60 protein-coding genes (1 of these 60 only partly in view) are annotated in these 57671 nt (G+C 36.7%); 44 read left to right on the top strand and 16 right to left on the bottom strand.

What is annotated here, in order from left to right:
• The first annotated feature begins 175 nt into the window (after positions 1–175).
• Positions 176–949: a Cof-type HAD-IIB family hydrolase gene (locus tag MKX96_RS14150; RefSeq protein WP_340884406.1), complete on the top strand. Its 774-nt coding sequence runs from the start codon at positions 176–178 to the stop codon at positions 947–949.
• An 11-nt stretch (positions 950–960) separates the two neighbouring features.
• On the top strand, positions 961–1896 hold the full coding sequence (locus tag MKX96_RS14145; protein WP_340884403.1) for a carbohydrate kinase family protein: 936 nt from the start codon (positions 961–963) through the stop codon (positions 1894–1896).
• 220 nt (positions 1897–2116) lie between these two features.
• Here MKX96_RS14145 and def read toward each other — a convergent pair whose 3' ends face one another.
• On the bottom strand, positions 2117–2674 hold the full coding sequence (def, locus tag MKX96_RS14140) for a peptide deformylase (protein WP_340884401.1): 558 nt from the start codon (positions 2672–2674) through the stop codon (positions 2117–2119).
• 134 nt (positions 2675–2808) lie between these two features.
• Between def and MKX96_RS14135 the strand changes: the two genes are divergently transcribed.
• Entirely contained in the window at positions 2809–3453 is a 645-nt protein-coding gene (locus tag MKX96_RS14135; protein ID WP_340884399.1) for a YkyA family protein, read from the top strand.
• Between the two features lie 115 nt (positions 3454–3568).
• On the opposite strand, the gene MKX96_RS14130 is transcribed toward MKX96_RS14135, so the two are convergent.
• A protein-coding gene (locus MKX96_RS14130; RefSeq protein ID WP_340884396.1) for an IS3 family transposase occupies positions 3569–5139 on the bottom strand; the annotation gives its coding sequence in 2 pieces (ribosomal slippage) (positions 3569–4506 and positions 4506–5139; 1572 coding nt in all).
• Between the two features lie 557 nt (positions 5140–5696).
• Here MKX96_RS14130 and pdhA point away from each other — a divergent pair.
• From pdhA to MKX96_RS14095, 7 genes are all read left to right on the top strand, one after another.
• On the top strand, positions 5697–6809 hold the full coding sequence (gene pdhA, locus MKX96_RS14125) for a pyruvate dehydrogenase (acetyl-transferring) E1 component subunit alpha (RefSeq protein ID WP_340884394.1): 1113 nt from the start codon (positions 5697–5699) through the stop codon (positions 6807–6809).
• Between the two features lie 3 nt (positions 6810–6812).
• On the top strand, positions 6813–7790 hold the full coding sequence (locus MKX96_RS14120; RefSeq protein ID WP_340884392.1) for an alpha-ketoacid dehydrogenase subunit beta: 978 nt from the start codon (positions 6813–6815) through the stop codon (positions 7788–7790).
• 30 nt (positions 7791–7820) lie between these two features.
• Entirely contained in the window at positions 7821–9173 is a 1353-nt protein-coding gene (locus MKX96_RS14115) for a dihydrolipoamide acetyltransferase family protein (RefSeq protein ID WP_340884390.1), read from the top strand.
• A gap of 3 nt (positions 9174–9176) precedes the next feature.
• The gene (gene lpdA / locus MKX96_RS14110) at positions 9177–10589 is read left to right on the top strand and encodes a dihydrolipoyl dehydrogenase (protein WP_169358928.1); all 1413 of its coding nucleotides are present in this window, start codon (positions 9177–9179) and stop codon (positions 10587–10589) included.
• Positions 10590–10666: 77 nt separating this feature from the next.
• A complete protein-coding gene (locus MKX96_RS14105) occupies positions 10667–11515 on the top strand; it encodes a polysaccharide deacetylase family protein (RefSeq protein ID WP_445678197.1) in 849 nt (282 codons plus the stop codon).
• A gap of 316 nt (positions 11516–11831) precedes the next feature.
• Positions 11832–12215, top strand: a complete 384-nt coding sequence (locus tag MKX96_RS14100) for a CidA/LrgA family protein (RefSeq protein WP_340884385.1) — start codon at positions 11832–11834, stop codon at positions 12213–12215.
• Positions 12212–12889 (top strand): LrgB family protein, encoded by a 678-nt coding sequence (locus MKX96_RS14095; protein ID WP_340884382.1) that lies wholly within the window; start codon positions 12212–12214, stop codon positions 12887–12889. Before MKX96_RS14100 ends, MKX96_RS14095 begins: the two co-directional genes overlap by 4 nt.
• Before the next feature lie 80 nt (positions 12890–12969).
• Here the strand turns inward: MKX96_RS14095 and MKX96_RS14090 are convergent, their stop codons facing one another.
• The gene (locus tag MKX96_RS14090) at positions 12970–14439 is read right to left on the bottom strand and encodes an aminotransferase class I/II-fold pyridoxal phosphate-dependent enzyme (RefSeq protein ID WP_340884379.1); all 1470 of its coding nucleotides are present in this window, start codon (positions 14437–14439) and stop codon (positions 12970–12972) included.
• A 448-nt stretch (positions 14440–14887) separates the two neighbouring features.
• Here MKX96_RS14090 and MKX96_RS14085 point away from each other — a divergent pair, with 448 nt between their 5' ends.
• Positions 14888–15847 carry an NAD(P)H-dependent flavin oxidoreductase gene (locus MKX96_RS14085; RefSeq protein WP_340884376.1) on the top strand — a complete coding sequence of 320 codons (960 nt, stop codon included), beginning with the start codon at positions 14888–14890 and terminating at the stop codon, positions 15845–15847.
• A gap of 11 nt (positions 15848–15858) precedes the next feature.
• Positions 15859–16128 carry a UPF0223 family protein gene (locus MKX96_RS14080; protein ID WP_169358934.1) on the top strand — a complete coding sequence of 90 codons (270 nt, stop codon included), beginning with the start codon at positions 15859–15861 and terminating at the stop codon, positions 16126–16128.
• Between the two features lie 35 nt (positions 16129–16163).
• Here the strand turns inward: MKX96_RS14080 and MKX96_RS14075 are convergent, their stop codons facing one another.
• Positions 16164–16793 (bottom strand): YktB family protein, encoded by a 630-nt coding sequence (locus MKX96_RS14075; RefSeq protein ID WP_340884373.1) that lies wholly within the window; start codon positions 16791–16793, stop codon positions 16164–16166.
• Between the two features lie 152 nt (positions 16794–16945).
• Between MKX96_RS14075 and MKX96_RS14070 the strand changes: the two genes are divergently transcribed.
• Together MKX96_RS14070 and MKX96_RS14065 are read left to right on the top strand one after the other, a co-directional pair.
• Positions 16946–17143 (top strand): hypothetical protein, encoded by a 198-nt coding sequence (locus MKX96_RS14070; RefSeq protein ID WP_169358936.1) that lies wholly within the window; start codon positions 16946–16948, stop codon positions 17141–17143.
• A gap of 138 nt (positions 17144–17281) precedes the next feature.
• Positions 17282–18073, top strand: a complete 792-nt coding sequence (locus MKX96_RS14065; RefSeq protein WP_340884370.1) for an inositol monophosphatase family protein — start codon at positions 17282–17284, stop codon at positions 18071–18073.
• 213 nt (positions 18074–18286) lie between these two features.
• Here MKX96_RS14065 and MKX96_RS14060 read toward each other — a convergent pair whose 3' ends face one another.
• Positions 18287–18475, bottom strand: a complete 189-nt coding sequence (locus MKX96_RS14060; RefSeq protein WP_169358938.1) for a YlaF family protein — start codon at positions 18473–18475, stop codon at positions 18287–18289.
• Between the two features lie 103 nt (positions 18476–18578).
• Between MKX96_RS14060 and typA the strand changes: the two genes are divergently transcribed.
• The gene (gene typA, locus MKX96_RS14055) at positions 18579–20426 is read left to right on the top strand and encodes a translational GTPase TypA (protein ID WP_340884368.1); all 1848 of its coding nucleotides are present in this window, start codon (positions 18579–18581) and stop codon (positions 20424–20426) included.
• Between the two features lie 21 nt (positions 20427–20447).
• On the top strand, positions 20448–20771 hold the full coding sequence (locus MKX96_RS14050) for a YlaH-like family protein (protein ID WP_445678196.1): 324 nt from the start codon (positions 20448–20450) through the stop codon (positions 20769–20771).
• 504 nt (positions 20772–21275) lie between these two features.
• Here the strand turns inward: MKX96_RS14050 and MKX96_RS14045 are convergent.
• Positions 21276–21479, bottom strand: a complete 204-nt coding sequence (locus tag MKX96_RS14045; RefSeq protein WP_169358941.1) for a YlaI family protein — start codon at positions 21477–21479, stop codon at positions 21276–21278.
• Positions 21480–21490: 11 nt separating this feature from the next.
• Positions 21491–21988: a peptidyl-prolyl cis-trans isomerase gene (locus tag MKX96_RS14040; protein WP_169358942.1), complete on the bottom strand. Its 498-nt coding sequence runs from the start codon at positions 21986–21988 to the stop codon at positions 21491–21493.
• A 178-nt stretch (positions 21989–22166) separates the two neighbouring features.
• On the opposite strand from MKX96_RS14040, the gene MKX96_RS14035 reads away from it, so the two are divergent.
• From MKX96_RS14035 to pyc, 3 genes are all read left to right on the top strand, one after another.
• Entirely contained in the window at positions 22167–22448 is a 282-nt protein-coding gene (locus MKX96_RS14035) for a YlaN family protein (RefSeq protein ID WP_169358943.1), read from the top strand.
• Positions 22449–22511: 63 nt separating this feature from the next.
• Positions 22512–23678: an FtsW/RodA/SpoVE family cell cycle protein gene (locus MKX96_RS14030; protein ID WP_340884364.1), complete on the top strand. Its 1167-nt coding sequence runs from the start codon at positions 22512–22514 to the stop codon at positions 23676–23678.
• Between the two features lie 15 nt (positions 23679–23693).
• A complete protein-coding gene (pyc, locus tag MKX96_RS14025) occupies positions 23694–27131 on the top strand; it encodes a pyruvate carboxylase (protein WP_340884362.1) in 3438 nt (1145 codons plus the stop codon).
• 314 nt (positions 27132–27445) lie between these two features.
• Here pyc and MKX96_RS14020 read toward each other — a convergent pair whose 3' ends face one another.
• Complete coding sequence (locus MKX96_RS14020; RefSeq protein ID WP_340884360.1) at positions 27446–28357, bottom strand: COX15/CtaA family protein; 912 nt, start codon at positions 28355–28357, stop codon at positions 27446–27448.
• A 324-nt stretch (positions 28358–28681) separates the two neighbouring features.
• Between MKX96_RS14020 and cyoE the strand changes: the two genes are divergently transcribed.
• The 7 genes from cyoE (at position 28682) to MKX96_RS13985 (ending at position 35420) form a co-directional block, all read left to right on the top strand.
• Positions 28682–29605, top strand: a complete 924-nt coding sequence (gene cyoE / locus MKX96_RS14015) for a heme o synthase (protein ID WP_340884357.1) — start codon at positions 28682–28684, stop codon at positions 29603–29605.
• A gap of 97 nt (positions 29606–29702) precedes the next feature.
• Positions 29703–30788: a cytochrome c oxidase subunit II gene (gene coxB / locus MKX96_RS14010; RefSeq protein WP_340884354.1), complete on the top strand. Its 1086-nt coding sequence runs from the start codon at positions 29703–29705 to the stop codon at positions 30786–30788.
• 33 nt (positions 30789–30821) lie between these two features.
• Positions 30822–32684, top strand: coding sequence for a cytochrome c oxidase subunit I (locus tag MKX96_RS14005; RefSeq protein ID WP_340884352.1), 1863 nt, complete (start codon positions 30822–30824; stop codon positions 32682–32684).
• A 1-nt stretch (position 32685) separates the two neighbouring features.
• Positions 32686–33312 (top strand): cytochrome c oxidase subunit 3, encoded by a 627-nt coding sequence (locus MKX96_RS14000; RefSeq protein WP_340884349.1) that lies wholly within the window; start codon positions 32686–32688, stop codon positions 33310–33312.
• Positions 33312–33647 (top strand): cytochrome c oxidase subunit IVB, encoded by a 336-nt coding sequence (ctaF, locus tag MKX96_RS13995; protein ID WP_169358950.1) that lies wholly within the window; start codon positions 33312–33314, stop codon positions 33645–33647. Before MKX96_RS14000 ends, ctaF begins: the two co-directional genes overlap by 1 nt.
• Before the next feature lie 375 nt (positions 33648–34022).
• Positions 34023–34934 carry a cytochrome c oxidase assembly factor CtaG gene (ctaG, locus tag MKX96_RS13990; protein WP_340884346.1) on the top strand — a complete coding sequence of 304 codons (912 nt, stop codon included), beginning with the start codon at positions 34023–34025 and terminating at the stop codon, positions 34932–34934.
• A gap of 24 nt (positions 34935–34958) precedes the next feature.
• On the top strand, positions 34959–35420 hold the full coding sequence (locus MKX96_RS13985) for a DUF420 domain-containing protein (protein ID WP_340884344.1): 462 nt from the start codon (positions 34959–34961) through the stop codon (positions 35418–35420).
• Positions 35421–35577: 157 nt separating this feature from the next.
• On the opposite strand, the gene ytvI is transcribed toward MKX96_RS13985, so the two are convergent.
• Both ytvI and MKX96_RS13975 read right to left on the bottom strand, forming a co-directional pair.
• Positions 35578–36642 carry a sporulation integral membrane protein YtvI gene (gene ytvI / locus MKX96_RS13980; RefSeq protein ID WP_340884341.1) on the bottom strand — a complete coding sequence of 355 codons (1065 nt, stop codon included), beginning with the start codon at positions 36640–36642 and terminating at the stop codon, positions 35578–35580.
• A gap of 104 nt (positions 36643–36746) precedes the next feature.
• Positions 36747–37112 carry a YugN family protein gene (locus tag MKX96_RS13975; RefSeq protein ID WP_169358954.1) on the bottom strand — a complete coding sequence of 122 codons (366 nt, stop codon included), beginning with the start codon at positions 37110–37112 and terminating at the stop codon, positions 36747–36749.
• 153 nt (positions 37113–37265) lie between these two features.
• Between MKX96_RS13975 and MKX96_RS13970 the strand changes: the two genes are divergently transcribed.
• Positions 37266–38333, top strand: coding sequence for a CAP domain-containing protein (locus tag MKX96_RS13970; RefSeq protein ID WP_340884335.1), 1068 nt, complete (start codon positions 37266–37268; stop codon positions 38331–38333).
• Here MKX96_RS13970 and MKX96_RS13965 read toward each other — a convergent pair whose 3' ends face one another.
• A complete protein-coding gene (locus MKX96_RS13965) occupies positions 38334–39065 on the bottom strand; it encodes an amino acid kinase family protein (protein WP_340884332.1) in 732 nt (243 codons plus the stop codon).
• A 108-nt stretch (positions 39066–39173) separates the two neighbouring features.
• On the opposite strand from MKX96_RS13965, the gene MKX96_RS13960 reads away from it, so the two are divergent.
• Complete coding sequence (locus tag MKX96_RS13960; RefSeq protein WP_340886049.1) at positions 39174–40628, top strand: UDP-N-acetylmuramoyl-L-alanyl-D-glutamate--2,6-diaminopimelate ligase; 1455 nt, start codon at positions 39174–39176, stop codon at positions 40626–40628.
• On the opposite strand, the gene MKX96_RS13955 is transcribed toward MKX96_RS13960, so the two are convergent.
• On the bottom strand, positions 40583–41074 hold the full coding sequence (locus MKX96_RS13955; protein ID WP_169358957.1) for a PaaI family thioesterase: 492 nt from the start codon (positions 41072–41074) through the stop codon (positions 40583–40585). The two genes, MKX96_RS13960 and MKX96_RS13955, sit on opposite strands and share 46 nt — an antisense overlap.
• A gap of 84 nt (positions 41075–41158) precedes the next feature.
• Between MKX96_RS13955 and MKX96_RS13950 the strand changes: the two genes are divergently transcribed.
• Complete coding sequence (locus MKX96_RS13950; RefSeq protein WP_340884328.1) at positions 41159–41608, top strand: YlbF family regulator; 450 nt, start codon at positions 41159–41161, stop codon at positions 41606–41608.
• Positions 41609–41721: 113 nt separating this feature from the next.
• Here MKX96_RS13950 and MKX96_RS13945 read toward each other — a convergent pair whose 3' ends face one another.
• Complete coding sequence (locus MKX96_RS13945; protein WP_340884325.1) at positions 41722–42624, bottom strand: glycerophosphodiester phosphodiesterase; 903 nt, start codon at positions 42622–42624, stop codon at positions 41722–41724.
• Positions 42625–42802: 178 nt separating this feature from the next.
• Between MKX96_RS13945 and MKX96_RS13940 the strand changes: the two genes are divergently transcribed.
• Positions 42803–43075, top strand: coding sequence for a YlbG family protein (locus MKX96_RS13940; RefSeq protein WP_169358960.1), 273 nt, complete (start codon positions 42803–42805; stop codon positions 43073–43075).
• A 4-nt stretch (positions 43076–43079) separates the two neighbouring features.
• Here MKX96_RS13940 and MKX96_RS13935 read toward each other — a convergent pair whose 3' ends face one another.
• Positions 43080–43475 carry a DUF7147 family protein gene (locus MKX96_RS13935; protein ID WP_340884320.1) on the bottom strand — a complete coding sequence of 132 codons (396 nt, stop codon included), beginning with the start codon at positions 43473–43475 and terminating at the stop codon, positions 43080–43082.
• 43 nt (positions 43476–43518) lie between these two features.
• On the opposite strand from MKX96_RS13935, the gene MKX96_RS13930 reads away from it, so the two are divergent.
• Genes MKX96_RS13930 through coaD form a run of 3 tightly spaced genes read left to right on the top strand, consistent with a single transcriptional unit; the run spans position 43519 to position 46007 of the window.
• Positions 43519–44934 (top strand): hypothetical protein, encoded by a 1416-nt coding sequence (locus tag MKX96_RS13930; protein WP_340884318.1) that lies wholly within the window; start codon positions 43519–43521, stop codon positions 44932–44934.
• Between the two features lie 16 nt (positions 44935–44950).
• Positions 44951–45526, top strand: a complete 576-nt coding sequence (gene rsmD, locus MKX96_RS13925; RefSeq protein WP_340884315.1) for a 16S rRNA (guanine(966)-N(2))-methyltransferase RsmD — start codon at positions 44951–44953, stop codon at positions 45524–45526.
• Positions 45519–46007 carry a pantetheine-phosphate adenylyltransferase gene (gene coaD / locus MKX96_RS13920; RefSeq protein WP_340884313.1) on the top strand — a complete coding sequence of 163 codons (489 nt, stop codon included), beginning with the start codon at positions 45519–45521 and terminating at the stop codon, positions 46005–46007. The genes rsmD and coaD overlap by 8 nt, the downstream gene beginning before the upstream one ends.
• 89 nt (positions 46008–46096) lie before the next feature.
• Here coaD and MKX96_RS13915 read toward each other — a convergent pair whose 3' ends face one another.
• Entirely contained in the window at positions 46097–46975 is an 879-nt protein-coding gene (locus tag MKX96_RS13915; RefSeq protein WP_340884309.1) for a hypothetical protein, read from the bottom strand.
• Between the two features lie 202 nt (positions 46976–47177).
• Here MKX96_RS13915 and MKX96_RS13910 point away from each other — a divergent pair, with 202 nt between their 5' ends.
• Positions 47178–48224 carry a SepM family pheromone-processing serine protease gene (locus tag MKX96_RS13910; RefSeq protein ID WP_340884306.1) on the top strand — a complete coding sequence of 349 codons (1047 nt, stop codon included), beginning with the start codon at positions 47178–47180 and terminating at the stop codon, positions 48222–48224.
• Here the strand turns inward: MKX96_RS13910 and MKX96_RS13905 are convergent, their stop codons facing one another.
• The gene (locus MKX96_RS13905; protein WP_340884303.1) at positions 48225–49439 is read right to left on the bottom strand and encodes a nucleotidyltransferase; all 1215 of its coding nucleotides are present in this window, start codon (positions 49437–49439) and stop codon (positions 48225–48227) included.
• 201 nt (positions 49440–49640) lie between these two features.
• On the opposite strand from MKX96_RS13905, the gene MKX96_RS13900 reads away from it, so the two are divergent.
• The 10 genes from MKX96_RS13900 to bshC form a co-directional block, all read left to right on the top strand.
• Positions 49641–50180, top strand: a complete 540-nt coding sequence (locus MKX96_RS13900) for a YceD family protein (RefSeq protein WP_298471936.1) — start codon at positions 49641–49643, stop codon at positions 50178–50180.
• Between the two features lie 24 nt (positions 50181–50204).
• On the top strand, positions 50205–50378 hold the full coding sequence (gene rpmF / locus MKX96_RS13895; RefSeq protein ID WP_144537945.1) for a 50S ribosomal protein L32: 174 nt from the start codon (positions 50205–50207) through the stop codon (positions 50376–50378).
• Positions 50379–50466: 88 nt separating this feature from the next.
• Positions 50467–51228: an enoyl-CoA hydratase/isomerase family protein gene (locus MKX96_RS13890; protein ID WP_340884300.1), complete on the top strand. Its 762-nt coding sequence runs from the start codon at positions 50467–50469 to the stop codon at positions 51226–51228.
• A gap of 59 nt (positions 51229–51287) precedes the next feature.
• The gene (locus MKX96_RS13885; RefSeq protein ID WP_169358970.1) at positions 51288–51689 is read left to right on the top strand and encodes a hypothetical protein; all 402 of its coding nucleotides are present in this window, start codon (positions 51288–51290) and stop codon (positions 51687–51689) included.
• 225 nt (positions 51690–51914) lie between these two features.
• The gene (locus tag MKX96_RS13880; protein ID WP_340884297.1) at positions 51915–53276 is read left to right on the top strand and encodes an acetyl-CoA carboxylase biotin carboxylase subunit; all 1362 of its coding nucleotides are present in this window, start codon (positions 51915–51917) and stop codon (positions 53274–53276) included.
• Complete coding sequence (locus MKX96_RS13875) at positions 53273–53485, top strand: acetyl-CoA carboxylase biotin carboxyl carrier protein subunit (RefSeq protein ID WP_169358972.1); 213 nt, start codon at positions 53273–53275, stop codon at positions 53483–53485. Before MKX96_RS13880 ends, MKX96_RS13875 begins: the two co-directional genes overlap by 4 nt.
• A gap of 202 nt (positions 53486–53687) precedes the next feature.
• Entirely contained in the window at positions 53688–55229 is a 1542-nt protein-coding gene (locus MKX96_RS13870) for an acyl-CoA carboxylase subunit beta (protein WP_340884292.1), read from the top strand.
• Positions 55230–55362: 133 nt separating this feature from the next.
• Complete coding sequence (locus MKX96_RS13865; protein WP_340884290.1) at positions 55363–56238, top strand: ketopantoate reductase family protein; 876 nt, start codon at positions 55363–55365, stop codon at positions 56236–56238.
• 1 nt (position 56239) lies between these two features.
• Complete coding sequence (locus MKX96_RS13860; RefSeq protein WP_340884289.1) at positions 56240–56617, top strand: DUF3397 domain-containing protein; 378 nt, start codon at positions 56240–56242, stop codon at positions 56615–56617.
• Between the two features lie 66 nt (positions 56618–56683).
• On the top strand, positions 56684–57671 hold the 5' portion of the coding sequence (gene bshC, locus MKX96_RS13855) for a bacillithiol biosynthesis cysteine-adding enzyme BshC (RefSeq protein ID WP_340884287.1). It continues 629 nt past the right edge of the window; the window shows 988 of its 1617 coding nt (coding positions 1–988); it begins with the start codon at positions 56684–56686; its stop codon lies beyond the right edge, outside the window.

Genomic DNA, 57671 nt, shown 5'->3' with positions numbered 1-57671 from the left:
CTTAAGCAATCGTTTTGTTTCTGAGCATTCCGCCGAGTCGCCGCAACAGTTTTCTTTTCAAGCGTTTCAACATGGCAATCCACTCCTTATGACGTATTATATATGAAAATGTGGAGTTTGTAAAGGATTATAACAGAAAAGTCAAATAATTTAACTTGAAAAGGGAGAAAAAATAATGGAAAAAAAAGTATTGATTTTCGATATAGATGGAACCATTTTAGATTTTGAGAAAAATATTCCTGAAGGGGTAGAAGAAGCATTTAAACAAGCGAGAGAAAATGGACATATTACTGTAATTGCTACTGGAAGAGCACCATTTCTAGCTAAAGCAATCGTAGATCAACTTCAAATTGATTCTTATATAACTTATAATGGTCAAATTGTTCAATTTGAAGGCAAAACCATACATAAAGGTGTTATAGATAAGGAAGAGCTTAAAAAACTTTCGGAGTTTGCTGCTTTGAAAGACCAGCCTTTAGTATATATGGACAGCCATGAGATGGTTTCAAATGTACCCGATCATAAAGACGTGATTGAAAGTATTTCTACTTTAAAGGTCGGTTTTCCTAGACAGGCAGAAAATTTTTATTTAAATAATGATATTCATCAGGCGCTTGTCTTTTGCGAAAAAGATGTACAAGAGGAATATGAACGTGCATTTCCTAACTTGTCCTTTGTAAGATGGCACAGAGTATCTTGTGATGTGCTTCCTAAAGGCATGTCTAAAGCTGTTGGGATTGAGATACTTTTAGAATATTTAGGAGAAACTCGTCAAAATGCAGTTGCGTTCGGGGACGGATTAAATGATGTAGAAATGCTGAAGTTCGTAGGTACAGGTGTAGCTATGGGAAATGCTGTAGATGAACTAAAAAAACACGCCACAATCGTTACTGAACATGTCTCAGAAAATGGTCTAGTAAATGCAATGAGGCAATTAAAGCTAATTTAAAGGAGTATCACATGATAGAGCAAAGTAATAAGTACGTATTAGTATATGGCGATGCCTTTGTTGACTATATTTCAAAGGATCAGACAAATAAGAGCTTTAAAAAGTTTTTAGGAGGAGCCACTGTAAATGTAGCTGCAGGTATTGGCAGACTAGGTTCTTCCTCCTCTTTTATAACTATCATCGGAGAAGATGATACCTCTAAATTTGTGAAGAGGGAGCTAGAAGCAGAAGGGGTTGACCTTTCTTATATACAGGTCGACCCGGAAAAGTCTATAAGTGGAGTTTATGTGCACTTAACAGAAAATAACGATCGTCATTTTCATACTTATTTAGATGATACCCCTGACTTACAAGTAGATTTCTCTATGATAGACTTGAATGCTTTTAATCAAGCAAGTGCTTTCCATTTTTGCTCTGGGACATTATTTCATTCAATCGCTAGAGAGACTACTAAAAAAATAGTAGAACAAACAAAGAAATCTAGTGCGCTAATATCGTTTGATGCTAATATTCGCCCATTAAGATGGAATACTGAGCAGCAATGCAGAGAGACAATTTGTTCGTTTCTTCATGACGTAGATATATTTAAAATCACGGAAGAAGAACTTTTCTTTTTAACTCAAGCTAATACTCAATTAGAGGGGATTAATAGATTAGCGGAATATAATATTTCCGTAATCCTTGTAACAGTAGGAGCAAAAGGAACATACGCCATGATCGAAGGGGAACTGGTTCATATCCCGACTGAAAAAGTAATAGCTGTTGATACAACCGGTGCTGGAGATGCATTTATGGCAGGTATTCTATCTAAAATCCAGTCAGAAGGGAAGCCTAAAACTAGAGAAGAATGGATCAGATATATTGCTTTTGGGAATAAGCTCGGATCTATTTGTGCAACAAACTTTGGAGCGTTGTCTGCTATGCCAAAACTTTCCGATATCAACTAATGTGTAGTTGCTTTAGGAGAGGAGAGCGGAGCATTTATTATTAAAAGCTTTGCTAGGGGTTGGGTGAGGCTTATCGCTCACCCCGAGGAAAGCGTCCGGCTGGTGCGAAAAATCAATTCTACTCTCTGATTTAAGTTTTCTTTGCATCATAAACCAACCCTACCCATCAACATAGCCTTATTGAAAAAAGATTGGTCTCCGTAGAGGCCAATCTTTTTAATTATTTATTTTCGTAAGGAAATGCATCTGCTATTTCCGCATAAGGGTTTTGTGGATTGATATGGTCATAAAACATAATGCCATTCAAATGGTCTAATTCATGTTGGAAGGCGATAGCAGCCAGACCTTTTAGACGTTTCTTAAATGGAGTTCCATCCGGATAAAAGCCAGTTGCTGTAATTCTGGCATATCGCGGAACATACCCTTCAATAACTTCGTCTACAGATAGACAGCCTTCACCAGAAGGTATATATGTTTTTTCTACGGAATGGCTAATGATTTTAGGGTTAACTGCAACAAAGCTGATTTCCTGATCGTTCTCATCCATTAGGTGTAAGGCAAACATTCTTTTAGATTGGTTTACTTGTGGTGCAGCAATTCCAATTCCAGGACGAAGGTTGTATTTATTCACCATTTCATCATCTTGGCTATTTATAACGTACTCCAATAAATCATTTGCCAGAGCTTTTTCATCCTCAGTGAGTGGAAAGGTAAGCTCTTCCGTTTTCTTGCGTAGAGTAGGATGTCCATCTCTAATAATGTTAGGCATTAAAATCATCTTGATCGTCCTTTCAAATTTCATATTTCTATTATATCGAATTATGTCGTTTTACTAAACAAAAAGGTATATAAGTCAGTTGAATTTAGTAACTAGAACAATTATAGTTGAAAATGGGTATAGGAGGTTACGGAATGAAAAAATTAATATTCGTGGTTCCTTTCATGTCACTTTTACTATTGTCTGCCTGCTCTTTTGGAGAAAGCACTCAGGAAAAATTATCAAATGTTTTGACTGAAATCTATGAAGCAGAAGAAGGCTATAGAGAAGTTCAAACATCCTTGAAGGAAACAGAGTTAAAGGAACAGGGAAATTTTCAAAGCATGATGGAATTAACTCAGGACCAAAAAGAAGAGCTTAGTGCTCAAGTAGAGGCAACTGCTAATCTATTAGAAGAACGTATGACACTGGTAGAAAAAGAAAAGGATTCCATATCGAAGGCAAAGGAGAAGCTTACAGACCTAGAGTCAGTTATTTCTGATGCTAAAGAGGAATCCGAAAAGGAAAGTATCCGTTCAGTAGAAGATGCTTTTAAAAATCGATATGATTCTTATGATAATTTGGTTGAACAATACAACTCTCTTACAAGCTTACAAGACGCTCTTTATAATATGCTTTTAGATGAAGAAGCGGACGTATCTAAAATTCAAGAGCAGGTTGCAGAGGTTAATAAGCAGAATGAAGCTGTGCAACAAGCAGTTCAAGAATTCAATGACTTAACTACACAATTAAATGAAGTAAAAGATCAAGCTTTTTCTACTCTTCAAAACGAAGAATAAAATGTATATACACTTTATTTGAGGCTTGAACAAAACTAGTCAATATAATAAAAACGTGAAATCGGCAACTGGACTGCTCCCTGTCAAGTAGACAGTGGAAATAATAAAAATTGAACTAAGCGGCTTGAGCTCTGAATTCTAGAGGGCTCAGGCCGTTTAGTCGTTTTTGATAACGTTGATGATTGTAAAAGTAAATATACACATCAACTGCTTTTCTTAATTCCTCATACTGGAATTCCCGCAAATAATACATTTCTGACTTCAGTGTACCCCAAAAATTCTCGATTGGAGCGTTGTCCAAACAACGGCCAACTCGAGACATACTGTGCGTCATTTTAGCGCCATCTACGATGCGTTTAAATCCCTTCGAAGTATATTGAAAGCCACGATCACTATGAATCATCGGGAAGGCGCCAGCTGGCAATTGTTCTATCACTGGAATAATCGTGTCAAAAACTAAACGATTATTATTGGATTTACCTAGTTTATAACCAACAATTGACCCATCGTGTAAATCAATAATTGCACTTAAATATGCTTTTCTTCCGACACCATATTTGAATTCGGTAATATCTGTACACCATTTTTCATTTGGCTTAGAAGCCTTAAAATTGCGATTTAACAGATTTTCTGCAACGTGCTGTGGTGTAGATTTCTTATATCCTTTTCGTTTTCGACGAATGACAGATTGTATTAGATACATACGCATTAAACGGTAAATTCGTTTTTCATTGTACGTAGGTGAGCCTGCCACTTTACGATAACGATTGATCGTCAGCGTCATACGACGGTATCCATAGATTCCATCAACCTGGTCGTATAGTAGGCGAATCCCCTCTAATAAAGCTTCGTTTTCTTGTTCGCGCTTTGATGAGGTGCGCGCGCACCATTTATAATAGGCAGCACGTGAAATTTTAGCGATTTTACATAAGACGATAACCGGAATATGTTCCTCTGTATGTAGTTCTTGAATCGCTAGATAACGCTGTTGTAAGCGAATTTGACTGATTAACGCCTCCTCTCGATTTCCTCTAACTTTTTTAAGAATAAGTTTTCTGCACGCAAGCGTTCCATTTCACGTTCCATTTGTTGCATGCGTAATTTTAATTTCTCTTCTTCTGTTAATTCTTCCATTGATTTCGTGCGCCCACGACCGTCTTTTAATGCCATTACGCCTGCTGTTTCTAATTTCTTCACCCAGCTATACACTTGTTGATACGAAACCCCATATTTTTCTGCAGTTGCTTGATAATTTCGTTGAGTGTTAAAGCAATATTGTGCAATTTCAATGCGTTCCTCTACCGTTGTTGATCTCCATTTAGTCATAGTTTTACTCATTCCTTTTCTTGAGTCTTTTAATTCGCTATGGCTAGTATACTTGCGAATCCAACCATACAAAACAGAATCACTACTCACTTGAAATTTTGCGAGTATTTCATTCATGGTTAATCCATTACGTGTATAATCTAGTACCGCAGCTTCCTTCAGTTCTTTTGAGTAAGGTTTCCAAGTGTGTGAATCCTTCAACCCCTCTAATCCTTCCGCTTTATATTTCGCTTGCCAACGGTAAAGTGTAGTATAGGTTAATTCATGCATTCTACAAATTTCTTCTAATGTATATTTTCCATCCTCAAACAGTTGGAGAACGGTTAGTTTTTGTTCAACTGTATGCTTACTTCGCGCCATAAAAAAATACCCCCCAACAGGTAAACAGATTTTTGTTTTTTCACCTGTCTACCTATTGGGGAGCATATCAAACTTGATTTCACGTTTTTATTTATTTTTAAAGCAAGCTGACTTATCGGAACTTTTTATTTTGAAGAGAGGTTTGCCTCAGACTTGTCTCTAAGTAATCGAGAGGATCACTAGACTTGGTGACGGTGATGTCCGATTAATTTTATATGGTTTCGGAAAAGCCATAGAATAATCATGTGTAAAAATGATTAGACGTGGTATGTATATCGAAAAGGCGTTTATCTATATCAATATAGGTATTTGGACGATAGGAAATGGGAAATGTATTAATGATGTATTTAATTTATCGATATCCCTTCGAACTGATATAATACAGATGAAATTAATGACTAGTACAGAATGTAATGTTTATAATATTCTAATATAAAAATGATAGAGTTCTAGATGATTGACCGAGCATTTATTCTTGAGTATACTTAGATGGAATTGATATTGTACCAATCAATGTGTAAATAAATTTTAATACAGAGAAAAAGGAGAGGTGCTTTATGGCTTCAAACAAAGAAACCCAGTTTGACCCAATGAAAACGCTTCATGAAATCGAAGAAAAGTTTGAAATGTTCCAGATTTTAAATGAAGACGGGGAAATCGTTAATGAACAAGCGAACCCTAATTTATCTGAAGAAGATTTAGTGGAATTAATGAGTCGCATGGTCTATACGAGAATATTAGATCAACGTTCTATTTCGTTAAACCGACAAGGACGTCTTGGCTTCTATGCACCAACAGCAGGGCAAGAGGCTTCCCAGCTTGCTTCCCATTTTGCGTGTGAAAAAGAAGATTTTATCTTACCAGGCTACCGTGATGTGCCACAAATAGTATGGCATGGTTTACCGTTATGGCAAGCATTCCTATTCTCACGTGGTCACTTTAGAGGCAATCAGATTCCTGAAGGTGTAAATGTATTTCCACCACAGATTATTATAGGCGCTCAATTCATTCAAGCTGCAGGAGTTGCATTAGGAATGCAAAAACGTGGCAAGAAATCAATCGCTATTACGTATACAGGAGATGGCGGTTCTTCTCAAGGAGATTTCTACGAAGGCATTAACTTTGCTGGAGCTTTCCGTGTACCAGCTGTATTTATTGTCCAAAATAACCAATATGCTATCTCTACTCCACGTGAGCTACAGACTGCAGCTAAAACAATTGCTCAAAAGGGGATTGCTGCTGGCTTACCAAGCATGTTAGTTGATGGAATGGATCCACTAGCTGTATATGTTGCAACAAAGGATGCTAGAGATCGTGCAATTAGAGGCGAAGGGCCAAGCTTAATCGAGACTGTTTGTTACCGATACGGTCCACATACAATGGCTGGTGATGATCCTACACGCTACCGTACATCAGAAACAGATTCTGAATGGGAGAAAAAAGATCCATTAGTACGCTTCCGTAAGTATTTGGAGAGCAAAGGTATTTGGAATGAAGAAAAAGAAGCAGAAGTAATTGAGAGAGCGAAAGAAGAAATTAAAGATGCAATCAAAAAAGCGGATGCTGCTCCAAAACAAAAAGTAACAGATTTAATAAATATTATGTATGAAGAAAATCCATATAACTTAGATGAGCAATTAGCTTACTATACAGAGAAGGAGTCGAAGTAACCGATGGCACAAATGACGATGATTCAAGCTATTACGGATGCTCTCCGTACTGAGCTTAAAAATGATGAAAATGTGTTAGTCTTCGGCGAAGACGTTGGTAATAACGGCGGAGTATTCCGTGCAACTGAAGGACTACAAAAAGAATTTGGGGAAGATCGTGTATTTGATACACCACTTGCAGAGTCAGGTATTGGTGGATTGGCAGTTGGTCTTTCATTACAAGGATTCCGTCCAGTTCCTGAAATCCAATTCTTTGGTTTCGTATATGAAGTGATGGATTCAATTAGTGGACAATTATCTCGTATGCGTTTCCGTACAGGTGGTGCTTTTAATGCGCCAGTAACTATACGTTCACCTTTTGGTGGAGGAGTTCATACACCAGAAATGCACGCAGATAGCTTGGAGCTTTTAATGACTTCAACTCCTGGTGTGAAAGTGGTTATTCCATCTACACCTTACGATGCAAAAGGTTTACTGATATCCGCTATTCGTGATAATGATCCAGTTATTTTCTTAGAACATATGAAATTGTATCGCTCTTTCCGCGGCGAAGTTCCTGAGGAAGAGTATACTATTCCTCTTGGAAAAGCAGACGTGAAACGTGAAGGTACTGATTTAACGATTATTACTTATGGTGCAATGGTTCAAGAAAGCTTGAAAGCAGCTGAGGAACTAGAAAAAGAAGGACACTCTGTTGAAGTTGTGGATCTTCGTACTGTACAACCATTAGATATCGAAACAATCATTGCTTCTGTAGAAAAAACAAACCGCGCAATTGTTGTACAAGAGGCGCAAAAACAAGCTGGTATTGCAGCAAACGTTGTTGCAGAAATTACAGAGAGAGCTATTCTAAGCCTAGAGGCTCCAGTTCTACGTGTGGCTGCACCAGATACTGTATTCCCATTCTCTCAAGCAGAAACAGTTTGGTTGCCAAACTCTAAAGATATAATGGAAACAGCAAAGAAAGTATTAAATTTCTAAAAGAAACGAACAATAGAAAGGGTGAGCACTTTGGCATTTGAATTCCGCCTACCGGATATTGGAGAAGGTATACATGAAGGAGAAATCGTTAAATGGTTTGTTAAAGCCGGTGACGAAGTTGATGAGGACGATATCCTTTGCGAAGTACAAAATGATAAAGCTGTAGTAGAAATTCCTTCACCTGTAAAAGGAAAAGTAACAGACGTGTTGGTAAGCGAAGGAACAGTTGCTGTAGTTGGCGACGTACTAGTTAAGTTGGATGCACCAGGCTATGAGGATCTTCAATTTAAAGGAGATCACAGTGGTGAAGAAAAAACAGAAGCTCAAATACAATCTACTTTAGAGGATGGTAAGGAAGTGGAGAAAGAAGCAGTTGATGCTTCTAAAAATCAGCAACCTTCTACACCTACTAAAGAAAAGACTGAAACTACAGAGGTTAAACCTAAAGGCGACACTCGTGTAATTGCGATGCCTTCTGTTCGTAAATTTGCTCGTGAAAATGAAGTGAATATTGCTGACGTAAATGGTACTGGTAAAAACGGTCGAATTCTAAAAGAGGACATTGAAGCATTCCTTTCTGGAGACCAATCAGTAGAAGAAACTAAATCTACAGCACCAGCTGCTGAACAGGAGAAGGCGCAAGAAACAAAATCTTCAGCTCCTGTTAGCCTAGAAGGAGACTTCCCTGAAACGCGTGAGAAGCTTTCACCAATGCGTAAGGCAATTGCAAAAGCTATGGTTAATTCTAAGCATACCGCTCCACACGTAACGCTTATGGACGAAGTTGATGTGACAGAGCTTGTTGCACATCGCAAGAAATTTAAAGAAATAGCTGCAGAGAAAAACATCAAGTTAACTTACTTACCTTATGTGGTAAAAGCATTAGTAAGTACTTTACGTGAATTCCCTGCTTTAAATACTTCGTATGATGATGATTCAAACGAAGTTATTCAAAAGCATTATTACAACATTGGGATTGCAGCTGATACAGATAAAGGTTTATTAGTACCTGTTATTAAAAATGCAGATCGTAAATCTGTATTTACTATCTCTGATGAAATTAATGCTTTAGCAACTAAAGCTCGAGATGGCAAATTAGCTCCTGCTGAGATGAAAGGTGCATCATGCTCAATCACTAATATTGGCTCTGCAGGAGGGCAATGGTTTACACCTGTTATCAACCATCCAGAAGTGGCAATCCTCGGAATTGGTCGAATTTCAGAAAAACCTGTAATAAAAAATAGTGAAATTGTAGCCGCTCCTGTGTTAGCATTATCATTGAGCTTTGATCATCGCATGATCGATGGTGCGACTGCCCAACATGCGTTGAACCATATAAAACGTTTATTAAGCAGTCCAGAATTATTATTAATGGAGGCGTAAAAAATGGTCGTAGGAGATTTCCCGATTGAAACAGATACTTTAGTAATAGGTTCAGGTCCTGGAGGTTATGTTGCTGCAATTCGTGCTGCACAAACAGGACAAAAGGTAGTAGTAGTAGAGAAAGAACATATCGGCGGAGTATGCTTAAACGTAGGGTGTATCCCTTCTAAAGCGCTTATCTCAGTTGGTCACCGTTTTGAACAAGCAAAACATTCAGATGACATGGGTATCACGGCATCTGATGTTAAAATTGACTTTTCAAAAGCACAAGCTTTCAAAGAAAGTGTTGTGAAAAAATTAACTAGCGGTGTTTCCGGATTATTAAAAGGTAACAATATTGAAGTGGTTTCTGGTGAAGCTTACTTTGTTGATGCAAATACAGTTCGTGTAATGGATGAGAAGTCTGCACAAACTTATACTTTTAAACATGCGATAATCGCTACTGGATCTCGTCCAGTAGAAATTCCAACATTTAAATATACAAAACGTGTTATTAACTCAACTGGTGCTTTAAATCTTCAAGAGGTACCTGAAAAATTAGTAGTAATTGGTGGAGGGTACATTGGAACTGAGTTAGGTTCTGCATATGCTAACCTAGGTTCACAAGTTACAATTATCGAAGGTGGAGACGATATTTTAGCTGGCTTCGAAAAACAAATGACTACTATTGTTAAAAAAGGCTTGAAGAAAAAAGGCGTAGATATGGTAGTAAAAGCATCTGCAAAAGGTGTTGAAGAGTCTGATACTGGCGTAGTTGTAACTTATGAAGTTGGTGGAGAAGAGAAAAAAGTGGAAGCTGACTATGTATTAGTAACAGTTGGCCGCCGCCCAAACACCGATGAAATTGGTTTAGAAGAGCTTGGTATTAAATTTGCAGAACGCGGATTAATCGAAGTAGATAAGCAATGTCGCACTAGCATTAGCAATATCTTTGCTATCGGTGATGTAGTAGCTGGTCCTCAGCTTGCTCACAAAGCATCTTATGAAGGTAAAGTAGCTGCAGAGGCGATTGCTGGTCAATCATCTGTTGTAGATTATCTTGCAATCCCAGCTGTTTGCTTCACAGATCCAGAGCTAGCTACAGTTGGTTTATCTGAAGCACAAGCAAAAGAACAAGGATTTGATGTAGCTGCTGGTAAGTTCCCATTCGGAGCTAACGGTCGTGCACTTGCTCTTAACGCGACAGAAGGCTTTGTAAAACTAGTTTCACGTAAAGAAGATGGTTTATTACTTGGCGCTCAAATCGTAGGTCAAGGTGCATCTGATATGATCGCTGAACTAGGTTTAGCAATTGAAGCTGGTATGACGGTTGAGGATATCGCTATGACTATTCATGCACATCCAACGCTTGGAGAAATTGCAATGGAAGCTGCAGAAGTAGTAATGGGTCACCCAATCCATATTCTATCTAAATAATAAGTAGGTCGATAAAACCGTGTAGAAATACTCTACACGGTTTTCTTTTTGACTGTTAGAATGGAAATAGAAGGGATATGGTGATTATATTGAAACTTACAACTTGGTTATTACCCGCAGCACTAACTTTTTTACTAGTAGGATGTAATGCAGAAACAACGGAAGTTCAAAAAGAACTTGGAGAAAAAAACGAAGTTAATAAAGAAACGGTAGAAACTAAGCCTGAAGAAACTGAAAAAGTGGAAGAAATAGAGCCTGTAGAGGAAGTTATAGAGGAAGAAGCTGTTTCGGAAATAAAGTATGAAATTAATGAGGCGAATTGGACGATAAAACCAATTGCAGATGCGAATCCTAAGGCTGTGCTTTTAACGATTGACGATGCTCCAGATAAATATGCTGTCGAAATGGCGAAAACATTAAAAGAACTTGACGCTCCAGCTATCTTTTTTGTGAATGGTCATTTCATAGATTCAGAGGAAGAACAAGCTAATCTAAAAGAAATATATGATTTAGGTTTTTCTATTGGAAATCACACTCAAACACACGCGAACTTAAAAAATAGCAGTGAAGAACAGCAACAAGAAGAAATAATTAAAGTAAACGAGACGGTAGAAGCAGTGATCGGTGAGAAGCCTAAATTTTTCCGAGCTCCTTTTGGTGTAAATACTGATTTTAGTAAGTCCTTGGTTCACCAAGAAGGGATGGTCTTGATGAATTGGACATATGGATACGATTGGGAGAAACAATATATGGAGGCTAATAGTTTAGCAGATATTATGGTTAATGCGGAGTATCTAGTAGACGGAGCAAATTTGCTAATGCATGATCGAGAATGGACCGCAGCAGCTCTTTCGAAAATTGTAGAAGGCTTACGAGCAAAAGGATACGACTTGATTGATCCGAAAACTATTAAAACTATAGAATAACTTTTCGCCTCTAGTTCTAGATGTGTTAAAGTATTGACAAAATACCTCGAGATATAAATCTTTTGAGGTATTTTGTTATTTGGAACGGCCTGTTTTCTAGTTTTTATATGCTTAGAGTTTCTCATATGAAAATACTAGTTGAATGGAGGTCTTGTCGGCGGAAAGCTTCCGCCTGGAACGAAATCATCCGATTCCTTCCAAACAAGCAAACTACTTTTCTACTCATGGACATACTAAAAGAGAAGGCGTAAAATTATTTCTATTATCAGCTTTTATGGAGGTGAAACTTTAAAAGAATAAACTTTTAAAGTACATAATGAACAAAATAAAAAAAGTAGGTCGAATAATTTTTCAAGTAATTATTCTTTATTTATTCTCTACTCTAGGATCTTTTATAGTGGAATTATTGCCATTTTCTTTTCCTGGAAGTATTGCTGGATTATTAATGCTATTAGCGTGCCTCCTGCTAAAAATAATTCCAGCCAATCTTATAAAAGATGGGGCTGGTTTTTTACTTGCATTTCTTGCCTTATTCTTTGTGCCGGCGACCGCAGGGATAATGGATTACCCTCAGTTAGCCTCGTTAAAAGGGATTTTTATAATAATCGCTTTAATAATTAGCACAATGTTTACTATTGTAGTAGCAGGAAAGGTATGTCAATACTTTGAAAGTAAAATAGTAGGGGAGGAATTGAAATGATTGCTCTAGCGATGGTAATTGGTACAATCATTATTTTTATAGGGATGACTTTTCTCTATAGAAGATTCACCTATCCTTTACTATTACCTATTTTAACTACTACGATTATCCTTGTAGTAGTATTAAGTTTTTCAGGAGTTTCTTACGATACATATATGTCAGGTGCCAAGTGGATTGATGCAATGCTTGGACCAGCGGTAGTAGGGATGGCTTACCCTTTATATATACAGCGAGAAAAAATTATGAAAAACAAGGTGACGATTATATTAGGTGTTACTGTAGCAATGCTTTCTGGACTCATTAGTATTGCTATAATAGCTAAACTTATGTCTTTTGAGGAGTTTCTTCAAAAATCCTTATTACCAAAGTCAATTACTTCTCCAATTGCGATGCCTATTAGTGAATCAATCGGGGGTATTCCAACTTTGACAGCAGTTTTTGTAATTTTAGCTGGTTTAATAGGAGCATTAGCTGGACCGTTTCTCTTTAAATTATTTCACATAGATACCGCAATCAGCAGGGGGATATCTATAGGTAGTGCATCTCATGGTATCGGCTTATCTAAGCTTTCCGAGTATGGGGAAGAGACGATGACGATGGGGTCAGTGGCGATGACTCTTAGTGCTATTTTAGGGGCTTTTATATGTCCAATATTTGCCTTTTTAATTTTTTGATGTTTTGATTCTATTAAAAAACAGACTTTGACGTTAGCAGTCAAGAGTCTGTTTTTGATTGGAGTGAAAGTATTAATATACTAAATGATAGCTTGATGCTCTTTAATAACGTGAATCATTTCTAATGTATCATCTTCTGGTCCTTGTACTGGAAGGCCAGCCTCTAAATTCATCAGAATATAGTCAATATTCCCTTGGGTGATTATTTCCCCGGGAATAAAAATAGGAATACCAGGAGGGTAGACCATCACGAATTCAGCAGAAATACGGCCGCTAGCTTCTAATAATGGAATAGATTCAGTTTCTGCGTAAAATGCATCTCGAGGTGACATAGCTAAACCAGGGATGTCTGGTAAGGTTACAGCTGATTCTACTATTGTTGCAGCAGATTCATAAGCAACGACCATTCTTGATAATGCATTAACTAGCATATCTACCTCTTTTTTTGTATCTCCCAACGTAATAAGGCAAAGAATATTATATAAATCAGAAAGCTCTACTTCGATATTTGCTTTTTCTCTAAGCCAAATTTCTGCTTCAAATCCAGTGATTCCTAAATTTTTAACGCTAATTAGTAGCTTGGTTGGATCCATATCGTAAGTAGCAGAGGTTTGTAATATTTCTCTTCCGACACAATGGATATGTTCAATTTCATTTATACGTTTCCGAGTTTCCTCAGCAATTTCAATTGCTTCGCCTATTAAATCCTCTCCATGTATAGCTAACTGTCTTCTAGCTGTATCTAGAGAAGCTAAAAGAGGATAGGATGTAGAAGTCGTTGTAAGCATGGAAAGGATAGATTGTACCCTTTTTGCTGAAACTAGTCCTTCTCTTACATTCAGGACGGAGCTTTGAGTCATAGATCCTCCAAGTTTGTGTACAGATGTTGCGGCCATATCAGCACCGGCAGACATTGCCGAAATAGGAAGGTCATTATGAAAGTGGATATGTACACCATGGGCTTCATCCACTACTACAGGGATACCGTGCGCATGAGAAATATCTACAATTCTCTTTAAATCGGCCGCTAGACCAAAATAAGTTGGGTTGATAACAAGTAAACCCTTTGCATCTGGATGTGCTTCTATTGCTTTTTCTACGGATTCCACAGAAATACCATGGGAAACACCAAGTTCTTTATCTACCTCGGGATGTATAAATACGGGTATAGCACCTGCAAATACAATGGCAGACATAATAGATTTATGAACATTTCGTGGAACAAGGATCTTATCCCCAGGTCCACAAATAGTAAGAATCATTGTCATAATAGCTCCACTCGTACCTTGAACAGAGAAAAAGGTTTCATCTGCTCCAAAAGCTTCTGCAGCTAGATGTTGAGCTTTTTTGATGGCTCCTTTTGGAGAATGTAGGTCATCTAATGGAGCTATATTGATTAAATCAATTGAAAGTACATTATCTCCAACAAACTCTCGAAATGCAGGGTCCATCCCTTTCCCTTTCTTATGACCAGGAATGTGGAACTGAATTGGATGACGATTTCGATGCTTCAATAAAGCATCGAAGATAGGAGTTTCTAATTGTGACAACGCTTATACCACCTCTAATTAAATTTTTGTGCATGTAACGATTCTAGTAATTATTAATAGAGACGTTGATGCAATTTTAAAAACAAAAGAATTATAGCATTTAAGGAAATTTATTACTATAAAAATAATTCAAAATTATTAAGATGCATTAATTTTGCTGGACAAATAGAAAAGAAATCGAGAGGTTTGCTTCTACAAGCATTTTAAAAGTCGTTTATTTTTAAAAGCATTTTATAATGAAGAACAGTTAACAAGCATTTAAGCCATAAACGATAACCTTATACAAGATTGTATGTTTTTTCTACCGGATATGTCTTGTTAGAGTCTTCTAATACATACATAACCTACTTTAAAGATTTAAAACGGCTCATTTAAAATTCTATCCTTTAATAGATCGATTGAATCCTAATTAAATTTTCTTTACACTACTATAAAGGGAGGGATTAGTTTGTCATTTCAAACAAGGGTTACAGATCTATTAGGAACAAAATATCCTATAGTACAAGGTGGACTAGCATATCTTGCGTATTCGGATCTATGCATTGCGGTGTCAGAAGCGGGTGGCTTAGGACAGATAACTGCTATGAGTCTCTCAACACCGGAGGAGCTTCGCCAAGAGATTGCTAAAGTGAGAGAACATACAAATAAACCTTTTGGCGTAAACTTTGCTATTGGGCAAACAGGTAGACCTTATGAACATATGCTTCAAGTCGCTATCGAAGAAAACGTTCCAGTAGTTTCAATGACTGGAGGCAATCCTGCACCAATTTTAGATGCCCTGGATAAGACGGATATTAAAAAGCTGGTTTTAGTCGCATCTAAGCGACAGGCTCTAAAAGCAGAACAGCTAGGGGCCGACGCTGTGATGGTTGTAGGGCAAGAGGGTGGCGGTCACTTAGGGAGAGATGATATCGGAACTATGGTACTTATCCCTCAAGTTGTGGATGCTGTTTCCTTACCTGTCATTGCATCTGGAGGCATTGGAGATGGGCGAGGCTGGATGGCTGCTCATGCTCTTGGAGCGGAAGGGATAGAAATGGGGACTCGTTTTATCGCAACAAAGGAATGTATCCATGCATCGAAAGCATATAAAAATGCCATATTATTAAAAGAGGAAACAGATACAGTTGTTATTAAAAAAGAGCTAGGGTCCCCAGCAAGGGCAATACGAAATAGTTGGACCGAAACTATTTTGGCTATGGAAAAGGAAAATCCTACATATGAGCATTTGAAGCATCATATTAGTGGAGAAGCCAACAAGCAATTTATTTATAACGGTTTCGAAGACCAAGGCTTTGCATGGGCCGGGCAAGTAATAGGCATGATTCATGACATTCCTACAACGAAAGAGCTCATCGACAGAATGGCAGCTGAGGCACTAGATATACGAAAAAAATGGAAATTATAGGAGAGTTGAAAATGGAATACACATACCCTTTTTCGTTAGATTGGTCTACAAAAGAGATAGTAGACGTAGTACAGTTTTTTGAAGCAATTGAAAATGCTTATGAAAAAGGCATAAAGCGAGAAGAACTGATGAATAAATATCGTCGCTTTAAAGAAATAGTTCCGTCTATAGCGGAAGAAAAAACATACTTTCGGGAGTTTGAAAAAGAAAGTGGATATGCAAGTTTCCCAATCATAAAAAAAATGAAAGAACAAACAAACGAAGCAATTATAAAGGGATAAAGTAATCCCTCCTTAAAAAGGAGGGAAAGCTTGTCTTATTTTATATTGGTCATAGTTTTGTAAATGGGGAGAAGTTTTTCAAAAGTATTTTCTACTAAGTCGAATAATTCTTTTTCTGTTAATTTAACAGCTTCTTCTTTAGGTATATGACGCCCAACTAAAAATTCACCCTTTTTAACGTCTCTCAGACGTGTTAGAAGCTCTTCTACACCCTCTTGATTAACTTTCCTTAAGGAAGAGGCCTCTGGCTTCATATGGTCCCCAGAAACGATAAAATCATCTGGTAGCTTTTTAAATAGACTCATCTGTTGCAGCAAACGCTCTGCAATTGCAACTTTATCTGGTGCTTCATAAATAACTGCTACTATGATAAATAAATGCGTACCCCATAAGCCAATTTGAAAATGAGGCAAAGCCTTGTAACCACGTTTGTAAGGAGCAAAAGCTACCCAACTATCCTTTGGAGGGTTAACTGATCGACGAGCGTGCTTAGCTACATGACTAAAAAACTCATCTCCAAGAACACCAGAAAAATAAAGGCTATATTGTTTACCAAGTTCTTCAAACTTAGGTCGAACATTCTCTATAAGAGCAGTCATTCTATTTTCTAATCCTTCAATTTGAAACACTTCAAAATCTTTTTCTTGCCAAAAAGTTTTACTCATATATTAACTCCTTTCAATTTCTATGTTTATTTTAGCGGATTTTTGGGTAAAAATCTTGTAAGCAGTATTTATTAACACAAATCGATTTGTAGCATAATGTAAGTATAAAGTTCTGAATATTAAGATAAAATGATTATGGAGAGGTGTTAACTATGAAACAGGTTGTGCATATAATTCGTAAATATGATATGGAAAAGGAAAAAATTCAAACATTGAAATTGGAAATGGATTATCAATTAGCTACTTTATACGATGCAATGCAGGATGGAGACCAAGAAGTAATTAGTGAAGCAAAGATGCGATTAACAGAGCTTCATCAGTCACTGGATGAACTAAATGCGTTTACTTAAGTTGTCATCACTAATAGCACCATGAAAAACACCAGCTAATCTTGAAAGACAGCCGGTGTTTTTTTCTTTATACTAAGACTAAGTATATGCAAAGCATGTATGACGGTCAGTTAACAGGAACATAGAAGGGGTGGTAACATGGACTTACATATGCTTGATAAGTATGCAAAATCATTGATTAAACAAGCTGCGATTCAAATAAGAAGCTCATTCTCAGAGGAGTTAATTATTGAATCTAAGTCGGAAGCGAATGACTTAGTTACTAATATTGATAAAGAAACAGAAAAGTTTTTTATTAGACATATTAAAAATGATTTTCCAAACCATCGTATATTTGGAGAGGAAGGGTTTGGAGATAAGATAGATAATTTAGATGGCTACGTTTGGATGCTTGATCCAATTGATGGGACTACTAACTTTATTCACTTCAAGAGAAACTTTGCTATATCGTTAGGTATTTACAAGGACGGCGAAGGAATACTTGGATATATTTATAATGTTATGGATGATGATTTACTAAGTGCTGCATTGGGACAAGGGGCATATCTAAACGACGTGAGGATCCCTCGGCTTGAGAGTACGACAGTAGAGAAATCAATTATAGGGGTGAATGCTAGTTGGGTTGTACCAAATCGAATGGTGCATCACGACGGAATGATAGAGCTCGTGCAAACGTCTAGAGGAACTAGATCCTTTGGGTCTGCTGCAATTGAGATTGCCTATGTAGCCACGGGAAGATTAGATGCATATCTGTCCATGAGACTCTCACCTTGGGATATAGCTGGAGGGATGGTAGTAGCAAACGAAGTGGGAGCAGTTGTTACTAACTTATCTAACGAGCCTATAAATCTGTTAAAACAAAATTCATTTATAGTCTCTAAGCCTAATCTTCATGAACAACTATTATCAAAATATATTATTTTAAAATAAATGAGTTTGTTTCATATATTTAAAATTAAATAATAGAATTTAATAAAATTATATTGTCGAAAACTATAAAAGTAATTTCCGTAGATTAGAAATAAGAATTTAAAAAAGAGGCTGGTTAGTGACGTTAGTCGCGACCAGCCTCTACTGAAGTAGAAAAAAACAGATAAACTACCCAGATATAATTATAAAAAACTCGGGTTGATTTAGATTTTCCTATTCTAATAACCCTTGTTCACGCATTTTCTTTTTTGTTTTAAAACCAAATCCCATTACAACAAATAACATTGCTAAAAACAATAATGCTAACGGAATATTACGTAAAGCAATAGCGACTCCTATTAATCCCATAGACAACATTGCGCCTAGAGAAAACAAGACAAAAACCCATTTAATGTTACTCAAAACAATTACCCCCAAGAAAATAATTAAAAATATTATAACTTTAGTTCTACTTGTGTTATAATAGCACAGTTATGGACATGAAAAAAGAATATGGAGTGGAAATATGACAAAATTACGTCAAGATTTAAGAAACATAGCTATTATAGCACACGTTGACCATGGAAAAACGACATTAGTCGATCAATTATTAAAACAATCAGGAACGTTCCGTTCAAATGAACACGTTGACGAAAGAGCAATGGATTCAAACGATATCGAACGCGAGCGTGGAATTACTATATTAGCAAAAAACACAGCTGTAAATTACGAAGACAAACGCATTAACATTTTGGATACACCTGGACATGCCGATTTTGGTGGAGAAGTAGAGCGTATCTTAAAAATGGTAGATGGTGTTTTACTTGTAGTAGACGCATATGAAGGTTGTATGCCTCAAACACGTTTTGTATTGAAGAAAGCATTAGAGCAAAAGTTAATACCAATAGTTGTAGTTAACAAAGTAGATAAAGATTCTGCTCGTCCACTAGAAGTAGTAGATGAAGTATTAGAACTTTTCATCGAGTTAGGTGCAGATGACGATCAATTAGACTTCCCAGTTGTTTATGCTTCAGGTGTTAATGGAACTGCTTCTTTAGACGCTGACCCAGCTAACCAAGAAGAAGATATGAAGTGTCTATTTGAAAAAATCATTGAATCTATTCCAGCGCCAATTGATAATTCGGATGAGCCGTTACAGTTCCAGGTTGCATTACTTGACTATAATGACTATGTAGGCCGTATCGGTATTGGTCGCGTATTCCGCGGTACAATTGAAGTAGGTCAACAAGTTTCTTTAATGAAATTAGATGGCAAAGTTAAAAATTACCGTGTTTCTAAATTGTTTGGTTTCTTCGGTTTAAAACGTGTAGAGATTGAATCTGCAAAAGCTGGAGATTTAATAGCAGTTTCTGGTATGGAAGAGATTAACGTAGGGGAAACGGTTTGTCCTACAGACCATCCTGACGCTTTAACTCCATTACGTATCGATGAGCCAACATTACAAATGACATTCTTAACAAACAATTCTCCGTTTGCTGGTCGTGAAGGTAAATGGGTAACATCTCGTAAAATTGAAGAGCGTCTTCGTTCTCAATTACAAACAGATGTTTCTTTACGAGTAGAAGATACTGATTCACCTGATGCTTGGGTTGTTTCTGGTCGTGGAGAGCTTCACTTATCTATATTAATAGAGAACATGCGTCGTGAAGGTTATGAGATTCAAGTATCTAAACCAGAAGTTATTATTCGTGAAATTGATGGCAAAAAATGTGAGCCGGTTGAACGCGTACAAATCGATGTACCAGAAGACTGTGTAGGTTCTATTATTGAGTCCATGGGTACACGTAAAGGCGAAATGGTAGACATGGTCAATAGTGGAAATGGACAAGTTCGTTTGATCTTCATGGTTCCTGCCCGTGGATTAATCGGATATTCAACTGAATTCATGTCCTTGACTAAAGGTTTCGGAATCATTAACCATACATTTGACAGCTACCAACCAGTAGTGGCAGGTCGCGTTGGTGGACGTCACCAAGGTGTGCTTGTTTCTATGGAAACAGGAAAAGCAACAACTTATGGTATGATGCAAATTGAAGACCGTGGAACTCTATTCGTAGAGCCAGGTACTGAAATTTATGAAGGTATGATTGTTGGTGAAAATACTCGTGATGCTGACATTACAGTAAATATAACTAAGATGAAACAAAAAACAAACATTCGTTCAGCAAACAAAGACCAAACAAATGTTATTAAACGCCCACGTATCTTAACTCTAGAAGAAGCATTAGAATTCCTTGGTGATGACGAATATCTAGAAGTAACACCAGAGTCTATTCGCTTACGTAAAAAAATTCTTGAGAAGAGCGAACGTGAACGTGTAACAAAGAAAAAGAAAAGTGCAGATCAGGAATAGGAACTGAAAGGGTGACAAGCCTTGGAGGAACAAGATCTAGTAATGGGTAGAATGTCTTCTATCGCTAGGTTTATATATGAAACAATGCCAAACTTTACTGTATCAGGCTATGTTTTATTTATCGTCATATTTTTATTGTCAGTGCTAGTGTACAAGCTTGGATTTGCAAAGAAATTAAAATTTAAGCAAAATATAGTTATCTATATTTTCCTATTGTTAGGTTGCTTAATGTTGACCTTCTTAGCATTTTTCCTTCCGGTAGTGGAAGCATTGTTAGTTGCTGCATTGATATTAATCATATATAAAATACGATTAAAGCTAGAAAAAAGAGGTTCGACTACTTAATTAGGCTACTTTAAATCTAAAAGCCGAGGCTGGGACAAAACCCACCTCAAAATTAAAAGCAGATCAAATTTTACGATGAGTAAAATTTGGTCTGCTTTCTTTTTATGACTAGGGTAGCCGTTGTTCTCCGTTACGGTGGAAACTTTCCTGGGGGCACGTGGCATGAGCCTGTAGTCTCTCCCACGCGCTTGTCCCCTAGGAGTCGTCACCTTCACTCCGAACAACTAATATTACTTCTGTTCAGATAATACCTATAAAATTTCTGTAAGTAAGCATTCGAGGATGACATTTCGTCAGACATTTTAAAAATATAAAGCAAAAAGAGAATTCCTCGTAGCAATTCTCTTTTTGCGTAAAATGAAACTAATTAAGTTCTAGCTTCGTTTTTTATTTATTCTCTTATAAGTAAAAAGTAGATAATAAAAAAGCCCTAAAAATTTGCTGTAATTAAAATTTTTAGGTCTTTTTGATTTGGAAGATAAGTATGGTCCTAGTCTTGATTAATTAAAACTCATTTTCAATTAATCGAGAACTTTTGTAGGAGATATACTTACCAGTAGCTAGGCGTTCCTTCGTTTTATACTCGATTCGATCATGACATTCTTCGCACATATAAGTGTGAATAGGTCGATTTCTTAGCTTTTTTGCTAGTGGTAAATCAGAAGAAATTTCATCAATTCGATCGCATATCACACATTGCACTTTCATATACAACACTCCTACTCTAATCGAAATGCAGTTACGTATCTAATCGGATCATTCAGGTTAGTTCCATCTTTTTTTATAATATGGACGGGACCATCTTCACGAAGTGGCTTGCCCTTGTGACTAAATTTAACTAGAATATCATCCATTTCATCTAAGGAGATAGTATGATTTCCTTCGCTTGTTTCAATTATTAGGTGCTTTGCCTCTTTTAATGGTTCAGCATTTTGGATAAATGGTTTTAACTCAATGCCATAAGTGTTAGAAAGCATTTTAGTCTTTTCATACTTCTTTTCTGATTTTAATGTAGGGGGATTTGTAGATCCCTCTATAATCTCACGAGACCAATGAGCTGAAGTGACCTTTGTGTATTCCTCGTCTAAATCTTTATACTCGTATTTTCCTTCAAAAAACTCATCTAGGTCAATTCTACGATCGTCAAAAATCCACACAGTGGGATCCAACGTTATATTAAATTTAACTGCTCCTGTAATAGGTATTATAAATTCCATGCAAATTGCCTCCTCTTAACTGTCTAATCTATATTAGTATACAGATAAAAGGAGAAATTTAAAAAGAATATTTCCTTTTCGATTAAACCTAAGCGAGAGAACACTTGCAATTTTTCCAATCAAAAGATACACTTTAGGGAGGTAAAGAACAAGAAATAATAATAATGGGGGCGTCCTCATGGATACTAATATAGAACTTTCCTATCAAGATAAAGCTTTAGTGCTCTTAAAAAAAGATGCAGAAAAAATTGCCCAATTGATAAAAGTGCAAATGGATAACTTAACAATGCCTCAATGCCCTCTTTATGAAGAGGTTTTAGACACGCAAATGTTTGGATTATCTCGTGAAATAGATTTCGCGGTAAAACTTGGACTTTTAGAAAAAAGTGAAGGTAAAGAGATTATTGCTTCACTTGAAAAAGAGTTGTCTGTTTTACACGAGATCCACACAGAAAAATAATGTTAAAACTCAAACAAGCAGACTGTTTGAGTTTTTTTCTATAAAGAAATTGAGGTCTTTCATATGAATACTTATATAAAACGTTTTATTAAAAACTTTGACTATCCTGTTTTCTTTGTTTACATCGCTCTTTGTTTATTCGGTCTAGTAATGATATATAGTGCGAGCATGGTTTGGTCCGTTGAAAGATATGGATGGACCCCAGATTATTTCTTCAACAAGCAAAAGCTTAATTTGTTATTATCTTTGCCTGTGTTTTTTTTAGCTGCGTTGTTTCCATACAAGCATTATAAGAGTCGATTTATGATGCAGTTGATGCTTGGAGTAATGTTTATCCTACTCATTCTCGTTCATTTTATTGGAGTAGGGGGAGAAAGTGGATCCCAAAGTTGGCTGAGTTTAGGTTTTGGTAATGTACAGCCATCAGAAATTGCTAAAATTGTAATAGTCTTATACTTTGCTAGTATCTTTACGAAAAAATATCAAAATGGCACGCTAGACAAGCTAAATGAGTCTGTAGGTCCGCCTTTGTTAGTTTTAACTTTTGTGTTTGTTCTCATTATGCTTGAAACTGATGTGGGTAATACAATGATTATAAGTTTTGTAGCCATTTCAGTTATTGCCGCAAGTGGCATTAAATTCAAATCATACTCCAAATTGATAGGATTAATCGGTATACTAATAGTTATTGCCTTAACTTTTATATATTTCTTAAAGGACTCTCTTCTTACAGAACGCAGGTTAGGTAGACTTGAAGCATTTTTCAATCCTTTTGATTATGAACAGGGCTTTGGATACCAAATAGTAAATGGATATATTGCTATTGGGTCAGGTGGTCTTACAGGCTTGGGTTTAGGAAATTCTAATCAAAAGTACGGATATTTACCAGAGCCACATACAGATTTTATCATGGCCATTATTGCTGAGGAGTTAGGCTTGGTAGGTGTTCTGATTGTGTTATGCGGTTTGTTCTTCCTAGTGTTTAAGGCGATAATGATTAGTATAAAAACTAGAGATCCTCAGGCTAGAATGATAGCTGCTGGAATCGCAAGCATCATAGGGTTTCAAACATTTGTCAACCTTGGCGGTATGCTTGGAATAATCCCGCTTACTGGTGTACCACTTCCTTTTATAAGTTACGGGGGGACCTCCATCATTATCTTATCTGCTGCCATTGGTATACTGATGAATGTGTCAATGTTTGTTAAACTTGAAAAGACTAAATCATAAGGAGTGTGCAATGGGATGAATAATATTAAAAAAATAGTAGTAGCAAATAGAGGCGAGATTGCTATTCGTATATTTCGTGCATGTACCGAGTTAAATTTGCGTACCGTAGCTATTTATTCAAAAGAAGATAGCGGTTCCTTCCACCGCTTTAAATCAGATGAGTCTTACTTGGTGGGTAAAGATAAAAAACCTATTGATGCTTATCTAGACATTGAAGATATTATTCGCATTGCAAAAGAAAGTAAGGCCGATGCTATACATCCAGGCTATGGTTTTCTATCAGAAAACGTAGAGTTCGCTAAAAGATGTGAAGAAGAAGGCATTATTTTTATTGGTCCAACATCTAAGCATTTAGATATGTTTGGAGATAAGGTAAAGGCACGTGAACAAGCTGTAAAAGCTGGAATTCCTGTTATACCGGGAAGTGATGGACCACTAGAAAACTTGGAATCCATTCGTGATTTTGGTAAAAAGCATGGCTACCCACTAATGATTAAAGCTTCTCTTGGTGGTGGTGGTCGTGGAATGCGAGTAGTACAAACTGAGGAAGATCTTGAGAGCGCTTACGATAGAGCAAAATCAGAAGCAAAAGCGGCTTTTGGCTCTGATGAGGTTTACGTAGAAAAGTGTGTATATGAGCCAAAGCATATTGAGGTGCAAATTTTAGGAGATAAAGAAGGAAACCTAATCCATCTATACGAGCGAGATTGTTCTATCCAACGTAGACATCAAAAGGTTGTAGAGATTGCTCCTTCCAATTCATTAAGTCCTAAGTTAAGAGATGAAATATGTCAGGCAGCTGTAAAATTGATGAATAATGTAGGTTATATAAATGCAGGAACTGTAGAATTTTTAGTGACGGATGATGAATATTATTTTATCGAAGTAAACCCACGCATCCAGGTAGAACATACGATTACAGAAATGATTACGGGAATAGATATTGTTCATGCTCAAATAAAAATAGCAGATGGGATCCCTTTAAATGCTCCTGAAATGGGTATACCTAACCAAGCTGACATTCCGTTATTTGGCTTTGCAATTCAATCGCGTGTAACTACTGAGGATCCTTTGAATAACTTTATGCCAGATACAGGTAAATTAGCCGTTTATCGTTCAGGTGGAGGATTTGGGGTCCGTCTAGATGCAGGTAATGGCTTCCAAGGTGCGATTATTTCTCCTTATTATGATTCTTTGCTAGTAAAAGTTTCCACATGGGGAATGTCATTTAAAGAAGCAGCAGCTAAAATGGATCGGAATTTACAAGAATTCAGGATCCGTGGTATTAAAACAAACATACCATTCCTAGAAAATGTGGTTAAACACCCTTCGTTCCTGTCAGGGAAATTTAATACAAGTTTCATAGATTCTACACCTGAATTGTTCCTGTTTCCTAAAAGAAAGGATAGAGGGACTAAACTATTAAATTACATTGGTAATGTAACGATTAATGGGTTTCCAGGTATAGAGAAAAAGATTAAACCAGAGTTCGGTTCTGTTAGAAAGCCAAGTTTCGATTTCTCTTCTAATCCACCAGCGGGAACAAAAGATATTTTAGAGCAGCGAGGCGTTGATGGTCTGATTCAGTGGGTAAAGGAGCAGAAGGATGTTCTATTGACAGATACGACATTCCGAGACGCCCACCAGTCTTTACTTGCAACTCGAGTGCGCTCTTTCGATATGTTTAATATTGCCAAAGAATCCGCACATGGTATGCATAATCTTTTCTCCTACGAAATGTGGGGAGGAGCAACGTTTGATGTAGCTTATCGCTTCTTGAAGGAAAATCCTTGGGACCGCTTGATCAAAATGCGTGAAATGATACCAAACACTTTATTTCAAATGCTATTCCGAGGAGCAAATGCAGTAGGCTATAAAAACTATCCTGATAATGTGATCCGGGAATTTATAGCAAAATCTGCTGAAGCAGGAGTAGACGTATTCCGAATATTTGATAGCCTTAACTGGATAAAAGGAATGGAAGTAGCGATTGATGCTACGCGTCAATCTGGTAAGATTGCAGAGGCAGCTATTTGTTACACTGGAGACATTTTAAATGATTCTAGAGACAAATATACTGTTCAATACTATAAAGACATGGCTAAAGAGTTAGAGGCTTTAGGGGCTCATATTTTAGCGATAAAGGATATGGCAGGATTATTAAAACCGGAAGCAGCCTATCGTTTAGTGTCAGAATTAAAAGAAAGCGTAGATATTCCAATCCATCTACATACACATGATACAAGTGGAAATGGTATTTATACTTATGCCAAAGCAATTGATGCTGGGGTAGATATTGTAGATACAGCTCTTGGAACAATGGCTGGGTTAACATCACAGCCTAGTGCTAGTAGCTTAAGCTATGCAATGCAGGGATCTGGTCGCAATGTTATTGGTAACGTCGAAGCATTTGAAAAACTTTCTAGTTACTGGGAAGATGTTCGTAAATATTATCAAGACTTTGAAAGTGGCATGATTAGCCCACATTCTGAAATATATGTCCATGAGATGCCTGGAGGTCAGTATAGCAATCTTCAGCAGCAAGCGAAGGCTGTAGGACTAGGAGATAGATGGGAAGAAGTAAAATCGATGTATTCACGAGTGAATCTTTTATTTGGAGACATCGTAAAGGTTACGCCTTCGTCTAAAATTGTTGGAGACATGGCTTTATTTATGGTTCAAAATAATCTAGATGAGCTATCCGTCGTAACGAGAGGGAAGAAAATTGACTTCCCAGACTCTGTTATCGAATTTTTTGAAGGATATATCGGACAACCACATGGTGGTTTCCCTGAAGAGCTTCAAAAAGTGGTTTTAAAGGATCGTGAACCTATTACAGTGAGACCAGGTGAACTATTAGAGCCAGTAGACTTTAATGCGGTTAAAGAGCTTCTATTCAACAAATTAGAGCGTCCAGTAAATAGTCAGGAAATACTAGCTTATACTTTATATCCAAAAGTGTTTGATGAGTACTGTGCAACTGAGAAAAACTTCGGTGACGTTTCGGTTCTTGATACGCCTACTTTCTTGTATGGAATGAGACTGGGTGAGGAGATTGAGGTAGAAATAGAAGTTGGTAAAACCTTGATCATTAAACTAGTTTCGATTAGTAAATCAGACAAAGAAGGAAATAGAATTATCTATTTCGAGCTCAACGGCCAGCCACGGGAAATAACAATCCAGGATATGAACATGGAAGTTAGTAGTTTTTCTAAGCTTAAAGCTGAACCGTCCAATGAAAGCCACATTGGCGCTACTATGCCAGGAACTGTTTTGAAAGTAGAGGTTGCTACGGGTGACCAAGTAAGACGCGGTCAGCATCTAATTATTACAGAAGCAATGAAAATGGAGACGACCGTCCAAGCACCATTTGATGGTATTGTAAAAGCTATCCATGTAGCAGCAGGAGAAGCAATTGCAACCGGTGATTTATTAATTGAAATGGAAAAATAATAAGTAAAATAGCTCGAAGGTATCAAAGGTAAAATTTATGATATCTAAGACTGTAGGCAAACACTGTGAATTATGGAGTTTGCCTACAGTCTCTTTTTTTAAGGAGTTAAAGTTGATTATCCGATGCGAGCGAATCTTATATAGGGTATTAAGCAAGCTGGTAAGCCATTGGATTCTCAGTCCAGATTATGTCTTTATTGAGTTGACCTATGAAAAAAATAAAACGTAAGCATGCTAGAAGGATACTAGTCTGCTTACGTTTTTTTAAAAGAAAAGAAGAATCTTATTGCTAAGTCTATTTTACTTCTGTATTTCTAGTTACTTGTTTTACTTCTCGATAACAATAATATGAGATAACATAACAAACCAAATAAAAGAGAAATAAATAAAGAATGTAGTAAGGCGATATAAAGATTTAATTTCGTTAATACTACAACCATACCTGTAACTACTTGGCAGGACACAAGTATGAGGGAAATAATCCAGCCCCAGTAGATTGCTCGTTGATCCTTATAATTCTTGATGACATGAATAGCAATGATTAAAATCCAAATAAAGATTAAACCGGCAGCTGCTCTGTGCCCCATTTGAACCCATTCATACAGATTGGTTGGTAAGGCAAAGCTATCATTGTTACATAGTGGCCAGTCATTACAGATTAAACTTGACTCGGTATGACGAACTAATGCCCCCGTGTATATAACAATGTAGGAATATAAGGCTACGCCAATGGTATGGAATCTCAGTGTCTTACCGATTTTAATCTTATCAGTATCAAATTTTCTATCTACCTCGAAAATTAGAAGTGTCAAAAGTAATACTGCTGCAAACGAAATTAGGGAAATCCCAAAATGAAGTGCGAGGATAAAGTCGCCCTGTCCCCATTTAACTTGAGCGGCTCCGATTAATGCTTGCAACACAAGGAAAAAGAAAGCCATAAAGGATAAGAACTTAGTCTCACGAACATGACCCAATGCGCGCCAAGCCCATACGGATAATGCTACAATTAATATTCCAACTGCCCCTGTTACTAGGCGATGTGAAAACTCAATTAAAACTTCAGCGGTAATTACATCTGGTATAAGCTGTCCATTACAGCCAGGCCAATGTCTACCACAACCCATGCCGCTGTCAGTCTTTGTAACAAGTGCGCCACCTAAAAGAATTAGGAGCATACCAATTGTTGAAGCTACAGCTAGCCATTTTAAATATTTGTTTATATGCAATACGTCACCTACTTTATGTATCTATTGCTCGCTTAATAAAAGCGGTATCTGCTACTAGATAATATCGAAACCTGAGCAAAAATACAATGTAAAACAACGAAACACTTAAATAAGACAAACTCTATTCACAAATTGTTCATAAAATCGTTAATTAGTATTCACACATAAGGGGGGCAAATGATTTACTATTGATATGTTCAGTTTAGAAACATAAATTACTAGTACTATTATGCGAAAATTCTATTCGGTGTAGAAATATGTTATAGTTTTCGCTATAGTATTAGATAGCGGAATATGCTTACAACTTTGAAAGGAGGGTGCAGCATGTCAAATGGTCATACTATAACCGCTACTACTGAAACGGAGAGAGATCCTGTAACTTCATCTTTTTTGAAAGACTTCCTTTCATTGATTAAAATTGGAATTGTCAATTCTAATTTAGTTACTACTTTTACAGGTTTATGGTTAGCTTTCCAGTTTACGAATACAAACTTTCTTCACGAGCTAGATTTATTGTTTTTCACGCTTTTTGGTTCCGCGTTAATAATTGCAGGTTCCGCTGCGATGAACAATTTTATCGATCGTGATATCGACCCAGTGATGAAGAGTAAGAAGGGTAGACCAACTGTCACAGGTAGATTTAACCCGACAGCCGTGCTCATTACTTCTTTCACGTTTTTAGTTGTAGGTGAGGTCTTCTTATTTATGGCATCTACTTCCGCGGGTATATGGGGATTAGCTGGTATAATCAGTTATGTCGTTTTGTACTCTATGTGGTCGAAAAGAAAGCATGTCAGTAATACTATTGTGGGTAGTATCTCTGGTGCAATCCCACCGGTAATCGGCTGGGCGGCTGTAGAGCCAGGTTTAAGTTTAGGAGCATTAGGCTTGTTCTTCATTATGTTTGCTTGGCAACCACCTCATTTCTACGCTTTGGCTATGAAACGTGTGGAAGAATACCGAGCAGCTAATATTCCAATGCTACCTGTAGTCAAAGGTTTCAAGCGTACAAAGGTTTCTATGCTACTGTGGGTAATTTTATTATTCCCACTTCCACTATTTTTGATGGAACTAGGAACAGCTTTTGTTGTACTTGCAACAGCGTTAAACATTGGATGGCTAGTTTTAGCTGTTAAAGGATTTAAAGTAGAAGACGATATTAAATGGGCGACTAAAATGTTCGTTTATTCATTGAACTATATGACAATTCTATTTGTATCAATGATTATCTTCTCTATGTTTGTTTAATTTTTGGGATTCTTTCTTAGTCAACAAGAATTCATATAAAAGAACCACAGTCCAAATGTACTTGAAAACAATAATGAAAGAGGGGTTTGATTTAGCTATGATGAAAGGGCTTAAAAAATGGCGACTTTTTTCACTGTTAGCAGCTCTTACGATATTTCTGTCGGGTTGTGGCGAAGAATATTTATCAACGCTATCACCTGCGGGAGAAGTCGGAAGAGATCAATTTAATCTATTACTACTAGCTTCAGCTATTATGGCATTAGTTATTATAGTAGTAGTGATAATTTATGTAATTGCTCTAACGAGATATAGTCGCAAAAAGGTTGGAGAAGATGTGATTCCTAAACAGGTTGAAGGAAGTCACACACTTGAAATTATTTGGACAGTTATTCCAATTATACTTTTAGTTATTCTTGCAATTCCAACAGTTTATTACACTTATAAGCACGCAGATGTTGCTGCTATGGATCAAGTGGATGAAGAAGGAAACAAAACAAACCTAACAGTAAATGTAACTGCAAAGTTATACTGGTGGGAATTTGAGTATCCGGACTTAGGAATCGTAACTGCACAAGAATTAGTAGTTCCTACAGATGAGCAAGTATTCTTCAATTTGAAGGCTGCTGATGTTAAACACTCATTCTGGATTCCATCAATCGGTGGTAAATTAGATACAAACGTTGAAAACGTAAATAAATTCTACTTAGTTTTCGATAAAGAATCTGCCGGCTTAGAAGATGGCGTATTCTACGGTAAATGTGCCGAGTTATGTGGACCATCTCATGCATTAATGGACTTTAAAGTAAAATCAATGAATCGTGAAGATTTCAATGAGTGGGCAGAAGCAATGAAAACCACTGTACATACTGCAGAAGGGGATCTTGCTAAACAAGGGGAGGAACTATTCCAATCCGCAAGCTGTATCGGATGTCACGCAACTGGCGGTGAAGGTATGTCTGGTCAAATGGGTCCAAGCTTAGCTACTTTTGGAGATCGTAACCGTGTTGCAGGCTTCATGGATCACACGAAAGAAAACGTGAAAAATTGGATCAAGGATCCTCAAGAGTACAAACCAGGCAATATAATGCCACAACCAGAACAATTAAATGGCGGTGAACCATTTACAGACGAGCAGTTAGATGCTCTTGCAGAATACTTAATGGGACTATCTATTGAAAAATAATTCCATAGATAAAAATGAGGGAGGTAAAAAGTTGTGAGTTCTATAGCTAAGAAAAAAGGCTTTGGCGCAACTTTATGGGACTATTTAACAACAGTAGACCATAAAAAGATTGCTGTCCTGTATCTCGCTGCCGGTGGTTTGTTTTTCGTAATCGGTGGTATAGAGGCAATGCTTATCCGTATTCAATTGGCTAAACCGGATAATGACTTTGTAAGTGCAGGTCTTTTCAATGAAATTATAACAATGCATGGTACGACGATGATTTTCCTTGCAGCCATGCCGATATTATTTGGTTATATGAATGCCGTTGTGCCACTTCAAATTGGTGCGCGTGACGTAGCATTCCCATTCTTAAACGCACTTGGTTTTTGGTTATTCTTATTTGGTGGTATCTTCCTAAACCTTTCTTGGTTCATGGGAGGAGCTCCTGATGCTGGTTGGACTTCTTATGCATCGCTGTCCTTAGCATCCCCTGGTCATGGTATTGACTTCTATGCACTCGGACTTCAAATATCCGGTGCTGGTACGTATATTGCTGGGATTAACTTCCTTGTAACGATTATTAATATGCGTGCACCTGGTATGACGTATATGCGTATGCCATTGTTCACTTGGACTACATTTGTAGCAAGTGCCTTAATTTTATTTGCATTCCCACCACTTACAATCGGTCTTTTCTTCCTAATCATTGACCGTATGTTTGGAGGGCAATTCTTCAATCATGAAATGGGAGGAAATACAATTATCTGGGAGCATTTATTCTGGATATTTGGACATCCTGAGGTATATATTCTGATTTTACCTGCTTTCGGTATTTTCTCAGAAATCTTCTCATTATTTGCTCGTAAACGTCTATTTGGATATTCATCCATGGTATTTGCGACAGTATTGATCGGATTCTTAGGATTCATGGTTTGGGCCCATCACATGTTTACAGTTGGATTAGGGCCAACAGCTAACGCAATTTTTGCAGTTGCAACAATGGCAATTGCTGTACCAACTGGTATGAAAATATTTAACTGGCTGCTTACAATTTGGGGAGGAAGTATTAAAGTTACAGTTCCGATGCTTTACGCATTAGGATTCATCCCTTCATTCGTAGCAGGTGGTGTAACTGGTGTCATGCAAGCTGCGGCTCCACTTGACTACCAAGTACATGATTCTTACTTTATCGTTGCCCATTTCCATTATGTAATCGTTGGTGGGGTAGTACTTGCTATCTTAGCTGCATTACATTTATATTGGCCTTTAATGTTCAACCAAATGTTAAGTGAAAAATTAGGTAAATGGACTTTCTGGTTCTTCTTTATTGGTTTCCATCTAACATTCTTTGTTCAGCATTTCTTAGGATTAATGGGTATGCCACGTCGTGTATTCACTTTTGGAGCAGATCAAGGTTGGGACTTATTCAACGCGATCAGTTCCGGTGGTGCCGTATTTATGGCAATCGGTGTAATTATCCTAGTAGTTAATATTGTTATAACAATTGTTAAAAATGAAAAAGTTGGAAATGACCCTTGGGAAGATGGACGTACATTGGAGTGGGCTATTCCACAACCAATTCCATTCTACAACTTTAAGCAAACTCCACTTGTTCGTGGTTTAGATACTTTCTGGATTGAAAAACAAGAAGGAAATAAAGAAGGTATGACATATGCAGAGCCAATTTCGGATATCCATATGCCTAACAATTCTTTCATTCCTTTCGTAATGACATTAGGTTTATTTATCGCAGCGTTCGGTGCACTTTACAATGGCGAAAAAGATTGGGCTGTTCCAGTATTAGTACTAGGACTTGCAATTACAGTTGCTTCTATGGCTGTTCGTTCATTGAAAGACGACCATGGATATCACATTCATAAAGAAGATTTAATGAATGACAAAGGGGGTAAATAAGATGGACGTGAATAAAAAGTACACCCCACAAACTTGGCCAGATCATCCAGAACAAGCAACAATGGAAGGTAAGAATAAATTCTTAGGTTTCTGGTTGTTCTTAGCCGGTGAAACTGTACTATTTTCTAGTTTGTTTGCTACTTATTTAGCCCTTAAAAATAAAGGGCCAGAGGGTATGGAATTCAGTACAAATACGTTATTTGAATTACCTCTAGTTTTTATCATGACAATGATTCTGTTAACTTCATCTTTAACAAGTGTTTATGCTATGTACCATATGAAAAACCATAATTTCCGCGGTACACAAACTTGGATGGCTATTACTGTATTTTTAGGTCTAGTTTTCCTAGGATTAGAAATTTATGAGTTCAATCACTATGTACATTTAGGATTCCATTATGGACAAAGTGCTTTCTCAACTGCATTCTTTACGTTAGTTGGTACTCACGGTCTTCACGTAGTTATTGGATTAGGATGGATCATCTTATTACTTCTACGTAATGCTAAACGTGGATTCAACTTATACAATGCACCAAAATATTATACTGCATCTTTATACTGGCACTTTATAGACGTTGTGTGGGTATTCATCTTTACAGTAGTATACTTGATGGGAGTGGTGAACTAATGTCTTCACATGACAATCATGTTTACGTTAGATCTCAAACTGAATTTGAATATTTGAAGCGAAAAAGAAGAGAGAATATGCGTACACAAGTAACGACATTCTCTATCATGATTTTCTTGACGTTAATTTCATTTACAGCAGTAGTAGCAGATTTCTCAAAATACTACATTATCCCAATCATTTTATTGTTAGCGGCAGTTCAAGTAGTGTTACAACTTTACTACTTCATGCATATGAGTGAAAAAAATCATAACATTCCTGCTTATTTCATCTATTTTGCAGCAATGGTTGGTTTTACATTCCTACTTACTTTCATAACAATCGTTTGGTGGTAATACTAAAAAGAGCTAAGATTTTTCTTAGCTCTTTTTTTTTTAGATAAAATAATTTCATGATTCCTGTTTTAATGTATAAATCCGAACTCAACTCAACTTCTGGGATACCTTTCACATGTGCACGTTATGATATATTATCTGCACCAATGGAGGCAACGCCTGCCTCTGAATCATTATTAGAACTGATCGTGCGATTAACCGGCAGAGAGGGATTCATGAAATTGGAATTCATTATAATCGCCTTTTTATCCAGATCAATGTGTGACAGTCTGTCACAAATTTTATAATAGTAATAATTGTCATAGTTCGTTCATTTGATGTTAATTGAACTGCCCTATATAATAGGGGTAGCAACTTAAAAAGGAGCGTATAGGTATGTCTATTAGCATATTCGGCTTCCAAGCTTTATGGAGTCCTATTCTTTTAGGATTATTAGTTTGTATAGCTATTTTATATTTCTTGATTACTGTCAAATGGAGAAATGACTTTAAAGTTTCCGAGCCACTAAAAAGAAAAGAAGCAATATATTTTATTTCTGGTTTAGTTCTTTTATATATTGTAAAAGGCTCTCCAATGGATTTGATGGCACATATCATGTTTACATTCCATATGGTTCAGATGGCACTTCTGTTATTACTAGTACCACCTTTACTTATGAAAGGAATTCCATGGTGGGTATGGAAAGTGGTCATTGAGTTACCAGTACTAAGAAAGGTTATTCCTTTCTTTACTAAGCCGCTGTTGTCACTAGTATTGTTTACTATGACATTCTCGTTATATCATATTCCTTTGGTGTTTGATGCTATTAAGATGAACGAGGTTCTTCATGGTACTTATACTTTAGTGCTATTCTTAACAGCAGTGTTTATGTGGTGGTCTATAGTTGATGTTATGGAGTCAGAAAAGAGACTTCATGGACTAAAGAAAATTGGTTTTATCGTTGCAAGTGCTATCTTGATCACCCCGGCCTGTGCATTGATTATTTTCTCAAATAACCCAATGTATGACACGTATACAGATTCAGACGTTTGGTTAAAGAACATGGAGCTATGTGTACCTACAGATACGTTAGCTGGTCTAAACTTATCTGGTCCTGAATTATTCTCTAACTTAGATCCACTAGAGGATCAACAGCTTGGTGGAATAGTAATGAAAATTATTCAAGAGATTATATACGCTGCATTCTTATTCTCCATATTCTTTGCATGGTATAAAAATGAGCAGGATAATGCAGATCAAATAACTCAAAAAGCATTAGACGACTTAAAGGTACAAGCTAAACTATAATTTTTATATACGAGGAGAATGAGAATGAGTGTTCCAGTATTACCTACAATCAGCACATTTTTTATTGTTTTAAGTGCTGTGCTTGTTGCGGTTGGTTGGATTTTAGTTAAGCAGAGAAAAATAGAAGCTCATAAAAAAACAATGTTTGCAGCCGCAATCTCAGCGCTTACGTTTTTCATAATTTATGTGTCTCGAACATTATTTATAGGAAATACAGCCTTTGGTGGGCCGGATGATATTAAAATTTACTATACGGTATTTTTAATATTCCATATTATTTTAGCCACTACTGGGGCAGTATTTGGATTAGTTACAATTTATTTAGGATATAAGAACAATATAAAGAAACACCGTAAGCTTGGACCTATTACTAGTGTTATATGGTTCTTTGTCGCAATCACAGGATTGGCTGTATATTCATTGCTTTATATATTCTATAAAGGCGGGGACACAACCTCCGTGTTCAAAGCAATTCTCGGTGGATAATAACTTATGTTCCCTATAGTAGACTCATTTCTAAGCTATGGAAATTCAATAAGAAGTAGAATGAAGAGGCTTAGGGTAAAATTAGTCTCTGCAACATTAAAAAGGTGAAATTGCGACATGCAATTTCACCTTTTTATGTTGTATATTTGTAATCAAATTATATTTTAAAATTTAATCGAATCATGCCCGCTTCTCTGGCGGTTATAAATAATATGACTACCAGTGGACCGATTAGGAATCCAAGGAAGCCAAACAATTTAGCACCTATAAACATGGCGATAAGAATCGCTAAAGGTGATATACCCATGTGACTACCCATTAACTTTGGCTCCACAGCTCTTCTAATTATAAGTAAAATTATAGCAAGAACCGTTAGCTTTGTGGCGAATACAGTATCACCCACAAGGAACAAATATCCTGCCCACGGAGCTAATACAGCAATCGATCCTAAAATAGGAATTACATCTATTATCCAAATAACTAGAGACATTATGATGGCTATTTTAAATGGAACTATAAATAACAGACCAATTAGAGAAACCCCTAAAATGATGAAGCTAGCCAGAATTTGAGCCTTCATAAAGCCAATTGTTACTTTCTTAACGCTAGAAGTCATGACTCGAACCTTTTCAGCAGTCCCTTCCTTCAAAAAGAAAAAGAACTTTTGGCTTAGGTTTTCTAAGTCTAACATAAACAGAAATAGAGCAATTATAAATACAACGAAGTTTACGAGAAAGGTAGGAATATTGGTGAGTATGGCCGAAATATTTGAGTAGCTTAAAAGATCTAGAAGCGCATCCTTCATACTTGTTAAGGTAGCATTAAACTTATCTTGTATGGACTGTACTACTTCAAGAGGTAGTCCTTCGGTATACTGAAAGACGTTATTCTGAATATTTATCCATATCCCAGTCAAACTATTAAGATGGTAAGGGATTACTTTTGAAGTATATAGAAGTTGGCTTATAAGCTTAGTTACAATGAAATATAAGAGGGCCGAAATGATGGTTAGAAAAAAAATGAAGTTGGTAATAACTGCAGGTTTTCGTTTCCATTTAAATACCCTTTGAGTAAACTTTACAACTGGTTCAATAATTATCGCAGTAAGTAACGCTAAAATAATCGGAACTGACACTGGTAGGATAAAAATAGAAATTAACAGAATAAAAATAAATAGGATTATATACTTAATGTATTCTTTTTTAAACGCTTTGAAAACCATTCTATTTTGCTCCTTTATACATCGTTCCTTTAAGTATATACAAGGAATACCAGTTTTAACAGATAAAAAAACGTTAGAGAAATTTTTCTCTAACGTTTCATTAGTTAACCTTGGATAGCAAATTCATCTAATTCAGCTTTTAAAGCTGTTAGAGTAGTTACACAAGATTTAACTAAATGGTTCGGGAATACTTCACCTTCACCGTATTCTACACCATGCGGATAATAGTGTTTTCCTAAAACCGGTTTTAAAAGTGTAATGTTAGCTTCGTGTGCACCAACATCTCCTTCTTTTGTAAAACCGAATATACGAAGGTAGAAGATACCCTCTTTAATTTCGAATTTCTTATCGTAAGTCACACGTTCATAATCCCATTGTCCAGCGCGAATTAAACCATGTTTTTTCATTATGTCGTCTAATACATTTAAGTCTAAGACTTTGTCTTCTATACCTGTATTTTCAAAATACATCGAATTGTCCTCCTTCACATTGAAGTTATACTAAGAATCTGTTCTTATTAATATTAATTCAAATTCAAAAATGTTGCAATGACAACATTGTGTATTTGTACATATCCTTGATATACTAATGAAAATGAAGGAACTTCGAAGGAGCCAAAAAAGTTGAAAACTTTATTTCATATTTTAGTTGGCATGGCTATTATATTATTAATATTCATATATTTTGATTCACCAGTTCGAGAGAACGATCTAATAACAGGTTCTAATAATAACGGCCAGCTAATTCCAGTTGAAAGAGAAGAAGTTGTCGAAACCGTTAGTATATTCACAAGGCCGAAGGAGGGAATCTCCACTTTAATAGGAAAGTCAGTAAAGGAAGTGAGGACCCTTTATGGAAATCCAGCTAGAATTGACCCTTCCATTTATGGATATGAATGGTGGGTATATAATAAGTCTTTCTCCGACTATATGTTAATAGGAGTTAAAGAAGACAAAGTAACACAAGCATTTGCAATAGGAAATCATGTTGATACTTCCCCTTACAAAATTGGTCAGTCTCTTGAAGACATCTACCGGTTTACACTAGTACAATCCGAAGTAACGATGAATATTGGCGACAACACATATATATTTTCCTTAAACGAAAATGATATTAAAACTAGACTGCTGGTTCAATTTGATGATTTGTTCGCGATGCTCTATATTGATCAAAAGGATCAACAACTAGAGGCTGTAAGATTTAGTGACTCACAAACTCTCCTCCTGCATAAACCGTATGATATTTTATATAGTGGGGAAGTCATTGAATCTAAAACACCATCTTCTAATCTTCAAGTAAGGGCGGATAGAGCTACTGCTATCCAAGTTGTGGAGATAACAAATATTTTAAGGCTTCGACATGGGTTACGTGTTTTAGAATCAGACGTTAACCTCCAGAACTTGGCTGATATGCACAGTGAAGAGATGGCAAAGAATAATATTGTTACAAACGATAACTTTGAGATACCAAGGTTTAAAGATAAGCTTAAAGAAACCTCACTTGATTTTAATCGCGCTGGTGGTAATACTGCTGCTTTTTACTTTGATGCTGGAGAAGCTGTGAATGGTTGGTTGAATTCCCCAGACCATCGACAAACTTTATTAGGTAGGTCATATACTCATACCGGTGTAGGAGTCTACAGTAATTACTATACACAAAACTTTATAGAGAAAAAAGATAATCTAGAATAATTATAGATGAACAAAAGTACCATTCGTTTCTTCGTACAAAGAGCGAATATGAAGGGGTACACCATGAAGGGCAGCAAAATTTGCTGCTCTTTTTTGTATGACTTCTACAGGTTCATTTATTTTAAGCTGGAGCTCATCATACGTCATATGGGATATTAACTCCACTTCGCTATTAGTAGAAGGATCTGCTGACATAACTCCCGGCACATTCTTGTAAAATTCTACAACATCTGCTTTTAAATAATAGCCGTATATGACAGCAGTTAAATCACTTCCACCTCTTCCAAGGGTAGTAAAATTGTTACTACCTTCGGTGACCCCTTGAAACCCAGGAACTACGATACATGGACAGTCCTCAAATGTTTTTAAAATTTGTGAGGTATCTACATTATCTATATTAGCATTACCAAATTCTTCGTTAGTAATAATCCCAGCATTTTTACCATACAAAATTGTTGAACGAACACCATTTTGTTTCAATTCTGCTACTAATACAGATGCACTAATGAGCTCTCCACAAGCAGAAAGTAAATCAGTCTCTACACTGTGTGGCGAGCTTGGTATAAGGTCAAGCAATGTATCGGTAGAGTAATGCTGACCTCTTCTTCCCATGGCGGATACAACAACTAACACTTTCTTATGGGCAGTGATTGCTTTTTGGATTCTTTCGATGACTAATTGTCTATTCGAAGTATCCTGCATCGCAATTCCTCCATATTTTTGCACAATCATATTTTCAACCACTCTTTTCGTGACATTTCAAACACTCCGTTCATAAAATACAAGGAATTCATTTTACTGTATGCGATTTAACAAGAATGGTGTAGGGAGTGAGCTACTATTTATCCAATAAAAGAGCTATTAGAGGGTCTGGAATATAAGATATTTGGAGATTTAAATGGTATAAAGGTTCATCGTTTTATAGATCATTCCAAACAAATACAGCTAGGAGACGTATTTGTCTGGGAATCCAACAATCGTACCTTTGTAGAAGAAGCAATCCAAAGAGGGGCTAATCTAGTCATTACTCAGCATTATATTCCAGACTGTAGTGTTCCACAAATCGTTCTTCCATCTGATATGTTTTTACTAAAAGACAAGATTGCGTATTTAACCTATAAAAAATATGGACAAAAAATAAAGACAGTAGGCATTACAGGTACCAATGGTAAAACTACCGTTGCTTCTTTTATTGGGCAGCTATTGACTCAACAACAGAAGTCAGTATGTGTAATTGGTACTCTTGGGGTCTATGTGAATGGTGAAAAATTGGAAAGACAATTTAGAAACAATACCACTCTACCTTTTTATGATTTCATACAGGTAGTGAGGTATTGTTATGACCATGATGTGGAATACATCGTGTTAGAAGCCTCCTCTCAAGGCTTGTTGGATAATCGGTTAGGAAGTTATCCAATGGACGTGGCTGTATTTTTAAATATTGGAAAAGACCATCTAGAGTTTCATGGCGGGATGGTGCCATATAAAAAATCTAAGGAGCTACTCATTCCATTAGCGAGAAAGTTGGTAGTTAATAATAATGATGAATGGTGTCGTTCAGTTGCACAAAAAGCATATATACCAACAATACGATTCGGAAATCAGGAAGGTAATGATGTAATTTTTAGTAATGAAAAATATTTAAATGAAGAAGTTAAATATGAATATGAAGTGAATGGAAAAGAGACGTCTGTCCTCATGAGGAATAGTGGATATCATAATGGGATGAATTTAGCTGCTGCACTTGGTGCGATGTTAGGGCTAGGTCTCCCCTGTGATGTGATCTATCCAGTAAATTTACCGGCTGGAAGGCTACAAAGGGTACCGAATAATAAAGGGATTGAAGTATTGATAGACTACGCACATACACCTGATGCACTAGAAGCTTGTTTGTCTTCTATTACAGTTTATGCGAAGAAAAATATATTCGTTGTCTTTGGGTGTGGAGGAAATCGTGATAAGCAAAAGAGAAAATGGATGGGAGAGGTAGCTTCCAAATATGCTACTAAGGCAATTATCACTTCTGATAACCCACGAAATGAGGAACCAGAAGCAATTATCGCAGATATTATTCAAGGGATAGACCCTAGCAAGGTAATGGTGGAAGCTAATCGAAGAAATGCAATTCGCTTGGCATTAGCTACCGCTCAAGAAGGAGATGTCGTTTTAATAGCGGGAAAAGGGCATGAAAAAGAACAAATTATTAAAGAAGTTGTTTTACCCTTTTCTGATCTTGAAGTAGTTCAGTCTTATTTTGATGAAGGTGTAATAACAAAAAATGATCCGGTTGCATGAGCAATCTTTTTCCCATCCGGTTGAGTAACAGTACATTCCATTACTAGCGTTTGTCTTCCTTTATGTAAGTACGTAGATGTAGCAATCAGTTGCTTTTCGGATGAAGCTTTTATGTAGTTGATCGTCATATTAGTTGTAACGGCACCTTTTCCTTCTGGATGAAGGTCTTTGTTCACTAAAAATCCCATAGCATTATCGACTAGAGTTGCAATGACACCACCATGGGGCATATCAAAGCTGTTATGAATTAGTGGGGTAACAGGAAGTGTTACAATGCATTGGTTGTCCTCAAAACGAGTGTCCATTTGAAACGTCGCATTTAGGTATGTAGGTGCAAGTCCTTCTTGTTTCTTTTTTAATCCGGTAAGGAAGTCTGTCAGTAACCCTTTTTCCGTTTCTGAAGCCTCTTTTGTAACTTGTTCAAATAGAGTTTGTAAATTTTCCATAGAAATTCTCCTAACACTTAAGTTATTAGTTTAACAATTGTCTCCAGTTTTCTGTTATGATAGACAGGATTGGAGGTTTTATTTATGATTATGACTGATGAATGGGTGGATATTATGGATCACTCAGACCTATTATGTGCAATGATTTTATCCTCTGAACCATTTTACCTTTACTTAAATGCACATCGTGCTGTATATACAAAACCTGAACTCGTGCGGGAAATCAATAGCTTTACCCGACTGAAGGACCAATACGAAGAGGTTCAACGCTTTGGAAAATACCATCCAGATTACTCAAGAGTCATGAAAGACATTCGTGTAACTAAACGTAATCTTGATATGGTAGATGAAATAGCAGCTCTTAAGGTGGCTGAAAACGAGTTACAGGACCTGCTCGATGAGGTAAGCTTGATTATTGGTAAAACAGTCTCAGAAGGAGTCAAAGTACCTGTAAGTAATCCATTTTTCGCTTCTAGTGGTTCAAGCTGCGGTAGCGGCTGTGGAACCGGCGGATCATGCTCTTGCTCAGCTTAAGAAAAGCGCAAAATTAAAAGTCAGCTAAGCAGACAAATGGATAGCTGCACCATATAAATTAGGAAGGATGTGTACATAAATTGTGCACATCCTTTTTTTAGACTCATAAAATTCTAGTTCAACTTTAATACATCAATTGCTAGGTCAGGTCTATCCGTAATAATCCCTTTTGCTCCATTTTGAATAAGCTTTTTCATTACCTCTGGATCATTGATGGTCCAATAATGTACTGGGATATTTAAAGTAGATAAAAATTTTATAAATCCAGGACTGTCCAAAGAAACCATTTTGGCTCTTAACGGCAACTGAAAAATGTCCGCCTTCGGATGATATAAATGTCTAAATTGTGAAGTGTAAGCTGTGTATGCTTTTTTCACTTCTTTTTCACCGGCACCTAAAGCAACTCTGTTTTGAGCGTAGAGATTGAACCGATCAATTTGTTCATCAAAGAAGCTTGTTACCACTACCCGATCAAAGGCTTGTTTTTCTTCTATCAATCTCCATAGCTTAGATGGCATCAGACTACCTTCATAAGTAGCGGGGTTGTCCTTTATATCCATATTAATGAGCATTTGTGGATACGCATCGATTAACTCACCAAGTGTTACCACTCGTTCACCTTTGCCTCTATATGAAAAGCCATCTTTTATATCTTTAAAATGATACCCTATATCTGCATCTCTGAGCTCAGGCAACGTGTAGTCTGCAACCTTGCCTGTAAGGTCTGTTGTTCTTTCTAATGTTTCATCATGAAATACAATGATTTCTTCGTCTTTAGTTAATCTTAAATCAATTTCAAAGCCATGGACTCCTAATTTTGCAGCATTATCAAAAGCAGCCATAGAGCCTTCAGGAGCAAGGGCTAGTCCTCCTCGATGTGCAAGAATAATGGGATGTTCATACTTTAATGCTTCCTTTGAAGGGCGGCTATCCGGCTTTGATAAAGCTTTTGTACTAGCCCAAGCGGCACCTGCAGCAGCAGCAATTGCAAGAGCTACATTAGATTTTTTCCCCATATTTTAATCCCCCTTTTTGGACTTATTCAAATTGTAGAAAGATAATAGGATCTTAACCCACTTATGTTGACAATGATTTCTTTAATTATAGCCAATTGATATTTAGCTGTCAGCTAGTTGTTGTTGCTATCAAAATCCTCCATATGTTATTCTTGAAGGAAGAAATGAGGGGAAGCGTATGACAGAAAGACAAGGACTAATTGTCTATGTGCATCATTTAAAGCAGGCTAAATCTTTAAGAAAATACGGGCATGTCCATTATATTTCTAAAAAAATGAAATATGTCGTTTTATATTGTGATCAGGATCAGATAGAAGCGGCTAAACAAAAGATGAATAAACTTCCTTTTGTAAAAGAAATATTAGAGTCCTATCGTCCGTTTGTAAAAACAGAATTTGAAAATAGTAAACCAGATAAAGCTAAAGAGTATGATTATAAAATCGGTCTATAGCATTTTATTGGAATGGTGGTATATAATGGTTTAATCTTAGGATTCCAATGATATACTGATAAAATAAATGCGTATCTGCAAAAGTAGAGGAATGCTTAATAGATATTTGTATTGGTTCAACCTGTAACTCGTTTAAAGTTTCTTTAAATGTACTTAGTCTTTTGGATTCTGGCTGTGACTGGGGAATGCCCTCACGGCAAATATAAATTGGGAAAAATTTGGTATCATTTATGGGTTTTAGAGCAATTGCTATAGAAATATAGTCCTTCCCATTTTTTGGTGAAGAGAAGATAAATGCTCTGTAAATACGTTCTTTGTTTACACGTGCTAATTCACATAGCTCAAATGTATCTCCGTAACCTTCGCCAAGTTCTATAAAACGTTGGATCAATGAAAACACTTCCTTTCCAATTCATCTTACCACTATGTTGGAGGACAATTCCATGAAAATTATTGTAGGCTTTATATCTATGCTTTTAGTAGTAACAAATTGTGTTTTATTATTATTTCAATATGAGGTGTACTCCTCCAATATAGATGAAGAAGTACAGGATTTTTCATATGAGCAAGAAGTAGATGTCCAATTATTTGAAAATAGTATACAAGTAAATCATCACTTTTTTAACTTGCCAAAGGAGAAAGTCTCTATTTTATGGCCAATTGCTAGTGAAAATAGGAGCTGCTTAAACATTGCTGGAGACAGCTGTAAACGTTCTACAGAAGACTTGAGTAGCTTTCTTGAAGGTGAAAACTCCAGTCAAAGTGTATCCTATACTTTTCCTTTGCCAAATGGATTAAAAGAAGGAGTCGTTCTTTCTGATTTTCTCTTAAAGCTAGAAAATGGTGATGTAACCTATACAACATTACATATAACAGACTCTTTAAAAAGAGGTGGAATGTGGGTAAGTGGTCTACCTAAGATAGGTAACTCTTCTTTAGACTTAATTGACTACTCACTTTCTATTGGAGAAGGTACTGTACAAGAGTTATATTGGCAACAAGAAGCTTTACCGATTCAATACCAAAATGATCATTATTCTGTCTATTCCAAGGAGCCGGTAGCGGCTGGTCTACAAAAGCTTTTAGATGAATTACAATTACCTAACACTAGACATTCTTCTATTTTAGTTGAGGATAATACGAACAAAGTGAACGCATCCAATATTTTATTTTTGGGAAATGAGGACTTGCCTTCTATACAGAGAGATATAGCAGTTAAAAATATTCAGGATGGCTATAATTTACCGATTGAAAATCTTCTGCTAGCAGAAGTAGTAAGCAGCTTTCTAATGGAGTCTCCTGTGGGGGCTGAAAAGTCAATATGGATGTATGAGACCTTAACTAGTTATTTGACTAATAGTCAATTGTTAGAATGGAAGTCCTTGTTGGAAAATCAGAAGGAGTTAAGTGCGGAGAAGTTGGATAAGCTATTGTCATCTCTTTTGGACTCCAAAACTTCATTTTTCGAATGGAATGATCTGCAAAAGGACAAGTTCCCATTGTTGTTTGAAGATTCACGACCTGTATATATTAATGATGGCATACAAAAGGACATCGACGTCTTATTTAAGGATGGAAAGGTTTTGTATGCAGCAGAACCATTATTTGATGTGTTGGGCTATACGTATGACGACACAGATAAAGGTTTATACGTCCAAAATGAAACTAGGGCATTTAGATTTCCTATTCAAGAACCATTTTATGTTTATAATCAAAAAAGATATGATGCCATGTCCGAGCCCTTTGAAAAAATCGGTTCAAAATTTTATATAGAAGAGACGTGGATGATTCGTTTGTTTTTGTTGAACATAGATAAAGAGGACGGACGAATTCATTTACAAGAAGAAACGTCTAATTAATGCTGGGAGAAATAGTATGAGAGTTATTTCAGGAACTAGAAAAGGATTACCATTGAAGGCAGTACCAGGAACTAATACAAGACCTACTACAGATAAGGTGAAAGAGTCTATTTTTAATATGATTGGACCGTACTTTAATGGAGGAACGGCTGTGGACTTATTTGCAGGTAGCGGTGGACTAGGTATTGAGTCTTTAAGTAGAGGTATAGAAACCTGTATTTTTATTGAAAAAGATTATAAAGCGATTCAAACCATTAACGAAAATTTAAAAAAATGTCGCTTAGAAGATACAAGCGAGATATACAAAATAGATGCATCTCGTGCAGTAAAGGCATTTGAAAAAAGAGAGCTGAGTATAGAGCTATTATTCGTTGACCCTCCCTATAGTAAAACTCCTTTTTATAATCTGGTTGGGGATATAGTAGAAAAGGGTCTAATGTCTGAAACAGGAACAATCGTCTGTGAGCATGAAAAGATGGTGGATTTACCGGATGCTTATGGAGAGTTTCAGCTTTCACGCAGAGAAAATTATGGTGGGACGGTTATTTCCATTTATCGTTACCAAGAAGAAGAGGGGAATTCACATGAGTAAAATGGCAGTTGTTCCAGGAAGTTTCGATCCAATCACTTATGGACATCTTGATATTATTACTCGAGGATCTTCTATTTTTTCAGAGGTTTATGTAGTTGTTTTAAATAACTCCTCTAAAAATCCTCTATTCTCTGTAGAAGAACGAGTAAAGCTTATTCAGGAAGTAACCGCCCACTTGCCCAATGTAAAGGTAGAAACCTTCTCAGGTTTACTTATGGACTATGCTCAAAATGTAGGAGCAAGTGCAATCATTAGAGGTCTTAGAGCAGTCTCAGACTTTGAATATGAGATGCAAATTACCTCTATGAATCGGGTTTTGAATGATGAAATCGAAACATTTTTTATCATGACCAAAAATCAATATTCATTTTTAAGCTCTAGTATAGTAAAAGAAGTTGCTAAGTACGGAGGCAACATTGGAGAGCTAGTTCCACCCCAAGTGGAAACAGCACTTAAAGAAAAATATAAGCATCAACAATAACCTTGCCCTTGGGCAAGGTTATTTTTTACCTCCGATCAATATATGACAGAAGTGTTACTGGTGCCTGGCACCAGTAACATTTCTGTCATTTAGCCAAGTATGAAAAATAGTGGAATGATGAGCATGTTGAGCAAGCGGAACATGAGGTATTTCCGAATGGGTATGCCTGCTTTTTGAGCAAGAACTATTATTTGCATATGAATACTTAAACCGCTAAAAGCAATAATAAGAGCAATGGTAAAAGGAAGGTAGTAAGATCCTGATAGTATCTGTCCAGCAAGGCTAATCCCACCTGTCATTTCAAAAAGTGAGGATACAAAAACTAGGACAGTTGGTGAAATAGATGGGATGATTTCTTTTAATGATTCAAAAACGATATAGCTGATTGTAGTAAAAAAGATAACGGTCGTCCCAATAAGTAAAAGGATTTGATAGGTTTCTTTTATGCTCTCTTGGAAGGGAGAGGTGTTAGCTTCTTTTTTGTATGTATTCATTTGAATAGGCTTGGAGAAAATAATGAATACTAGTAGGAATATAAGGTTGACTACATGAATGATGATTAACAATTTAAGCCCCGCTATTTCTGCGTTAAATATTTCAATTCCCACAAATCCAATAACAAACATTGGGCTAGGTGCGTGGCAAATAGCTAATAGCCAGCTTGCATTCCGGGCGTTCAAGGTGCCTATCTCCTTTAAGGAGGATATAATGGCTGCTCCACTAGGGAAGCCACCAAGTGCTGTCAGGAGGTAAATATTAAAATAAAGTTTAAATTTGTTATTGGTAGTTAAAAATTTTTTCTGAGTGCGAATAAACATTTGAGTAATCACCAAATAAGGTAATAGGTAAGGCATGAGAGAAGTTGTGAAGATACGCATCCCTTCTAATGCACCTTTATGTGAAACTCCGGGCTGTAAAAATAAGAGAATAATAAGTGCCCAACTGCCAACTGTAACAATAATATGCATTATGCGTCATTCCTTATCTCTTAAAGGAAAACAGTTTTTCCTCAAAGTGTAGTTTTTGTAAGATTTCTTTCTTAATCAGAGTTATTCAATCTTTTAAATCTTCCAGAGTTAGCAATATTTTCTTAATATGTTTTGTCAGTCAAAATTGGAAGTGATAAACTTATATTTATATTTAATTATTTATGAAAGAGAGGGATAACTTATGAAGAAGATAAAACCAATAGTCCTTCTTTTTATTGTTGTAATTATTTTGGCTTTAGGCTTCTATCCAATGGAATCCTACATTTCAAGACCAGGGGGAGCTTATGAGCTTTCACCATTGGTACATGTTGAGAATGGAGATGAGGATGACGAGGGTACATTAAGTCTTCTAACTATTGCTCTATCAAAGGCGACTCCTCTCACGTATGCATATGCGAAAGTAACAGATAGTCAAAAGATTTATCCTGCCGATCAAATTCGCCAAGAGGACGAAGATGAAGAGGAATATAATGTACGTCAATTAAAGCTTATGTCTGATTCTCAGTTTAATGCTATTACGGTGGCTTTCGATCGAGCGAAAAAACCATACACCGTTATCAATCACGGAATATTTATTTTTAATGTAGTGGATGGAGGAGGCGCTCACAATATTCTGAAACCAGGAGACAAAATTTTAGAAATGGATAATTTGTCTGATCTGACTGGAGATGTGATTGCCAAGTACTTAGCAGATAAAAAAGAGGGCGATACCGTTCGTTTAAAGGTCGAGCGGGAAGAAAAGGTGCTTACTAAAGAGGTAACCCTTAAATCGGTCCCAGGGGTCCTTGAAAAGGCTGGTATTGGTATTTCCTATACTGAAAACAAGGTAGTAGAAACCACCCCGTCTGTAGAGATTAAATCCGAAGATATTGGGGGTCCATCGGCAGGTCTAATGTTTACCCTTGAGTTATTAAACCAACTGCTTCCAGAGGACATAACAAAAGGCTACAATATTGCTGGGACTGGAGAGATGCTACAAGATGGTACTGTAGGAAGGATAGGCGGAATTGACTTAAAAGTAATTGCTGCAGATAAAAAAGGGGTAGATTTCATGTTTGCACCCGACGATGATATACCTGAAGAAATTGTTGCTAAAAACCCAGATCTTACCTCTAACTATGAAGAAGCGTTAAAAACGGCAAAAAAAATTGGCACAAAGATGAAAATTGTGCCAGTGAAAACCATTGACGATGCATTGGAATATTTAGATAACCTAGAACCTAAATGATTAAATTCTAATTGGTATCTTTCTATATTCGCTTCCAACCATGGATGAACCAAATTTAGTTTGAAGTCCTAAATAATATAGATTTGCGGCCTTAATATCAAGCTGCAGTAGTATATTATCCTTGCTTGCAGCCACCCTACTAACTAGAGGGAGCTGCAAGTCTTTTTTTATGGATTGGAGATATGTCTGTCCTTTTTGACTCATTGCAAGTGGTCGGATGTAGGTAGGGTACTCAATAGATCTTAAATCTTCCCATGTAAATGCATTATAAATATGGGTCAACATTCTTTGTATTCTTGTCCAGGTAAATCGTTTGGATTTTATTTGCTCCATAAATGGGAAGAAACTGTCATGCTTTGCAGCAGCGTTCCAAATAGCGTTTTCAATGCCTTCCGTCACCTCTGCATACTTTGCGATGCTATGTTTATCCTGGCGCAAAATTATTAGGCGCAAAATAGGATAAAAACGCTCCCAGCTACCGAAGCTTTCTGCCTGCTCTATCCATTTGGTTAGACCCATGAGACTTGTGTCGGGTAAATATGGATGAATTTTAGATAGCTCTTTTTCTTCGAAGAGTACCTTTCTAATTCCAGTGGCGCTCGCAATCGATTCTGTTTTTTTAGCATCATCGTGATAGTTAGCTACAATGCGTTGAATCGTAGTTGGCTTAATGGATGAATTTATTTGACGTGCAGCCTCTATGTAATGATAGCCTAAGATGTTATTCGGTTTAGACAGATCCACTAGAGGTTCAGTTGCTTCATTTGCCAATAAATGATATGCCTCGTTCAGTGCTTTTGGATAACTAATCCCTTTTTTTATAAATTGGGAGATAGCCTCGTTATATTCGTTCTTTTTGGAGGTTAACAACTTAACTGTATGATTAAAAGACTCTATTGACCCTTCCTCACTTCCAAAACAAAAGCTTTCGCATTTTAGTGCATCCAATAAAAAAATAGCTCCCTTAGCAAAATCACTTGCCTGTGCAGTTGCAAATGCATATGGTAACTCTATAACTAAATCGACACCAGCATCTACTGCCATTTTAGCTCTAGTCCATTTGTCTACAAGCGCTGGCTCTCCACGCTGCAAGAAGTTGCCGGACATGACAGCGATTGAAAGTTTGCTATCCGTCTGTTTAGTGGACTGTTGTAAATGGTGTAGATGACCATTATGAAATGGATTGTATTCTACAACAATTCCTGTGGCTTTCATTATAATTAATCCCCCTTAAATTTTCTGATTTTCTAGCTGGTAGTCTTTGCTATCCTTGTTTTGTCTGTTAAATCTGGACCAATCTTAAATACTTTCCTTACTGAAAGTATAATGTTAAAATAAAGTAGTGACAAGAAATTATCTTGACATCTAAAACTAAGCATTATATAATCAACTTTGTTGTCTTGAGGTGATAATCGTATGAAATGGGCAATTAGTCAGCTTTCTAAATATCGTGAGAATGGTCTAGATATAGATGAATTCGTGGAACTCGAAAATGTGAAGAAGCGAAATCAAGACGTTCGAAAGATTTCACCCGTTCATGTAAAAGGGCACTGCACATTTGGTGCAGCGCAAATGACTTGTCATTTTCAGCTTTCTGGAGTTTTAACCTTACCATGTGCACGCACTTGGGAAGACGTAGAATTTCCATTTGAGATTCATTCGGATGAAGTATTCACCTGGTCCGACACTGCACTCGCTTCTGCTAAAGCGTATGATAATTATCATATCGTTGAAGGGGATGTCATTGATGTCGATCCTGTTCTGGAAGAATTAATTCTTTTAGAAATACCATTGCAAGTGTATAAAGAAGGTGCAGACCAATTTAAACACGAGGGTGGGACAGGTTGGAGCTTTACTACGGATGAAGATCTTAAAGAATTGCAAGAAGATGACCAACCAAAATTGGATCCAAGACTTGCTGATTTAGCTAAGTATTTTGATCAAACAGACGAATAATAGATCTGTAAGGAGGTGCCACCAATGGCAGTACCAGCTAGAAGAACTTCTAAAACTGTAAAAAGAAAACGTCGTACACATTTTAAATTATCCGTACCTGGTATGGTTGCTTGTTCAAATTGTGGTGAAATGAAATTGGCTCACCGAGTTTGTAAATCATGCGGTCAATACAAAGGGAAAGAAGTAGTGAGCAAATAATACAGTATTTGTTCCTTAAAAGGCTACCAAAGAGACCATGGCTCTTCGGTAGCCTTTTTCTCTATATTCATTTTAGGAGGTACATACTTTGGCGTACACAATAAAAGAAAAGGATAACATCCTAATATTTGAGATTGATCGACCTGACATACATAATGCTATTAACTTTGATGTTTTGGCTGGATTTAGGCAGCTTGTGACCGAGGTTAATTCAAATAAAGAAATTAAGCTTGTAGTTATCACAGGAGCAGGAGATAAGTCTTTCTGTTCAGGAGGAGATTTATCGGTTTTTCATGAGCTAAAAACGGCAGAGGAATCTTACGCAATGCTAAGCGAGGTAGCTAAAGAACTTTACAAGGTAGCTACTCTAGAGGTACCAACAATCGCTTTAATTAATGGGACCGCAGTTGGTGGGGGATGTGAAATAGCCACATTATGCGATTTCCGACTTGTCAAAAAGGAAGCAAAATGTGGATTTATCCAAGGTAAACTTGCTATAACTAGTGGCTGGGGTGGGGGAACATACCTTTTTGAAAAGGGTATGAGGTATGATAAAGCACTAAAGATGTTAACAGAAGCCACTCCTTATCAATCATCGGAGCTTTTAGAGATGGGTTGGGCTACCGAAGTGTTTGAGGGTGATAAAGTGATTGCTCTACAAGACTTCATCTCCAAAATGATTATTCCCCATTCGACAGTTTTGAAGGCCTACAAAAAACAGATCATACGAAAATGGGAGCAATCTAAATTATTTGAGAGAATAATGGAAGAAGTGAAAGAATGCTCTGTACTTTGGGAAGCAGATGTACACCATGAGGCAGTCAATTCTTTTTTATCAAAAAAGAAATAAAATAGAGTCTATTTATACCCACTTTGCATATATTAATAAAAAAGCAAAGGGTGATTAATGTGAATGTTAAATTGAGAAAAGATAGCTGGACCCTCGACGAAGACAATCTACTAAAAGAGATAGTACTAAAGAAAATCGAACAAGGCCACACCCAAATTTCAGGGTTTCAGGAAGCCAGCGTGTTGTTAGGGCGTTCCAAACAAGCTTGTGCATTTAGATGGAATAAAAATCTTCGCCCACAACTTTTCCCGAAAGAGGATTCCCCGAAGGTAGAAAGTTTCAAGGAGACTGTAAACGATTCCACTTCCCTTCAAAACCATTTGCAACTTGCCATGCAAAGTTATGATGAAATGAAAAATTCCTATGATGAAATAGCTAATGCATATAATTTACTAAAAAGAGATTACGAGGTACTAGTGAACTGGGCCAAACAAGGTGTTCAACACATAGAAAGAAATTAGCAATGAAGTCTCTAAAAAATAGAGACTTTTTTTAATGGGAAATAATTTTATATCAAAATCGTTACAGGTGCCTGGCACCTGTAACGATTTTGTAATTTTTTGTTGGTTATTTGGCCCTAGGTTAGGTAGATGAATTTAATCAATTATTATGTGAAAGTTGAATTCACTTTCAACTTTCGTATAGACTAATAGAGGGGAGAATATTTTGACAAAGGGGAGATACATATGAAAAAACTGTTAATAGCAAATCGGGGAGAAATAGCACGACGTATTATCAAGACATGTAAACGATTAAATATTGAAACGGTAGCAATTTATAGTGAAGCGGACGAACAGCTTCCTTATGTGAAAGAAGCAGATTATGCTTTTCTTATTGGGCCGAGTCAGGTGCAACAGTCTTATTTAAAGGCTGATGACATAATTGAGCTTGCTATACGAGAAGGTGTAGATGCAATTCATCCAGGCTATGGTTTTTTGTCAGAAAATGCAGAGTTTGCTAGAAAAGCAGAGGCGGCTGGAATTACGTTTATTGGCCCTAAAGCGGAAACGATTGAAAAGATGGGAGATAAAATTGAATCCCGTATAACAATGATTAATGCAAACGTGCCTGTGGTACCGGGAACAGAGGATGGGCTTAATTCTTTGGACGAGGCACTTCACGCAGCCAAACAGATTGGCTTCCCAATTATGCTTAAGGCAAGCGCGGGCGGAGGCGGCATCGGCATGATTAAATGTGACGATGAAGCAACCCTTACCAAGCACTTTGAATCGATTAAAACTAGAGCCAAGTCTTATTTTGGTAGTGATATAGTATTTTTAGAAAAATTTATTGAAGACTCTCGTCACATTGAAGTACAAATCTTTGGGGATACAAAAGGAAACATCGTGCATTTGTTCGAACGTAATTGTTCTGTACAAAGAAGAAATCAAAAGGTTCTTGAAGAATCTCCATCTCCAAATTTCCCGGAAGAAGCCAAGAAAAAGCTGTTTGAAGCGGCAGTTAACGCGGCAAAGGCGGTCGATTATGTGAATGCTGGCACGGTAGAATTTATCGTAGACCAAAATCATCAATTTTACTTTTTAGAGATGAATACCCGTTTACAGGTAGAACATCCAGTAACAGAAGCGGTAACAGGCTTTGATTTAGTAGAATGGCAGCTAAAGGTTGCACAAGGTGAGGAGCTGCCAGTTAAGGAGCAAGACAAAATTACAACTAATGGGCACGCGTTTGAATTTAGAATTTACGCGGAGGATCCAAAAACGTTTTTTCCTTCTCCAGGAACAATATCTACTCTTACATGGGGGAATGATTCGGATGTAAGAATAGATGCAGGGTATGAGGAAGGGAATAAAGTGACTCCTTTTTATGATCCAATGATTTCCAAAATAATTATACATGCAGAAAACAGAAGATTAGCAATAGAGAAAGCACAAAAATTATTTTCTTCTGCTAAAATAGAAGGTGTAAGAACTAATATTTCACTATTTGACCAGTTTTTACATGACAGTACTTTTGAAAGTGGAGTATATTCAACATCCGTTTTAGGGGAATGGATGGACAAACAAAGGGAGGAAATTTCAAAATGAAAAATTTAGAATCAACTATGGCAGGTACAGTATTTACGGTTAACGTTGCAGTGGGGGACGAAGTGCAAGAAGGCCAAGTGGTTATGGTACTTGAATCGATGAAAATGGAAATTCCTGTAGAATCTAATGTCGCAGGCAAGGTTCTAGAAATAAAGGCGCAAGTTGGGGACTTCGTAAATGAGGGAGACGTATTAGTAACGTTCGAATAAAAACTCTCCAATACAAAAAACTGTAAGTTGAGTATTTGAAATTCTATTAGAAAATTAAGTAGGTTTAACGAATCGTTCAATAAATGTATCTATCAATTAAAATAATTGTTTAGTATTTTATTCTATCAAGCAATTGTATCAGTCGGAGTGTGCCCTACATACAGGGCTCGGCTGCTGCTACTTGAAACGGGGGTTTTACAAAGTGGGAGAAACAAAGGGGTATAACGATAAGTTAGAAGAAAAATTGTCATCCATTTATGCAGGTGGACATTCAAAGTATCATGAGAAAATGAAGGAGCAGGGGAAGCTGTTTGTTCGTGATCGTTTAAACCTGTTATTTGATAATGGGGAATACGTAGAAGACGGTCGATTTGCAAATGTAGAAGCAGGTGACTTACCCGCTGATGGTGTTGTAACTGCGACTGGAAAAATAAATGGACAAACAGTTTGCGTAATGGCAAATGACTCTACAGTAAAAGCTGGATCATGGGGATTTAGAACGGTTGAAAAAATAATTCGAATCCAAGAAATTGCTGAAAAAAATCGTGTGCCACTATTGTATTTAGTAGACTCTGCTGGGGCACGTATTACAGACCAATTAGCAATGTTCCCTAATCGTCGTGGAGCTGGTAGAATTTTTCACAATCAAGTGAGATTATCCGGTTTTATTCCTCAAATATGTTTGTTATTTGGACCATCAGCTGCAGGAGGGGCGTACATACCGGCATTTTGTGATGTTGTATTTATGGTTGAAGGAAATGCCTCGATGTACCTTGGATCTCCACGTATGGCTGAAAAAGTTATTGGAGAAAAGGTGACGTTAGAGGAAATGGGGGGAGCGCGCATGCACTGTACAGTAAGTGGTGTCGGCGACGTGCTTGTTTCCTCGGAAGAAGAAGCTATAGAAGAAGCGAAGAAGTATTTAAGCTACTTCCCTGCCAATTACACCGAAAAGCCAAAAACGGTTGAACCGAAGCAAACCAAAGAAGGTAGAACGTTAGAGGAAATTATTCCTGAAAACCAAAACGCCCCTTTCGATATGTATGAAGCAATTGATGCATTAATCGATGAAGGTACTTTCTTTGATATTAAAAAACTGTTTGCTCCGGAGCTAATAACAGGATTTGCTCGAATCGAAGGGAAGCCGGTAGGAATAATAGCGAACCAACCGAAGGCAAAAGGTGGAGTCTTGTTCGTAGATTCTGCAGACAAGGCTGCTAAGTTCATCTCTCTTTGTGATGCTTTCTCCATTCCATTATTATTCTTAGCAGATGTTCCGGGCTTCATGATAGGGACTAAAGTGGAAAGGGCAGGTATTATTCGCCATGGAGCTAAGCTTATCGCAGCTATGAGCTCAGCAACTGTACCAAAGCTTTCTGTTATTGTACGAAAAGCTTATGGCGCAGGTCTTTACGCTATGGCTGGACCAGCTTTTGAACCTGATGTGTGTATCGCACTTCCTACCGCTCAAATTGCTGTTATGGGACCTGAGGCAGCGGTAAACGCTGTATATTCCAATAAGATTGAAGCAATCGAGGACCCAAAAGAACGATTGAAATTCGTTCAAGAAAAGCATGCGGAATATAAGGAAGAAATAGATATTTATAAGCTGGCATCTGAAATGATTATCGATGAAATTGTGAAGCCGAGCGATCTGCGTAACGAGCTTGCTAATCGTTTGAGATACTATGAGGACAAAGAAATTGCAATTGCACCTCGAAAACACCCAGTCCTTCCTGTATAATATTTTTAAACTTAGGTCTACCTTAGAGGTAGGCCTTTTTAAAAATTTGACCTAATATAAACGTTTAGTGGACGACTTCCCAAGATGGTAGATTTTTATTCCCCATATAATATTTTTTAGGAGGTGAAGAAGTATGCGAATAGGAATTATAGGAGCTGGAGCAGTAGGAATGCTATTTGGCGCCTATTTATCTAAAGCAGGTCATGACATATCCTTTTTAGTAAGGAATAAGAGCTTAAAAGAACTATACATAAAAACAAACGACATTACTGAACCGATTGAATGTCAGATAGTCAATTCTATAGAAGCACTACATCAAATGGATATAATTATTGTGGCAGTTAAGTATCACGATCTCTCTTCATTAAAAAAAAATTTAGATTCCTTACCAAAAGAAACTCCTCTACTGTTTATACAAAATGGTCTACTACATTTACAGTTTATCGATACTTTAAAACAATCGAATATATTATTAGGTTCTGTTTTACACGGAGCGACCAAAATAAATCCGGAAACGGTACAACACTTAGGAATTGGAACGACTTCAATTGGATTTTATAAAGGAAAGTGGCAGAGTCTTGAACAGCTACTGAAATCTGAGGCAGAGCAATTCCCATTTCAACTTACTGAAAATATTAGACAAATCTTGTTTAAAAAAGCATTACTTAATTGCTTGATAAATCCCTTAACTACCATTGCTCGTGTGCAGAATGGTGAACTAATTAAAAATGAATCATATAAAAAAATATTGCGAAGCCTGTATGAGGAAATTATAGAAGCCTTTGAAGATTGGAACGACTTATTGGCTTGGAAAGAAGTTGTGTCGCTTTGTCAAAATACAGAGTATAACTACTCATCCATGCTTAAGGATTTTCAGAGCAACCGCATGATGGAAGTCGATACTATTGTAGGAGCTATCCTAGCCGAAGCAGAGAGTCGTAAAAAGTCATTGCCCATTCTAAATACTTTTTATTTATTATTAAAAGAAATGAATAAAGTAGGTGATTGATATGATCAGCCTTGTTTCTATCATTGTATTAGTTCCAGCAATTCTATTTATCATTTCTTTTGTGATTGCGAAATATGCCTTTCGCAAAAGAAAAAAATCTATTGGTATAGCTGCAGATATTACTACGTTTTTGTTATTCTTTTCAGTTTCTCATGTGTTTAATGTTATTTTTGAAAAAAAAATAGGATTTATTATAATTATTTTTGCTATTTTTATTGCAACTATTATGACCATTCTAGAATGGAAAATGAAAAAAGAGATAGAAATAAAGCCTCTGCTTCGGAAAGTGTGGAGATTGTTTTTCATCCTACTCTGCTTCATGTACGCTCTTTTATGGATAATCGGAGTAATCCGATATGTTTTAAAGTATATAAGCTAATAATTTTCATCTCTTTCTGATGAAATGATATACTCTAAAAGGATTATATTAAAGAGGTGGAAAATCGTGCGATTAGAGCAATACACACAACCATTTGTTTCCCCATTCTATAAAGCATATTTAGAGGACTCTGCAAGTCTTTCCTCTTTTTTTCATTATGAATGGAACCAAGAGGATTTAAATAAAAGACTTCAAGAAACCGATTACTCAAAACATAAAAGAGTTGAGCTGGCGACCGTAATTACTAGCTATATGGACCAGTTTGGTATTTCTGAGAAAAGTAGAAAACATATAGAGGAATTGAAAGATAACGGCGTGGTTGTGATTGGTGGACAGCAGGCAGGGATACTGACCGGTCCTATGTATTCCATCCATAAAGCCATTTCGGTGATCGTTCTTGCGAAACGTCAAAGAGAAATACAAGGGATACCGATAATTCCTGTATTTTGGATAGCTGGTGAGGATCATGATATCGATGAAATCAACCATGTTTACATAGAGAAAAGCAGAAAGCTCCAAAAGCTCGTCTTCCCTGAAAGATCGAAGTTAAAGAAAATTGCTTCAGAGACAACATTTACGAAAGAAACGATGCTAGCCTATTTAGAAGAGATTTTCAAAAGCTTGCCTGAAACATCCCATACGAAAAAACTATACTCAAAGTTCACCCACTTTGTAGAGGAACATTCCAACTTCACTTCATTTTTTTCGGCAATTATGAACGAATTATTTTATGAAGAAGGACTGCTTATGGTTGATGCAGCCTATAAGCCTCTTCGCCAGTTGGAATCTGACTATTTTGTTCAAATGATTGAACAGTCCTCGGATTTGGCAAGTTTAGTATTCCAAAAGGAACAACAGCTTGACCAACTAGGGTACGGATCTCCAATTCAAGCGAAAGAAACAGCTGCCAATTTGTTTTATGTAGAGGATGGCGAACGTTTTCTTCTAGAAAGAGAGAGCAATTCTTTTGTGCATGAAGCTAAGGGAATATCTTTCACCAAAGAAGAGCTTATTGCGATTGCTAAAGATCAACCTGAGAAACTTAGTAATAACG

Origin of the sequence: Psychrobacillus sp. FSL W7-1493 (assembly GCF_038004905.1) — a bacterium.
Lineage (GTDB): Bacteria > Bacillota > Bacilli > Bacillales_A > Planococcaceae > Psychrobacillus.
The sequence above is the reverse complement of the archived record's forward strand: the minus strand, read 5'-3'. Positions and strand labels throughout refer to the sequence as shown.

Excerpts from the sequence above, each read along its gene's own strand:
- MKX96_RS13965 (WP_340884332.1), bottom strand. The coding sequence starts at position 39,065 with ATGATTGTGCAAAAATATGGAGGAATTGCGATGCAGGATACTTCGAAT.
- coxB (WP_340884354.1), top strand. The coding sequence starts at position 29,703 with ATGATGAAAGGGCTTAAAAAATGGCGACTTTTTTCACTGTTAGCAGCT.
- MKX96_RS14070 (WP_169358936.1), top strand. The coding sequence starts at position 16,946 with ATGAAACAGGTTGTGCATATAATTCGTAAATATGATATGGAAAAGGAA.
- pyc (WP_340884362.1), top strand. The coding sequence starts at position 23,694 with ATGAATAATATTAAAAAAATAGTAGTAGCAAATAGAGGCGAGATTGCT.
- MKX96_RS13940 (WP_169358960.1), top strand. The coding sequence starts at position 42,803 with ATGACAGAAAGACAAGGACTAATTGTCTATGTGCATCATTTAAAGCAG.
- MKX96_RS13930 (WP_340884318.1), top strand. The coding sequence starts at position 43,519 with ATGAAAATTATTGTAGGCTTTATATCTATGCTTTTAGTAGTAACAAAT.
- MKX96_RS13900 (WP_298471936.1), top strand. The coding sequence starts at position 49,641 with ATGAAATGGGCAATTAGTCAGCTTTCTAAATATCGTGAGAATGGTCTA.
- ytvI (WP_340884341.1), bottom strand. The coding sequence starts at position 36,642 with ATGGTTTTCAAAGCGTTTAAAAAAGAATACATTAAGTATATAATCCTA.
- MKX96_RS14150 (WP_340884406.1), top strand. The coding sequence starts at position 176 with ATGGAAAAAAAAGTATTGATTTTCGATATAGATGGAACCATTTTAGAT.
- MKX96_RS14075 (WP_340884373.1), bottom strand. The coding sequence starts at position 16,793 with ATGAGTAAAACTTTTTGGCAAGAAAAAGATTTTGAAGTGTTTCAAATT.
- MKX96_RS14040 (WP_169358942.1), bottom strand. The coding sequence starts at position 21,988 with ATGGAATTTATAATACCTATTACAGGAGCAGTTAAATTTAATATAACG.
- MKX96_RS13860 (WP_340884289.1), top strand. The coding sequence starts at position 56,240 with ATGATCAGCCTTGTTTCTATCATTGTATTAGTTCCAGCAATTCTATTT.
- MKX96_RS13945 (WP_340884325.1), bottom strand. The coding sequence starts at position 42,624 with ATGGGGAAAAAATCTAATGTAGCTCTTGCAATTGCTGCTGCTGCAGGT.
- MKX96_RS13985 (WP_340884344.1), top strand. The coding sequence starts at position 34,959 with ATGAGTGTTCCAGTATTACCTACAATCAGCACATTTTTTATTGTTTTA.
- MKX96_RS14065 (WP_340884370.1), top strand. The coding sequence starts at position 17,282 with ATGGACTTACATATGCTTGATAAGTATGCAAAATCATTGATTAAACAA.
- MKX96_RS13875 (WP_169358972.1), top strand. The coding sequence starts at position 53,273 with ATGAAAAATTTAGAATCAACTATGGCAGGTACAGTATTTACGGTTAAC.
- MKX96_RS14120 (WP_340884392.1), top strand. The coding sequence starts at position 6,813 with ATGGCACAAATGACGATGATTCAAGCTATTACGGATGCTCTCCGTACT.
- MKX96_RS13905 (WP_340884303.1), bottom strand. The coding sequence starts at position 49,439 with ATGAAAGCCACAGGAATTGTTGTAGAATACAATCCATTTCATAATGGT.
- MKX96_RS14100 (WP_340884385.1), top strand. The coding sequence starts at position 11,832 with ATGAACAAAATAAAAAAAGTAGGTCGAATAATTTTTCAAGTAATTATT.
- MKX96_RS14035 (WP_169358943.1), top strand. The coding sequence starts at position 22,167 with ATGGATACTAATATAGAACTTTCCTATCAAGATAAAGCTTTAGTGCTC.
- MKX96_RS14095 (WP_340884382.1), top strand. The coding sequence starts at position 12,212 with ATGATTGCTCTAGCGATGGTAATTGGTACAATCATTATTTTTATAGGG.
- MKX96_RS13915 (WP_340884309.1), bottom strand. The coding sequence starts at position 46,975 with ATGCATATTATTGTTACAGTTGGCAGTTGGGCACTTATTATTCTCTTA.
- ctaF (WP_169358950.1), top strand. The coding sequence starts at position 33,312 with ATGTCTTCACATGACAATCATGTTTACGTTAGATCTCAAACTGAATTT.
- MKX96_RS14030 (WP_340884364.1), top strand. The coding sequence starts at position 22,512 with ATGAATACTTATATAAAACGTTTTATTAAAAACTTTGACTATCCTGTT.
- MKX96_RS14000 (WP_340884349.1), top strand. The coding sequence starts at position 32,686 with ATGGACGTGAATAAAAAGTACACCCCACAAACTTGGCCAGATCATCCA.
- MKX96_RS14080 (WP_169358934.1), top strand. The coding sequence starts at position 15,859 with ATGGAATACACATACCCTTTTTCGTTAGATTGGTCTACAAAAGAGATA.
- def (WP_340884401.1), bottom strand. The coding sequence starts at position 2,674 with ATGATTTTAATGCCTAACATTATTAGAGATGGACATCCTACTCTACGC.
- MKX96_RS13880 (WP_340884297.1), top strand. The coding sequence starts at position 51,915 with ATGAAAAAACTGTTAATAGCAAATCGGGGAGAAATAGCACGACGTATT.
- MKX96_RS13975 (WP_169358954.1), bottom strand. The coding sequence starts at position 37,112 with ATGTATTTTGAAAATACAGGTATAGAAGACAAAGTCTTAGACTTAAAT.
- MKX96_RS13910 (WP_340884306.1), top strand. The coding sequence starts at position 47,178 with ATGAAGAAGATAAAACCAATAGTCCTTCTTTTTATTGTTGTAATTATT.
- MKX96_RS13950 (WP_340884328.1), top strand. The coding sequence starts at position 41,159 with ATGATTATGACTGATGAATGGGTGGATATTATGGATCACTCAGACCTA.
- coaD (WP_340884313.1), top strand. The coding sequence starts at position 45,519 with ATGAGTAAAATGGCAGTTGTTCCAGGAAGTTTCGATCCAATCACTTAT.
- MKX96_RS14135 (WP_340884399.1), top strand. The coding sequence starts at position 2,809 with ATGAAAAAATTAATATTCGTGGTTCCTTTCATGTCACTTTTACTATTG.
- MKX96_RS14105 (WP_445678197.1), top strand. The coding sequence starts at position 10,667 with ATGGTGATTATATTGAAACTTACAACTTGGTTATTACCCGCAGCACTA.
- rpmF (WP_144537945.1), top strand. The coding sequence starts at position 50,205 with ATGGCAGTACCAGCTAGAAGAACTTCTAAAACTGTAAAAAGAAAACGT.
- lpdA (WP_169358928.1), top strand. The coding sequence starts at position 9,177 with ATGGTCGTAGGAGATTTCCCGATTGAAACAGATACTTTAGTAATAGGT.
- MKX96_RS13865 (WP_340884290.1), top strand. The coding sequence starts at position 55,363 with ATGCGAATAGGAATTATAGGAGCTGGAGCAGTAGGAATGCTATTTGGC.
- pdhA (WP_340884394.1), top strand. The coding sequence starts at position 5,697 with ATGGCTTCAAACAAAGAAACCCAGTTTGACCCAATGAAAACGCTTCAT.
- MKX96_RS14045 (WP_169358941.1), bottom strand. The coding sequence starts at position 21,479 with ATGAAAGTGCAATGTGTGATATGCGATCGAATTGATGAAATTTCTTCT.
- cyoE (WP_340884357.1), top strand. The coding sequence starts at position 28,682 with ATGTCAAATGGTCATACTATAACCGCTACTACTGAAACGGAGAGAGAT.
- typA (WP_340884368.1), top strand. The coding sequence starts at position 18,579 with ATGACAAAATTACGTCAAGATTTAAGAAACATAGCTATTATAGCACAC.
- MKX96_RS14145 (WP_340884403.1), top strand. The coding sequence starts at position 961 with ATGATAGAGCAAAGTAATAAGTACGTATTAGTATATGGCGATGCCTTT.
- rsmD (WP_340884315.1), top strand. The coding sequence starts at position 44,951 with ATGAGAGTTATTTCAGGAACTAGAAAAGGATTACCATTGAAGGCAGTA.
- ctaG (WP_340884346.1), top strand. The coding sequence starts at position 34,023 with ATGTCTATTAGCATATTCGGCTTCCAAGCTTTATGGAGTCCTATTCTT.
- MKX96_RS13955 (WP_169358957.1), bottom strand. The coding sequence starts at position 41,074 with ATGGAAAATTTACAAACTCTATTTGAACAAGTTACAAAAGAGGCTTCA.